Consider the following 55,992-nt stretch of genomic DNA (forward strand, 5'->3'; position numbering starts at 1 on the left):
CCGTGGTCGCCGGTGAAGCAGGTGGTCCAGGTCCCGGATCAGGAGGGGTGCTGGCACCACCGCCGGGCCGCCGTGTCGGGGTCGTCGGCCGAACGACGAGAAGGCGGTGCGCCGACCGTCGGCCGTGATCGTGGCGGAAGGGCGCGTACAACCTTCGACGGCCTGGGGATGTCTATTCGGTGAACGCAGCACGGTCCGTGGCTCCGCCCGGCAGCCGTGGGCATTCCCAGAGCAGGGAGGTCCTCCCGTGCACCACCTCGGACGAGCGGCCGTCACGACCGCCGCACTCATCACCCTCGCCGGCGGCGCGGTCGTCGCGGCGCCCGCCTCCCAGGCCGCTGTGCCTGTGCCCTTCCCGTCCATCGGGTGGCAGCAGCGCAACTGCGACTTCGACGGCAACGGTTTCGACGACGTGCTGACCGGCGCCCCGGGCGCCACGGTGAGCGGCGCATCGGGCGCCGGTTACGTCACCGTGCAGTACAGCTCGTCCGGCGGACTGAGCACGACGAAGAAGAGCGTGCTCCACCAGAACGTCTCCGGCGTGCCCGGCGGCGTCGAGACCGGCGACCGGTTCGGCGGGGCCGTGGCCTCCGGCGACCTGGACAACGACGGGTACGACGACGCGGTCGTCGGTATCCCGGGGGAAGACCTGGCCGGACTGCCGGACACGGGCGGGGCGGTCGTCTTCTGGGGGTCACCGACCGGGCTGCACGGCTCCGACAGCACCTGGCTGGAGAGCGGCGACCTGCGGGCCGGAGCCCATTTCGGGCGGGCTCTCGAAGCGGCCCGGTACTACGCCCCCGACCCGGCGGACCCGAACGCCGACCCTCGTGACTCGCTCGCCGTCCTGGAGGACGACGCCCTGCTGTTCTTCACCCTCACGCCCGGCCAGGCGGCACGGCGCCCGGCGCTGTCGGAGCACAGAGTGCGGGCGAGCGACTTCGCACCGGCGGGCACCGGCTTCGAGTTCCGCGGCCTCACGCACGGCAACTACAACGAGGACTCCTGGTCCGACCTCGCCGTCTCCGGCGTCACCACCGGCTCGGAGCCCGGCGTCGGCACGGTGCACGTCCTGCACGGCGCACCCGACGTCGCCGGTCTCGGCGACGGGGGCACGTTCCCGGGGGGACCGGCCGTCGTCTCCGGCGACTGGGACGGCACGGGACAGGACGACCTCGTCGTCGGCGACACCTCGGCCGGCGCCCCGAAGGGCGGGGGCATCACCCTCTACCTGGGCCGCGGCGACCTGTCCGGGCTCGAGCCAGAGCCGGCGCAGTACTGGACCCAGGACTCCCCCGGCGTGCCCGGAACCGCGGAAGCGGGTGACCAGTGGGGCGCCGAACTGTCGGCCGGGGACACCGACGGTGACGGCCACCCCGACCTCGCTGTCGGTGCGCCCGGCGAGGACATCGGCACCGTGCCCGACGCGGGCGCCGTGTGGGTGCTGCGCGGCGACCCGACCGGGTTCAGCGACGTCGGGGTGAAGAGCTTCGACCAGCAGCTTGCCGACATCCCCGGAGTGGCGGAGAAGTCCGACCGCTGGGGCGGCCAGGTCCGGCTCGTCGACGCCAACAAGGACGGCCTCTTCGGGCTCCTGGCGGCGGCACCGGGCGAGAACACCGACGACGGGTTCATCTGGGTCCTGCCGGCATCGTCGTCGGGCCTCCTCGCCCGCGGCACATGGACCTACGACGGGGCACGCCTGGGAGCGCCGACGGCCAACGCGCTGTTCGGGGCCGCGATCGACGAGTAGCGGCGCTGCGGCGGGGCCGCAGCCGTCGGCTCACAGCTCCGAGGCTCCCCACCGGCTGACCACCACCGGGTCACCGACGCACACCGTGCCCGGTCGGACGACGGCGAACTTCGTGCCGAGGGCCAACCCGCCCCTGGTCCGGCGATAGCGGGCCAGCGTGCGCAGCGGCTCCGGCCCGACCCTGCGTGCCGTGCGCTGGTCGACGGTGGTGACCACGCACCGCAGAGCGAGTTTCGCGTAACCCAGTTCGCAGTCGCCGATCGTCATGCGGCGCAGGAGGTCTTCCGTGTGGGCGTGCTCCCAGCCGTCGACGACGATGTTCGGCCGGAATCTCTCCATCGGGACCGCGGGGTGTCCGGCCGACCGCAGTTTCTCGTTGAGCAGGGCCACGGATGCGGCCGACAGCAGGTGAACGGCGCTGCTGTCGGCGTAGCCGGAGGTCCCGGGGGTGTGTCCGTCGGTCACGCGCCGGTGGTCCGGCGGCACCCTGACCAGGCGGCTGGCCTCGCCGACCGCCTGCGACAGCCACTCCCCCACGACGGGCCCCTGATCGATGCCGCGGAAGGGCTCGCCGAACAGGTCCACGGAGCGGTGAGGACCGTTCCGGGCGACGGCGAAGGACAGCGGTGCCAGGCCCGGGTGGTGCAACGACATCCGGGAACCGTCCGGGCTCACTTCCGGCGTGATGAGTGCGAGCTGCGGATGGCGGCGCTGGGTGCGGTAGACGCCTTTCCCGTCCACAACGAGAAAGGCACGGTCGTGCGTGATCCCGGCCGGTGTGATCACCGCTGTGGTGGGGCGGACGGCGGCACAGCCCTTGACCGGGTAGTAGGCGAGTTGCGCTATCCGTGGTCCGATGCCGGTCACCTTTTCAGGCCACCGCCTTCGCCGAGCGGGCCGTGTGCGCCGCGGCCCTCTTCGGTTGATGAGGGGCGCCTGCCGTCGCGTGGTCCGAACGTCTCGAGCGCCTCGACGTCGCCGCCCGGCCTCCTGACGTAGTCGTCGAGCCACTGTTCGACGCCGGGCAGGGCGGAGCGTCGTGCCGTCTCCCGGATCACTTCCTCCCGGTCGAACGGAGTGCGGCGCAGGGTGACGGCTCCCTCGTGGAGCAGCGCCCAGTGTGCGCCCGAACGGCCGTAAGGAATGCCCACGCTGCCGGGGTTGACGACGGTCCGTCCGGCGGCCAGGCGGACGAACGGCATGTGGGTGTGGCCGCAGACCACGGTGGAGACGGACGGCGGAACGTCCGCGAAGACCTCCTGCCAGCGCTCGATGCGGCTGTCGACGAGTACGACCTCCTGGTCGTCTCGTGGGGTCGCGTGGCAGAACAGGACGGTGCCGAAGCCGTCGATCTCCACGGTCAGTTGCTCCGGCATGCGGTCGAGGAGCCGTTGGTGATCGGGGCGCAGCTGCCCGGCTCCCCAGACCGACACCGGGTCGTCGTCGAGCCCCACGTCGACACCGCGAGACATCTGCAGCAGTTCGCGGTCGGCGTTGCCGCGGATCAGGAGGGCGCGGTCACCGAGGCCGACGAGTCGGTCCAGTACTTCGGCGGGTTCCGGCCCCCAGGTGTGGTCCCCGGTCACCAGGATGAGGTCCGCCGAGGCCACCGCGGGTTCCGCGAGCACCTGGTCGAGCGGCCCTGACATCCCGTGGATGTCGGACAGTACTGCCACTGTTCCTGTCGCTGTCCCTGTCACTGTTCTCGTCATCGCTTGTCTCCTTCCCTGCTCGGCCGCGAGCCCGTTGACCTGGCGAGGTCGAGTGCGTGCAGGACGGCGGCCGGGATGTCTCTGACGGGGAAGAGCACATGCCGTACCACGCGGTCGGGTCCGACGACGAGGATGAGGCGTTTGACGCGCAGGCTCTGTCCGGCCCGGAAGGTCGGCAGGCGCAGTGCCGCGGTGAGCTGGAGCCTGTCGTCGCAGAGCAGCGGGAACGGCAGGTCCTCGGCCCGCGCGAAGGCGGCCTGCTCCTGCGGCGTCTGGGTACTGACCCCGTGGACGGCGATGCCGTCGGCCCGGAACAGCGGCCATGCGGCACGGAACTGACGGTTCTCCAGCGTGCAGCCCGCGCTGCCCGGTACCGGCGGCGCGGTGATGTCGTCCGGGACTCCGGGGACGCCTGTCGCGGGATAGGCGAACAGGACCGTCGCTCGGGCTCCGGCGGCCACGGGATCGTACTCGCCGCCGTCGGAGCCGGGGAGCCGCAGCCCGGCCGGGACCTGCTCGCCGACCAGGGAGGTGACACGGCGGGCCTCGGCTCCCTCGTCCGCGGCCTGCCCGGTGAGCGTGCCGTCTCCCAGCAGCCAGCGGTCGGCCCAGTCCTGGAGCGAGACCAGCGTGGGCAGCAGTCCGCGGCCCTGTTCGGTCAGCACGTACTCGTAGCGGGGCGGACGATCCTGGTAGAGGCGTCGCTCCAGCACATGATGCTCGGTCAGCATGCGCAGACGTTCGGCGAGAACCTTGCGGGAGACGGACAGTTCGTTCGCCAGCCGATCGAAGCGAACGTGTCCACGGGCGACCTCCCGCAGTACCAGCAGGCTCCACCAGTCGCCCACCACCGCTGCGGCCTGCGCGATGCCGCAGGCGTCGTCGGCCACACGTCGTGGATGCATCGTCTCTCCTGCCACCCCGCCCTCATAGTAGGTTCCTTTTGGGAATGTAGTGCATATCGAAAGGGAACTCACATGGCCCAGCAGACCTGGACGGCCGTCGACGACTACTTCAACGACCTTCTGGTGGAAGAGGACGACGCGCTGCTCAAGGCCGTGGCGAGCCAGGACGCGGCAGGTCTGCCACCGCACCAGGTCTCCCCCAATCAGGGCAAACTGCTGAGCCTGCTGGCCACGCTGCGGGGTGCCCGCAGGATCCTGGAGATCGGGACGCTCGGGGGCTACAGCACCATCTGGCTGGCCCGGGCACTGCCCGCGGACGGACGGCTGGTGACCCTCGAGGCCGACGCGGCCTACGCCGCCGTGGCTGCCGCCAACATCTCCCGTGCCGGGCTGGACGGCATCGTCGACCTGCGGGTCGGCAGGGCCGTGGACTCCCTGCCGCAGCTGGCGGACGAGGAGCAAGGCCCCTTCGACCTGGTCTTCATCGACGCCGACAAGCCGTCCAACCCCCTCTATCTGGAGTGGGCGTTGCAGCTCACCCGGCCGGGCAGCGTCATCATCGGCGACAACGTCGTCCGTGACGGCGCGGTGGCGGACGCGACCAGCTCCGACCCCCGCGTCCAGGGCGTCCGCCGCTTCACCGAGCTGATCTCCGAGCACCCACGCCTGACCGCCACCACCATCCAGACCGTCGGCAGCAAGGGCTACGACGGGTTCACCCTCGCTCTCGTCACCCGCTAGAGCAGGAGACCGATGGCTACGGCCAGGCGTTCGAGGTACAAGTCCCTTGACGGGACCTGGTGCTTGAGGCCGGTCGATGCGCTGATCAGCGTCTGTGCGACAGGGAGCGCCGCCTCTCGTCCGGACTCGACGGCGATCGCCTCCGTGACCAGTTGCTCGAAGCGTCGCGGCGCGGTCTCGACGATCTCCCCGAGGATGTCAGGGTTGTCCTCGATGACCCGCGCGGCGTCGTGGGTCAGTGGGCCACCGATGTAGCGACCCGCCCACTGGTCGAACGCTTCGACCAATCGCTCCGGCAGGGGGCGGCCGCTGTCCGCGAGGACCTGTTCGACCGCGGTGAGGTCGCGGTCCAGGGCCTGGGTGACCGCGGCCCGGAACAGAGTCTCCTTCGAGGAGAAGAGGAAGTAGAGGCCGGGCCGGGAGATGTGCGCCGCCCGCGCCACCTCCTCCATCGACGTCTTCCGGTAGCCGAAACGCGCGAACGTGGTCATGGCCGACTCCAGGACCGTCGTCCGGCGGTCGGCATCGGGTCCTGCCGAGGGCGGGCGGTCGGCGTCGGGACTGCTCATGGGGCGAGCATACGGTCACTGACCGCACTATACAAATCTTGTCCAGTTCGTATAGTGGCGGCATGGACTCTCGCCGGCTCATCTCCACGCCCTTCACCTCTTCCAGCACGGCGGACGACGTGTTGGCGGGCCTCGACCTCACCGGCGTCCGCGCGATCGTGACAGGAGCCTCCTCGGGGCTCGGCGCCGAGACGGCTCGCGCGCTGACCGCCGCCGGGGCGGAAGTGACACTCGCGGTCCGGAACACCGCCGCGGGTGACGCCGTGGCCGAGACGATCGCAGGGGCGACCGGCGGGGCCCTGCCCCGCGTCGTCCGGCTCGACCTCGCCGACCGGGGCTCCGTCGCCCGGTTCGTCGACGCGTGGAGTGGCCCGCTCCACCTGCTCATCAACAACGCCGGCGTGGTCACCAGTGGCCTCGAGCGGACGCACGAGGGCTGGGAGCTGCAATTCGCGACGAACCATCTCGGCCACTTCGCCCTGGCCACCGGACTGCACCACGCCCTGGCCCAGGGAGCGGCGGACCGCGACGGAGCACGGATCGTGTCGGTCAGTTCGACGGCGCACATGCGGTCCGGCGTCGACTTCGACGACCTCCACTTCGAGCGCCGCGCCTACCACCCGCAGATCGCCTACGCGCAGTCGAAGACGGCGAACTCCCTCTTCGCCGTCGAGGCGACCCGCCTGTGGGCGTCCGACGGGATCGTCGCCAACGCGGTGAACCCCGGTGGTGTCGCGACGGGGCTGCAGCGGAACTTCACGCCGGAGCAGCAGGCGTCGCTCGACGCGGCCGAGGCTGCCGGTGTCTTCACCTACAAGACGGTCGAGCAGGGCTCCGCCACCACTGTCGTAGCGGCCGTGGCCCCCGAGTTCGCCCGCTCCGGAGGCCACTATCTCGACGATGGGCGGGAGGCCTGCACGGTGCCCGACGACGCCGACCTCGCGCGGCACCCGCACGGTGTCAAGGAGTGGGCGCTCGACCCCGCCACCGCCGAGCGCCTCTGGACCGTCTCCGCCGACCTGCTCGGGCGCTAAGGGCGGGCGTAGGGCCGGGTCATGACCTCCATGTTGTGACCGTCCGGGTCGTCGAAGTAGACGCCGCGGCCACCGAACAGGCGGTTGATCCTGCCGGGTTCGGTGTGGGCGGGGTCGGCGTAGTAGGTGACGCCGAGCGCCTCCAGGCGGGCGACGACGGGGTCGAACCGCTCCTCGGGCACGAGGAAGGCGTAGTGCTGCGACTGGATCGGCTCGTCACTCTTCTCGTAGAAGTCGAGCGTCACGCCGTTGCCGAGGTCGACGGGCAGGAACGGCCCGAAGGGGGCGCCGACCCGCAGGCCCAGGACCGCGGCGAGGAACTCGGCGGACAGGTGCCGGTCGCTCGCGTAGACGGCGGTGTGGTTCAACTGGACGCCGGCCGCCGATGGTTCGGACGCAAGCGGGTACTGCTGGTCAGTGGACATCAGGGGTGGTGTCTCCGGTCTTGGGAGCCGATGGACTGAGGCGCCCTGTGCGGGCGCGGGGACTCGGACACGGAGAAAGGGGGCGGGGCTCTTGCCCGCCTCGCGCTCACGCCGAGGCCGGGAACCTCACTCGTGCGTGGCCCATGGCCGACCCGGCAGTCACCCGACTGACCTTATTGACCATCACCGGCGAGGGCAACATCGGCTTTGGCCAGGCCGGGCTGGGCTGTGCCGGTCCGGGGAGCGGGCCGCCGCTGCGTCCGGACTCACGGTCGGCGACCGATATAGTAGCCATGGCTACAGTAGCTATGTATTCTATTCGTCATGAGCAAAGCTTCGACGGGCCCCACGCCCGGCTATCTGGTGTGGCGGCTCGCCAACAAGTGGCGCGTCGCGGTCGACCGCGCACTGGCTCCGCTGGGACTCACCCACGCGCAGTACGCACTGGTCGCGTCGCTGCACGGAATGCAGCGTGGCGGAGAGCGGCCCAGTCAGCGTCGACTCGCCGACCACACCGGTCTGGAGGCGCTGTACGTCTCCAAGCTCGCCCGCGCCCTGGACTCGGCCGGACTGATCGAGCGCACCCGCGACCCACGCGACCCACGGGCGGTCCAGCTGGCTCTCACCGAGGAGGGGCAGACCGTCACGCGGCAGGCCATCGTGGTCGTCCAGGAACTCCTCGAGCAGCTGTTGGAGCCGCTCGGCGGCCTCGACACCCCTCGGACGCGCGCGTTCACCGACGAGCTGACGACCTTGCTCGACGTACCTCTCGCTCCATCCCCGCCGCACCACGAGCACACTCGGAGGACAACACCGTGACCACCACCGCACCCGCCGCCGACCCCCGCGTCCTCGCCCTGGCCCACTACGCCGCCCGCGGCGTCCTGGAGCGGGTCCTTGCCCGGCACGGCGTGACGTTCCAGCAGCAGGTCGCCCTGCGCGCCGCCGTCACCGCCGACGCCCCGCAGACGCCGGACGATCTCGTCACCCAGGTTCGGGGCTCCCTCAAGAGCGACACGGCCGGCATCCGCGCCACCCTCGACGAACTGCTGGCGGCGCGGCTGCTCGTCGCCGACGGCCCGCACGTGCGCCCCACGGACGCGGGGCATGAACTGTTGGCCGCCGTCGGCGCGGAGACCGCCCCCGTCACCGCCCGCATCTGGGGCGGGATACCGGCCGACGACCTGGCCGCCGCCGGGCGCGTCCTCGCCCTGGTCACCGAGCGGGCCAATGCGGAACTGGTGGCGCCGACCGGCTGACCCCCGAGGCCCCGTGCCCGCCCGAGCGCACGGCACTGGTTGCGCTCATGCGGGCCCCGCCTCGCGGTACAGCACGAGGTGTTCGTGGTGGAGCACGCCGTCCCGCAGGTCGCCGGTGGCGGTGAAGCCGGTGTCGTCGACGTAGTCGAGGTGGTTGCCGGTCACCGTGTACCGGCCGGTGTACGCGCTGCGCCGGTTTCCCCGGGCCTCGTCGTAGCGTCCGTCCGGCAGGAGTTCCTGACGGATGTAGCCGTCCGCGGTCACCCACATGCCGACCACGTCGGCGTTCTCGCAGTTCCGGTTGCCGTGCGCCTTCGCTGTCATCGGGATTGCCCTCTCGGTGAGCGGTGTGTGCCCGGCCGAGTCTGCGCAGGTCGGCCAGGTGCCACCAGGGCGTTCGCTGCCTGGGTGCGGCACACCCGGGAAGGACGGCGGGCCACCGCCTAGCCTTGGGGGCATGGACGACAACCACCTCGGGGAGTTCCTGCGGGCGCGTCGCGCCCGACTGCGGCCGCAGGACGTCGGCATGGCGAGCCATGGACTACGCAGGGTCGCCGGACTGCGCCGCGAGGAGGTCGCCGTCCTGGCCGGGGTCAACTCCGACTACTACACCCGGCTGGAGCAGGGACGCGAGCGGCACCCCTCCGCGCAGGTACTGGACGCTCTCGGGCGTGCGCTGCTCCTCGACACGGACGCCTTCCTCCACCTGCACCGCCTGGCCGGGGTGTCACCGGCCGGCCGAGGCTCGTCGCACGTCACCGAACGGGTCGGTCCGGCGCTGCGTCAGCTGATGGACGGCTACGCCCACACTCCCGCCTTCGTGATGAGCCGCACCTTGGACCTCCTGGCCGCCAACGCCCTGGCCGACGCGCTCTTCGCCCCCTTCGCACCTGCGGACAACCTGGCCCGCATGATCTTCCTCGACCCGGCGGGCAGGCAGTTCTACCGGGACTGGGACCTGGCCGCCGAGGCCGTCGTCGCCAACCTGCGCCAGGCGGCGGGCTTCGATCCCGAACACCCGCGTCTGCGCGACCTCGTGGACACTCTCACCGCGCGCAGTGCCGCCTTCCGGGGCCTGTGGGCCGAGCACTCCGTGCGCGGCAAGACGCGGGACGCCAAGGAGCTCCTCCACCCGGACGTCGGCGCGCTGTCACTGACGTACCAGTCCTTCGACGTCCGCGACGCGCCGGGGCAGCAACTCGTCATCTACCACGCAGAGCCCGGCAGTCCGTCGGCTCACGCCCTGGCTCTCCTCGGCTCCCTGCACGCCGGGGAGCGGCAGACCTCGGCCGACTCCACCGGGCAGTAGGCCCCGCGAGCGAGTCCCCAGCAGTCCTCGCCCCCCTCCGGCCGAGCACGTCCGCCCCTCGCCGCTGTCGAGCCGGGCGGCGACTACGAGCCCGGACCGGCTGACGCCGTACCGGAGTCGACGGTCTCCGCCGGTGTTCCGGTCTCCCAGCGCAGGAGGTCCCCGGGCTGGCACTCCAGTACCTCGCACAGAGCCGCGAGCGTGGTGAACCGCACCGCCTTGGCGCGGCCGTTCTTGAGCACGGCCAGGTTGGCGGGGGTGATGCCGACCCGGTCCGCGAGCTCGCCCACGGACATCTTCCGCCTGGCCAGCATCACGTCGATGTCCACGACGATCGGCATCAGATCACCTCGGCCAGCTCGGCCCGCATCCGCGACGCCTCCACGTCCCGCGCGACGGCCTGGGCGAGCAGCATCCGCAGCACCAGGACGACGAGCGCCACCCCGAAGACGGCCAGCGCGGTTCCGCACAGCAGGAGCACGATGCCCGGAGCGACGGCCTCGCCGGGGGCCAGGACGACCCCGAGCGCGAACACCAGCAGGGAGGCGGACAGGAACGCACCGATCATCAGGTGCACGTGGCGGAACGCGGCCAGGGAGAACACGGTGCCGCGTCGCACCATCGTCACCAGCCGCCACACACAGACCAGGACGACCTGGGCCGCCACCACGCCGAGGACCACGATCGTGAGGATCGGGACGAGTCGGCCGGAGAGGGCGCTGTCCCCTACGTCGACGGCCAGCAGAACCGCCATCACCGTCTGCACGAACACCGAGCCGGCGAGCAGTGCCACGAGCACGGCGCGCAGCGCGAGCACGGTCAGTTTTCCCATCGCCACTCCTTCGATCGAACCACGATGGGAATCTATCGTTTTTCGATAGGTCAGGCAAGGTGTGGCCGCTTGTTCACGCGGTCGCCGTCGGGCCGGAGGTGAAGAAGCCGATCATCTGCTCCAGGCCGTCCTCGCCGAACATGGTGTCCAGGCTGGCGGCGGATTCGACGGCGGACGCCTCGCTGCGCGGGAAGAGCGCCGCCTCGTACCCGGCGAGCGCGGCCTCCGTGTCGCCGGGGTGGGCGGCAAGGGCGAGGGCGAGTTCGGCACCGTCGTACATGGCGAGATTGGCACCCTCGCCCGCGAAGGGGGACATCAGGTGGGCGGCGTCGCCGAGCAGGGTGACGCCGGGCGTCCGCTCCCAGCGGTGGCCGACGGGCAGGGCGTGGATACGGCGCGGGGTGATGGTCTCCGCGTGGGCGACCAGGCCGCGCAGGTCCTCGTCCCAGCCCTCGAAGTGGGCGAGGACCGCGGCCTTGGCGGCGGCGCGGTCGGTGAAGTCGATGGTGTCGAGCCACCCCTCGTCCGCCTTGAGCGCGGTGTAGACATGGAGGCTGCCATCGGTCTCGCGGTGGGCGAGGAAGCCGCGCCGGTCACCGAGGCAGATGAAGAAGCCGCCGCCGACGAGGGTCGCGCCACGCGGATGGCGGGTGTCGGCCTCGTGGAGGTCGGTCTCCACGAAGGAGATGCCCGTGTAGGCGGGCTCTGCGTCCGAGAGCAGCGGCCTGATGCGGGACCATGCGCCGTCGGCACCGACGAGGAGGTCGGTGGTGATGGCGGAGCCGTCGGCGAAGGCGACCTCGTACCGGCCGTCGCCCAGCGGCCGGGCACCGGTGGCCTTGCGACGCCAGCGGACCGTGCCGTCGGGCAGGGAGTTCAGCAGCAGGTCCCGCAGGTCACCGCGGTCGACCTCGGGGCGGCCACCGTCACCCTCGTCCTCCATGGCCACGTGGACGGTGCCGTCGGGGCCGACCACCCGCATCGCCTGGCCGCCCTCGTGGATGATCTTCCGGAACTCGTCGTAGATGCCTGCGGCGCGGATCGCCTGCTGGCCGTTCTCCTCGTGGATGTCGAGCATGCCGCCCTGTATGCGGGCCTGCGGGCCCGCCTCCAGGTCGAAGACCGCGGCCTCGATCCCGTTGACGTGCAGGACTCGGGCGGCGGTGAGGCCGCCGAGGCCGCCGCCGATGATCGCGACGGGGTGGTGTTCGTTGCTCATGGTGGGCCTCCGGAGGGTGCGAGAGGGGTGCAAGGGGGCAGGTCCTCGCCCTGTCTCGAGCTTAACGAACATGTTCGTAGCGAACAAGTTCGTAGCGCCTCGCGAGCCACGGGTCCAGCCGGTCGGTCGACCGGCCGGCCTGTCTGCATGGTGTGTCCGGCGGCCCTCAGCCGGCCGTGCCCTGCGCCGGGCCGGGGACGGGCGTGCGGGTGATGCCGTTGACCAGGACGTCGAAGGACCAGCGCATGCGGTCGTGCGCGGAGCCGCCGATCAGGTCGGGCATGTGAGAGCTGATCGCGGGGTGGGTGGTCTCGTCCGCGGCGCGCAGGGCCCGGACGGTGGAGTTCCAGTCGTCGACGGACGCCGGGTCGTGCTCGTGGGACCCTTGCTCGGCGGCGGTGGCGGTGGCGTCCTGCAAGAGCTTGTCCACGCCCCAGGCGACCTGTGCCCGAGGGGCTCCGCTGCCGGAGAGCAGCTCGAGGATCCGTTCCACCAGCCGCAGGTAGTTCTCGCCGCTGGGGCGGGCGACCAGGGCGGACCGGGCGAGCTGAGGGTGCGCGAACAGGACGAGGGTGTACGACGTCAGTACGGCGCGCAGTTGCTCGCGCCAGTCGCCCTCGGCGCCCGCACCGGTGAGGTCGACCTCGCCCAGCAGCGCGTCCAGTACGGCCGCGTGCAGCTCGGCGGTGTTGGCCACGTAGACGTAGAGCGAGGCGGGACCGGTGTCCAGCTCCTGCGCCAGGCGGCGCATGGTGACCTTCTGCAGGCCCTCCGCACGCATGACCGCCACCGCCGTGTCCACGATCCACCGCCGGGACAGTGCGGGCTTCGCCGGGCGCTCCCGGCGGCTGACCGGGTCTCTTCTCTCTGACATGGACCCGATCGTAACGAACACGTTCGTCCGGTGGACGGGCCGTGTGGTCCGCCGGCAGGGCCGACGCCGCCGGCCGGTGTGCGCACCGGGGCGGGGCGGGCGCGGATTGGACTTTCGGCAGTGGTGGGACGGCGCCCGAGGTCCGTACCGTCGCCTCCGTGGAGAGCACAACGATCAACAGCGTGACCGCACCGGCGATCGGCACCGTCGTCACGCGGTGGACACGAGATCCCGGGACCCTGCTCACCGCGGCCACCGCGCTGACCGCCGGGCTGAGCGCGACGAATTTGTGGTGGTCGGTCCCGACCGCCGTCACCGCGTTCCTGGCGGGGCGGCGGCCCGGGCGGACGGCTCCGACTGCGCTCGCCCTGGTCGCGATTCTCGCGGCCTCGGTGACCGCCCTGTCCGTCGTTCCCGCGTGGCTCCCGTTGGCCGGCCGGTTCGTGACCGTGGTGGTCGCCGCCACCATGCTGCCCTGGTTCGCGGGCCGGTTCTGGTGCCAGTACCGGCAGCTCGTCCGGGCCGGGTGGGAGCGTGCCGACCAACTGCAGCGCGAGCAACGGCTGATCGCCGACCAGGCCCGCTCGCGCGAGCGGGCGCGCATCGCGCAGGACATGCACGACGTACTCGGTCACAACCTCAGCCTGATCGCGCTGGCCGCCGGAGCCCTGAAGCTGGCTCCGGACCTCGCGGAACACCACCAGCGGGCGGCGGCGGACATCCGCGCGCGAGCGGCGGCGGCGGTGGACCGCCTCGGCGAGGTGATCGGTGTCCTGCGGGAGGAGACCGGCACCACCGCGCTCGACGCCGACGGCTCAAGTCTCACCAGGCTGACCACCGAGGCGTCCGCGGCCGGGCTCGCCGTGGAACTGCGCGTCGACGGCGAGGCGGACGACCTGCCCCCGGTGGTCGAGCGGGCCGCGCACCGGGTGGTGCAGGAGGCCCTCACCAACGTGGCCAAACACGCCCGGGGGGCATGGGCGACCGTCCGCGTGACCCATGCGGCGACGGAAACAGAGGTCGTCGTGGAGAACGGCCCGCCGTCGGAGGGGGCAGACAGGCACCCCCGGCCCGGCGGTGGCGGACACGGCCTGATCGGCCTCGAAGAACGTGTGCGGTTGACCGGCGGTTCGTTCGACCACGGACCGCGCGACGGAGGCTACGCGGTCGTCGCGCGCATCCCCCACGCGCCCTCGCCGCCGGCGCAGCCGCCGCCCGCACCCCCGGGCCCCCGCGCCGGCACGCTGCCGCAGGAACACCGCCGCGCCCGGCGACGCCTCGGACGGACCCTGGTCGCCGCGGTGATGGTGCCCCTGGTGACGGGAGCCCTGCTGAGCGGAGCGCTCATGGTCTGGGAGACGATGTCGGCGTCACGGTCGGTCCTGGACCCCCGCGACTACGCCCGCCTGGAGGTGGGGCAACCTCGGTCCGAGGTGCGGCGTCTCCTTCCGGAGCGGCAGACCGACCACCACCAGCCGACCGACGAGCCGACGGGAGAAGGCACCACGTGCGAGTACTACGCGATGACCGCCGACCGGTTCGACGACCGGTCCGGCGACGCCTACCGGCTCTGCTTCCGCCGGGGCACCCTGGTGTCGCTGGACACGGTCACCTCGTGAGCGCGCGATGATCCGGGTGCTGATCGCCGACGACGAGCCGATGATCCGTGCCGGGGTGCGCGCCGTCCTCGCCACCGATCCGGACATCGACGTCGTCGCGGAGGCCGCCGACGGGCACGACGCCGTGGAACTGGTCCGACGGCATCGCCCCGCGGTGGCCGTACTCGACATCCGCATGCCGGGCGTCAACGGCATCGACGCCGCCGCGGAGATCCGCGCCACCGTGCCGGAGACGAGCGTGATCATGCTGACGACCTTCGGCGAGGACGACTACATCCTCGAGGCGCTCGGCGGCGGTGCGGCGGGCTTCCTGATCAAGTCGGGCGAACCCGAGGAACTGGTCGCCGGAGTCCGCGCGGTGGCCGAGGGCGCCGCCTACCTGTCACCGAAGGTCGCGGCCCGGGTCGTCGCGCACCTCGCCGCCACGGGCGCCGGCGCCCTGGCCGGCCGGCGCTCCGCCGCCCGCCGGCGGGTCGCGGAACTCACCGCCCGGGAGGGTGAGGTCCTGGCCCTGCTCGGCGGCGGCCTGTCCAACGGACAGATCGCCCGGCGACTCCATGTGGTGGAGGGGACGGTCAAGGCCCACGTGAGTTCCATCCTGGCGAGGCTGGGCGTCGACAACCGTGCCGCTGCCGCGGTCGTGGCCCACGAGGCCGGCATCATCACGCCCCGGCCCTCCCCACCGTGAGGCCGCCCGCCGGGCGAGGGGCAGCAACGCCAGGAGCACCGCGGCCACCACGGCCCCGCCCAGCGCCGCGCCGGCGAGCACGTCGTGCGGGTAGTGCACCCCCACCAGTACGCGCAGCAGCGCGGCGGCCCCGGCCAGCGGCAGCGTGACCACGCCGAGCCGGGGGCGCAGCACCGCGAGGCCGACCGCCAGAGCGGCGGCCAGGGTGGCGTGGTTGCTCGGGAACGACCAGTCCCCCACCCCCGGGCACTCGGCGACCGCCTCGACCCCGGCGCCGAGCGCTCGGCACGGACGCTCCTCGTCCACCACGAGCTTCACCGCCTCACTCACCGCGTAGGCCGCGACGGTGCCCAGCCCGGTCAGTACGGTTCCGGCGACCGCTCGTGCGTCCTTGCGGCGGACCGCCGTCCACCACACCGCGAGCAGCATCACCCCCAGGATCACGAGCGTGCCCTCGGTGGCCGCCTCCAGGACGGCCCCCATCCACGACGGTGCGTCCGCCAACGCCCCCGTCACCGACCGATATCCGGACGCCGAAGCCCCACCGGTCACCTCGACGGCACCGGCCTCGCCCAGCCCGCCGGGGGACAGCCACGCGACCGCCCCCGCTCCCACACCCAGGACGGCCGGCACGCCGAGCAGCCGTCCGGCCCGGGTCTTCTTTCGCGGTTCTCGTTCCATGATCCGAACGTAGGAGCGGGTGCCGTCCGGAACCCGAGCCGAACGGCAACACCGGCCCTTGACGATCGTCAGGGTTGACAGCCGTACGCCCACGACGTGCGGAACCCGATGGGCGGTGGGTCAGGGGGTGTTAGCCTCCGCGCATGTCAGATCTGGGTTCCCTCGCCTGGCCTCCCGCGCCGATCAGGACCGCGAGACTCGTGCTCCGTGCCCCCGAGGCCCGGGACCGTGCGGCGTTCGTCGAGCTGCTGGCGTCGCCGGAGGCGCACACCTATCTCGGCGGCCCCCGGCCGCGTGCGGAGCTCGAGCGCGAGCTGCCCGCGACACCCGAACGGTGGCCCGGCAGTTTCGTCGTCGATCTCGACGGGGCGATGATCGGCCAGATCCTGCTCAGGCGGAACACGGAACACCTTCGCCCGGCCGCCGTGGGGAAGGTCGATCTCGGCTATCTGTTCCTGCCGCGGGCGTGGGGACGCGGGTACGCCGCCGAGGCGTGCGCGGCGGCACTCGACTGGCTCGACGGCGCCCTGCCCGGCGAGCCGGTGGTGCTCGCCACCCAGACCGCCAACGCCGGCTCGATGCGCCTCGCGGCGAAGCTGGGGTTCACCGAGGTCGAGCGGTTCCGGGCCTGGGACGCCGAACAGTGGCTGGGCCGGCGGCGCGGACCGCACGAAGCGCACTCGGCCGGTGAGTCGACGCAGACCCAACACCGGTGAGGGAGTCCGAGGCGTAGGGCTGAAGCCGGAGTCTGCCGAGGGGACTCGGCAGCGGAACGCCACGGCCCGTGCCTGCGGTGTTCCTCCGGACGGCCCCATGTCCCGGCGCGTTCCCCGGGACCGCCGGGTCACCGGGCTAGTGTCGGCGCTCCGTCGTTCTTGGGGAGCGTGTTCAGCATGGCCCGTAACCGTCGCCTGATCCTCAGTACCCCGTCCGAGGTCTGGAGCCTGCTGTCCGACGGACACCGCTACGGGGAGTGGGTGACCGGCACCCAGCGGGTGCTCGCCGCGGACCCGCACTGGCCGCAGGTGGGCGCCCGGCTGCGGGTCAGGGTCGGGGTGGGCCCGCTGGTCCTCGACGACACCTGCGTCGTACGCGTCTGCGAACCCGAGCGCCGCCTGGAACTGGAGGCCAAGGCCGACCCGTTCGGCGCGGCCCGCATCGCCATGAAGCTGATGCCCTGGGGTGAGGCCACGCTCTTCGTCCTCGACTGGCACGCGCTGCGGGGCCCCGGCATCCGGATGCACGGGCTGCCCGTGGACTACCTCGTCGAGGTCCGCAACGGCATGATGCTGACCAAACTGGCCAGGATCGCCGTCCGGGAGCACGACTGGGCACCGCAGCGGGGCTGAGGGGACCTGCCCGGTCCACACCCATTGACACGCCACTCCGGGGCGTCCGAGGATGACCCCGCTGACAACGTTGTCGTCTGGTGAAGAGGACCATCATGGGCCCCATTTCCGTCCCCCTCGGCCGCAGACCCCTGCTGCGGCTCCTCGGCGCGACCGGCGCCGCGGCCGCCCTCCAACCCGCGCTGGGGTCCCCTTCGGTCGCCGCCTCCCCCGCCCCCGGCTCCGGTTCCCCCCGGGCCGTCGACCCACCGGACGACGTCGCCGCCACGTACCATCGCGTGCTGCTGCGCCACACCCGCTGGTCCGAGACGCAGTGGGACGAGGCCAAGGGGGCGTACACCGACCGGAACTTCGGGTTCGCCGTCGTCCTCGGCCATGCCGTGCTGCTGACGCACGGGACCTTCGACGAGGAAGCGGCGGGCATCGACCGGGAGACACTCAGGAGCCGCACCCTGGCGACCCTGCGCCACTTCGCCGCCTCCAACCGGCTCACGGGCGGCACCCAGTGGGGCCGCACGCTGTTCTTCGACACCACCTTCCAGTCGTACTTCATCCTCGCGGCGCACCTGTTGTGGGACGACCTCGACGCCGGCACCCGCTCGGCGGTGGACACCATCACCCGCGAACAGGCGGCGTACACGCACTCCTTGGGCACGGGCGACGATCCGTACTCCGGCGACTGGACCCCGAACGGCCTCAAGGGCGGGTACGTCGGCGACACCAAGCTGGAGGAGATGGGGCTCTACGCGCAGACCCTCGCTCCGGCGCTGGCCTGGGCACCGGACGACCGGCGCCGCTCCGAGTGGGCGACCGACTACGGCACCTGGTCGCGCAACGAGGGCGGCCTGCCGCCCGCCGACCTGGCCAACCCCGCACGGGTGGACGGGGTTCCGGTCTCGCGCAACACCGCGCACAACGTGTACGACACCTTCATCGTCGAGAACCACGGCTCGTTCGGGCCGCACTACCAGGAGGAGATGTGGCGCACCTCGGGGCGTAACGCGGCGCACTTCCTCGCGGCGGGGCGGCCGCTGCCCGAGGTCCTGACCCGGCAGCCCAACGCGGAGCCGCTGTGGCGGACGCTGCTGGGCGTCATGTCGGACGCGGGCGAGCCGCTGATGCCGATGGTGGACGACCGCGAGCACCTGTACGGCAGGGACGTCATACCGCTGGCCTTCCTCTCCCGGGTCGCGGGAGACCGGGCGGCGGCCCGCGCCGAGGCCGAACTGGCCGCGCGGCTGGAGGCGTACCAGGCGTACCCGCCGGAGTACCGGCTGGCGAAGTTCTCGGGCGAGCCGAAGTACGAGCCCGAGGCGCGGGCCGAACTCGCCATCAGCTATCTGCTGCACGTGTGGCCGGACGCGGGGCCGCGGGTGCGTCCCATGTCGCGGGAGGAGTTGTTCGCCCACGCGTCGGGCGTCACGGATTTCGGGACCGGTCCCGGACTGGTGTCCCACCAGTCCCCCGCGGCCTGGGCGGGCGCGGTGACGAAGCCGGGGTTCGTGAAGTTCGCCTGGCAGCCGGCGCACGACGACTGGCTGTTCCGGCTCGGCGGCGACACCCCGATGTTCCTGCCCTCGACCGCCGCGGCGGTCACCGGCAGGACGGTGCGCGTGCACACCGCGCTCCGGGACGGTTTCGACGGCAGCGCCACGGTGCTGCGGCTGGGCGAGGACCTCGCCGGATACGCGACGCTCCCGACGGGCGGGGTCGTCTACGCGTGCGAGGGGCCGGTCGCGGCCGGGTCGCGGCTGGAGGTGCACAACCTGACCATGCCGGGTGTGGCGGGCCTCGACGGCAGCCGCACCTACCGGTTCGCGGAGGGTTCGGCCACGGTGCGCGCGCAGGACGCCACGTCCGCTGCCGCGGGGCGGGTCGACGAACTGACCTTTCCCCGGGCGACGGTGCGGCACCTGCGCATGCTGGGTGTCCAGCCCGATCCGACGTACGGGTACTCGCTGTACGCGGTCGAGGCGCGGGACGGGGCCGAGGGCTCCGACCTCGCGCGAGGCGGCACGGCGACGGCCTCCTCGCAGTCGGCCGGCATGGGGCCGCAGCTGGCCGTGGACGGTGACGGCGCGACCCGCTGGGCCGTCTCCCGCGAGGACCGCAAGCGGGCGGACAGCTGGTGGTCCGTGGATCTGGGCGCCGAGCGTGCGCTGGACCGGGTCACGCTGCGCTGGGAGGCGGCGGCCGGCCGCTCCTACCGGATCCAGGGGTCGCCCGACGGCGCGCAGTGGACCGACCTCGCAACCGGCCCGGCCCCGTCGCTGCGCAGCCGCGGCGGGTGGCTCGACGTCGACGGCCGTGCGGGACTGGTCGTGCGGGGCGGGGACGAGCACACGCTGGCCGTGTACGCCGACACGATCGTCCCGGCCGAGGGGGCGCGGGAACCGGTCGTGATCGAGGGCCACTGCGGGGTGTCCGCCGACGAGTTGCGGGTGCTGGCGGAGAGCGCCGCGCCCCGCGCCGCGGACGGCCGGGTCCGCGCGGCGCGGGCCGACGGGTACCTGGCCCTGTTCAATCTCTCGGCCGACGAGGTGGAGACGCGGGTCGTGGTGCCCCAGCGGGGCGGACACCGAGAGGTCTACGAAGGCGAACAGACGGTGACCCGGGATGGCGTGGACTACCGTGCGCGGCTGGACGCGGCGTCGGCCTCGCTGCTCGCGCCGCGCTTCACCCTCACCGCGCTGTCGGGCCGGGCGCTGCCGTCCGGACTGCGGGTCCGGGTGGCCGACGGGGCGACCCTGATCCTGTCCGGCGCGCACTGCCGACTGCGGATCGAGGCGCAGGGCCGCAGCACCGACGCCACCGTGCGGGGCGAACGCGAGACCCGGGTGACGCTGCGTGGCGCACGGGCCTTCCCGCACCACGACCACGCCCTGGGCCGTAACACCTTCCCGACGAGCCCGCTGCCGCCCGGGATGTCCCGTCCGGACGCCGCCGTGGACGGCGACCCGGACACGGCGTGGCGCCCCGGCCGGGACGGCCGCATGGTGGTCGACCTCGGTGCACCCACCGAGGTGCGCTGGGTGGAGGCGCAGTGGAGGACCGGGGCGGCCCCGGCGGCCCGGGTGGAGTTCAGCACCGACGGGGTGAGCTATCGGCGTGCCGGGACCCTGGACGGCCGCGGACGGGTACGCCGGCTCACCCGTGCGGGGTCGGTTCGGTACGTCGCGGTGACGGTGCAGGGCGCACCGCACGCACACGAAGGGCTGATCAGGCTCTCCGTGGGCTGATGCCCCGCCTGGGGTAGAGGTGCGTTCAGCCCGTGTGCGGCCGGGTCGGCCGCAGGTGTGCGAGTTCGTCCGCGCGGCGGTGGTCCTTCGGACGGCCGAGGGCCCGCCGCATGCGGATCAGGTCGTCGAGTGCGGCGTAGCGGACGGTGAAGCCCGCCGGGTCGCGAGTGGTCTCGGCCCGGGCCAGGCAGGGCGTCACATCCAGCTCGCCCCACCGGAGGGCGGGGGTGCACAGGTCTCCGTCGGCGCCGGTGACCCGGTACCCGACCTGCTCGCGGCCGAGATCCGGCAGCCCGGTGCAGCCGCAGGCGGCGAGGGCGGCACGCAGGGCTCGCACCTCGTCGGGGGTGCCGTCCCACAGCAGGTCCAGGTCCCCGGTCAGTTCGGTGGAGCCGTGCATGATGCCGGCGACCTGGCCGATGACCACCGCCTGCGATCCGGCGTCGTGCAGCGCCCGCAGGAAGGGAAAGGGGTCCAAGCCGAGTGCCCCGTCCGTGGCGTAGGTGCCCCGCACGTCGTCGGCATCCTCCGGGCAGCGCCCCGCGGGGGCGCGGTCTCGCGTCTCCTGCCGGGTCCGGGCGATCGCCCGCCGCAGGCGCAGGGCTGCTGTCGTCTGACTCATGCGCCCATCCAACACCGCCCGGCCCGCTGTGGGTCGAGGCGATGCCTGGCGGCGCGGGCTACGCGCTTTCCAGAGCCTTGATCACGTGGTCGAGTTCTTCCGGCATGACCGCGATCAGGACTTCGCCGTCGGACGACTCGCACTCCACGATCCGGGATCTCGGGTTGAGGGAAACCGCCTCCCGCAATGAGGGCGAGCGCATCCCGGTCCGACGCAGACCGGCAGGCAGGGCCGCTTCCTGCTTGCCGAAGGAAGGCTTCCAGACGAGTGGACCGGCACCGATCAGCACCCGTCCCGCCCGCCAGCGCGAGCCCTGAGCCGGCCACTTGAGCAGGCATGGCACCCCGGTCTGTTCCCCGGCTGCCATCGCGGTCGATCGCCGCTGCCGCTTTTGGCGCATCAGCCATCCGACGAGGGCTGCGGCAACCACACACATCGTCAGTTCGATCACTCGCGCATTGTGACAGGTGGGCCTTCAAAAGCACCTGCCGAGGTGGCCGCGGTGAGGGCGTGCCGGGCCGCGGGCGCTGTTGTGGGGTGACCGGGCCGGGCCGGTAGCGGCGAAGGGGACAAAGGCGGCGGGTGCGGGCGCTCACTCCGGCGGCATGACCGACTCCTCGTGCAGCAGGTCGTCCCGCCGCTCGGGTGTGGCGTGGCGTGGTGGTGGTCCCTGCGAGCCGGCCGGATACTCCTCCAGCGGCACCAGCCCCCTCTCCCAGGCGGACAGGACCGGCTCGACGACACGCCACGCCTCCTCGGCCTCGTCGCCGCGGATGGACAGGGCGGGGTCGCCCCGGAAGACGTCCAACAGCAGACGGCCGTAGGCCGGCAGATCGGGGGCGTCCATGCGGGCGGTCAACGAGAGCTGGGTGAGTGTTTCGGGACGGGACCCCGTCGCGGTCAGATCCATGCTCAGGCTCTCCGGTTCCAGTCCGAAGCGCAGCACGTTGGGACGGACGTCCTGGTCCTGCCCGAACGGCAGGTGCGGAACGGAGCGGAAGCGCACCGCGACCTCCTTGCGGTCCCTGCCGAGGGCCTTGCCGCTGCGCAGCCGGAACCGGGTGCCCGCCCACCGCCAGCTGTCGAGTTCCAGGGTGATCTCGGCAAAGGTCTCGGTCCGGCGCCGCGGGTCGACCCCGGCCTCGTCGGCGTAGGCGGGCACCTCGTGGTCGACGCCCCGTCCGCCCGAGTAGCGGGCGCGGCGGGTGCGCTGTACGACGTCGTAGTCGGTCAGCGGCCGCACCGACCGCAGGACGTCGACCTTGCGGTCGCGCAGGTCCCGCTCGCCGAGGGTGAGCGGGGGTTCCATGGCGACCAGGCACAGCAGTTGCAGCAGGTGGTTCTGCACCATGTCCTTCAGCGCGCCGACCTGGTCGTAGTAGCCTGCCCGCCCTTCCAGGGCGAGGGTCTCGTCCCACACGATCTCGATCTCGGCGATGTGGGTGCTGTTCCAGATCGGTTCGAGCACCCGGTTGGCGAGCCGGCTGCCGAGCACGTTCTGGACGGTCGTCATGGCCAGGAAGTGGTCTACCCGGAAGACGGCGCGCTCCGGCAGGAGTTCGGAGAGCAGCCTGTTGAGTTCCTGTGCGTCGGTGAGGCTCTCCCCGAAGGGCTTCTCCAGGACGATGCGGCTGCCCCGGGGCAGTCCCGCCCGGTGGAGCGCGGTCACCGTCGCGGGGAAGAGCGCCGGCGGGAGGGCGAGGTAGACGGCCACGGGGTCGTCACCGGCGACGGCCGCGGCCACGTCCGCGGGGTCGGTGACGTCGGCCCTGCGGTAGTCGACCGACGCGGTGACGGCTCGCCGGGCGTCAGCCGGGAAGTCGGTCCCGTGACGGGCGAGTTGGTCCTCAGCCCACTCGCGGTACCGTGCGCCGTTCCAGTCCTCCCGGCTGGCGGCGAGCAGGGTGAACCGGTCGTCGAGGTGTCCCGCCGCGTACAGGGCTGCCAGTGCCGGCAGGAGATAGCGGCCCGTGAGGTCGCCCGTCCCTCCGAAGACGACGAGTCGTCGGATGGTCATCGCGCGGCGCTCCTCGCCCGTTCGAGATTGACTCCGCTGGCGATGGTCCCGATATGGCTGAATGCCTGGGGTGCGTTGCCCATGAATACTCCGGTGGTGGGGTCGATCTGCTCCGACAGCAGCCCCAGGGGGCTCGCCCGTGAGCACAGCGAGTCGTACAGTTCCTCGGCCTCGTCGAGGCGGCCCTGGCCGCTCAGGTTGTCCACCATCCAGAAGCTGCACAGGACGAAGGCGCCCTCGTCGCCGGGGAGGCCGTCGGGATGTTCGTCGTGCAGGTAGCGGTAGAGCAGTCCGCCGCCGGCCGACAGGCGTTCGGCGACGGCCCGGGTGGTCGCGACCATGCGCGGGTGGTCGACCGGCAGGACCCGGCGCAGCGGCAGGTTCAGCAGGCTGGCGTCGAGGACGCCGCCGCCGTCCATGTACACGCTGAGTGTCCGTGCGTCCTCGTCCCAGGCCTGTTCCAGGATGAGTTCGCGCAACCGGTCCGCCTCCCGGCGCCATTGGCCGACGTTGCCGGGCAGGCCGTAGCGTTCCGCGATCCGGGCCGCCCGGTCCAGGGCCACCTGGCACAGGCCGACGGAGTAGGTGAACGGACGGCCCTCGCCGCGGATCTCCCACAGCCCCTGGTCCGGCCGGCGCCAGGCGTGGGCGGCCGTGTCGGCGAGCCCGGCCAGACTGGCCCACATGGCGGGCTGTATCTCGCCGCCCCGGCGCAGCCACTGGTCGGCGCAGTCCAGGATCTCGCCGTACACGTCGTGCTGACGCTGATCGGCGGCGCCGTTGCCCCAGCGGACGGGCGAGGAGCCCCGGTATCCCTCCAGCCCGGCGTCCTCGATCTCGTCCGGTACCCGGCCGCCGTCCAGGGTGTACATGATGAGCGGCCGACGGCTGCGCTCGAACGCGTCGAGGACCCAGCCGAGGAAGGCGTCGGCCTCGCCGCCGAAGCCGATGCGGCGCAGCGCGAAGACCGCGAACGCGGCGTCCCGGATCCATGCGTAGCGGTAGTCCCAGTTGCGGACGCCTCCGATGGGCGCGGGCAGCGAAGAGGTGGGGGCGGCGACGAGCGAGCCGTTCGCCCAGTCGTCGCACAGCTTCAGGGTGATCGCGGCCCGCCTGACGAGTGCCTCCTGCGGGCCGGCGTAGTCGCAGTTGCGCATCCACCGCCGCCAGGCGTCCGCCGTCTGGTGGAGCATGGCGTCGGGGTCGAACCGGTGGTGGCGATGGAAGCGTCCCCAGGACAGGACGAGGTCGAGCCGGTCGCCCTGCTCCAGGTCCTGCACGGTCCGCAAGCCGCTCAGAGGGCGATTGGAACGCAGGTGGAGGCGCAGACCCTCGTTGCGGGCGGGCCGTACCTCCAGTCCGCTGTACAGCTGGTGGGCGTCGGCGCCGCCGCGCGGCTCCATCTCCACCTTGAGGCGTACCCGTCCCTCCAGGACCAGTACGGAGCGGACGAGTTCCCCGCGGCCGGACGGCGCGTCGTCGGACAGGTCGGCTCCGGAGCGCAGCGCCAGCGCGTCCGTGACGCGCACCAGTCCGGTGTCACTGCGCAGTTCCGTGTGCAGCACCCCGGTGTCGGGTTCGTACCGTTGCCGGGCCTCGCGCAGGTTCTCGGGCGTCACGGTGAAATGGCCGCCCCGGGCGTGGTCCAGCAGTGCGCAGAAGACGGGGTCGGAGTCGAACCGGGGCAGGCACATCCACGGGATGGTGCCGTCGAGGCCGACGAGCGCCGCGGTGGTGCCGTCCCCGATCAGACCGAGGTCCTCGAGGGGCAGGTAGCCGTCCGGTCGGCGAACCTGCCGGAACGGCGGGTCGGGATCGTACATACCGTTCGCTCCTCAGCAGCCCGCCTGCGCCTGGTGCTCATGATCCAGAGTCACCGAAGCCGGCTCGGCCCGCAAACCAGGCCCGCCGCGTCGGCGGCGTGCGCGGGGCGGGCCCGGTCGCCGAACTGCGCGTACGGCGCGGCCGGGGAATACTGGGAGTGATCCTCCGGCCGGGGACCATCAATGCCCGCAGGCCGTCCGCCAGCGTCGAGCGGAGAAGCGTTCATGGTTGACCAGCGCGAGGAAACGGGCCGCATCGTGGTCGGAGTGGACGGCTCGGACTCGTCGAAACAGGCCGTCCGCTGGGCGGTGCGTCAGGCGGAGATCACACGCGCAGCGGTCGACGCGGTGACCGCGTGGGAGTTCCCGCAGTTCCACGGCGCGCTGGGCTGGCTGCCCCCGTCGAGCAGCGACGAAGCCGCGCTGGAGGCCCGTGCCCGGCAGGAACTCACCCAGACCGTCGACGAGGCGATCGGTTCGCAGCCCGCGGTGGAGGTGCGTGCCGAGGTGCACTACGGCACCCCGGCCGGGGTGCTGCTGAAGGCGGCGCAGGGAGCGTCCCTGCTCGTGGTCGGAAGCCGGGGTCGCGGAGGCTTCGCCGGGCTGCTGCTGGGATCGGTGGCGCAGCACTGCGTTCAGCACGCGCCGTGCCCCGTCCTCGTGGTGCGTGGCGAGGACGGCTGAGGAGCCCGGATGTCACAGACGGACGGAACGCCCCGGGAGCTGCGCAGCCGGGCCTGGTGGGACAACTCGGCCAACCCCGAGATGACCGCCCTGTATCTCGAGCGGTTCCTGAACTACGGCCTGACGGCGGCGGAACTCCAGTCGGGGCGGCCGATCATCGGCATCGCCCAGGCGGGCAACGACCTGGTCCCCTGCAATCGGCACCATCTCGGCCTCGCCGACCGGGTCAAGGACGGGGTCAGGGACGGTGGCGGGATCCCGTTCGAGTTCCCGGTCCATCCGTTGCAGGAGACGGGCAAGCGCCCCACCGCGGCGCTCGACCGCAACCTCGCCTATCTCGGGCTGGTCGAGGTCCTCTACGGATATCCGCTCGACGGCGTGGTCCTGACGACGGGCTGTGACAAGACCACCCCCGCGTGCCTGATGGCGGCGGCGACGGTGAACCTCCCGGCGATCGTCCTGTCCGGCGGTCCCATGCTCAACGGCTACCACAACGGGATGCGGACCGGCTCGGGACTGGTGATCTGGCAGTCGAAGCGACTGCTCGCCAGTGGGGAGATCGACTACGCCGAGTACATGGCGCGCGTCACCGCCTCCGCACCCAGCACCGGGCACTGCAACACGATGGGCACCGCGCTGTCGATGAACAGTCTGGCGGAGGCCCTGGGCATGTCCCTCCCCGGCTGCGCCGCCATCCCGGCCCCGTACGCGGAGCGGGCGCAGATGGCCTACGACACGGGCCGCCGGGCGGTGGACGTGGTGCGTGAGGATCTGACCCCGCGCAAGGTCATGACCCGGCATGCCTTCGAGAACGCGATCGTCGTCGCGTCGGCCATCGCCGCGTCGACCAACGCGCCCATCCACGTCAACGCCATCGCGCGTCATGTGGGGGTGGAGCTGTCCAACGAGGACTGGCAGCGCGTGGGCCGCGACATCCCGGTGCTGGTGAACCTCGCCCCGGCGGGCGAGTACCTCGGCGAGGACTTCCATCGCGCCGGCGGGGTCCCGGCGGTCATGCGGTCGCTGCTGGCGGCGGGGCACCTGCACGGTGACGCGGTGACGGTCTCGGGCGGTACCGTGGCCGAGAACCTGCAGGGCGCCCCGTCCGCCGACCCGGCGGTCATCCGCCCCATCGAGGATCCCGTGACCGCACGGGGCGGACTCCTCGTCATGAGCGGGAACCTGTTCGATTCCGCGATCATGAAGACGTCGGTGATCACCGACGACTTCCGGTCCCGTCGTCTGCCGGGCCCCGACGACACGTCCGTCTTCGAGTTCCGGGCGATCGTCTTCGACGGCCCCGAGGACTACCACGCCCGCATCGAGGACCCGGAACTGGACATCGACCAGGACTGCATCCTCGTCATCCGCTACACGGGGCCGGTCGGATACCCGGGCTCCGCCGAGGTCGTGAACATGGAGCTTCCCGCCTCGCTGAGCCGCCGGGGCCTCACCGCGCTGCCCGCCCTGGGGGACGGTCGCCAGAGCGGTACGTCGGACGCGCCGTCCATCCTCAACGCCAGCCCCGAGGCGGCGGTCGGCGGCAACCTCGCCGTCCTGCGCACCGGTGACCGCATCCGCATCGACCTGGACCGAGCACGTGTCGACGTCCTCCTGCCGGACGAGGAGATCTCCGAGCGGATGGCCCGGCACGAACCTCCGGCGCTGGAGCACCAGACGCCGTGGCAGGAGATCTACCGTGCGACGGTCGGTCAGCTGGACAGCGGCGGCTGCCTCGAGCTCGCCGTCACCTACCAGGACCTCGTCCACACCAAGGGGATTCCGCGTGACTCGCACTGACCCCGGCCGAACGGTTCTGATCGCCGACTCCGACTTCGGCGACGTGGACATCGAACGCGCGATCGTCGAAGGCGCCGGGCTCCGGCTCGTCGCCGCGCAGTGCAAGAGCGAGGACGAGGTGATCGAGGCGGGCAGGGAGGCAGGGGGCATCCTGACCCAGTACGCGCGCGTCGGTTCCCGCGCCGTCGAGGCGCTGCCGCACTGCCGGGTGATCGCCCGCTACGGCACCGGCGTGGACATCGTCGACGTGGACGCCGCGACGCGGCACGGCGTCCAGGTCACGAACGCGCCCAACGACTGGTGCGCCGACGAGGTCGCCGACCATGCCGTGGCGCTGTGGCTCGCGGCGGCTCGCAAGATCTGCCGTTACGACGGGGCCACGCGCCGGGGCGAATGGCACTGGAAGACGGGACGGCCCGTCCACAGGCTCAGGGGGCAGGTGCTGGGCCTGCTGTCCTTCGGCGTCATCGCGCGGCTCGTCGCCGAGCGGGCGAGAGCGTTCGGTGTCGAGGTGTGGGCGCACGACCCGTTCGTCGACGAGTCCGAGATCCGCGCCCGCCAGGTCCGGCCGGTGTCCTTCGACGACCTGGTGGAGGGTGTCGACCACCTGGTGGTCCAGGCACCGCTCACCCCGCAGACGCACCACACCTTCGACCGTGCGACGCTCCGCCGGATGAAGCCGACCGCCCTCCTCGTCAACACGGCACGCGGGCCGATCGTGGCGGACGCGGCACTGTACGAGGCGCTGACCGAGGGGTGGATCGCCGGCGCGGCGTTGGACGACCTCGAGGAGGAACCCGCGAAGCAGCGCGACTGGCAGCCGGGCAACCCCCTCTTCGAACTGCCCAACGTCATCGTCACCCCGCACGCCGCCTATTACTCGGAGGAAGCCATCGGCACCGTCCGCACCGTCGCGGCGGAGGAGGCCGTAAGGGTCCTGACGGGGGAGCCTGCGCGGTACCCCGTCAACGAGCTGAGCGCGGGCGGGTGAACTCGTTCCCCACGTGTTCACGGCCGGTTCGGGTGATCGGCGTCGGCGCCCTCGAAGCGCACCGGGTGCTCGGTGCTCCCGGCACGGGCGGATTCGGGACCGATCGCGCGCACCGCACCCCGGGCAGCGGCGCGTGCGGCACGCTGCCCGGGGGCGTTCGTCGGCCGACCGGTCAGGGACGGCTCACTGGGTGTCCCCGTCGGGCAGCGGGTACGGGAAGTCGGCGGTCACGCCGATCTTGTCGTACTCCATCTTCGACTTGTCGTACCCGTCCTCCCAGTTGGCGTTCTCGACGTCGTTGCACTGGTAGCTCTGGTACGACTGGTCGGTGGTCTTGCCTACCTCGATGTCCTCGAAGGTGAAGCCGCAGCCGCCGGCGTCCATGTGGATGCCCCGGGTGCCGCTGTCGGGCATCGACTCGTCCGGGATCACGTCGCCGATGACCATCTGGCGGACGTGGTTGTCCATCGGGTACGGCTCGACGTTGTTGACGCCGTAGGTGTAGAAGGCGCCCATGTCGCCGCTGTCCAGGCCGGCTTCGTCGATGCGCAGGTACTCGAAGGTGTTGTTGCGGGCGTAGTTGTCCTTGAGGGCCACCTCGGGGCGCACCTCGAGGCTGATGCCGTAGCGGGCGCTGTGCTTGACGTGGCTGTGGCTGACGGTGTTGTTCCCGGTGTTCATCAGCTCGATGCCGGAGGCGTCGCCGGGGTTCAGCTCACCGTAGTGGGTGATGTAGTTGTTGGTCAGCAGGTGGCCGTTGGAGGTGTTTCCCTCGCCCGGGTAGGGGCCCTCGACCTTGATGCCGTCGGCGCCGATGTTCTCCAGCAGGCTGTCGCGGACCGTCAGGTGGTCGTTGGCGGCCAGCGCGTAGACGGCGTGGTAGCCGGTGTCGGAGATCTTCAGCCGGGACAGGGTGACGTCCTTGCTGTTGGTGAGGGTGACGGCGCCGAAGCGGTTGCGCGGCATCTCGATCTGCCGGTCGTACTCCGGGTACTTGTGCACCTCGCCGGAGTCGCCGTCGCTGATCCAGCCGTTGCGGTACCAGTCGACGAAGTCGCTGTACTGCAGGGCGAGTCCGTCCAGGGTGATGCCCTCCACGCGCCGGTCGGGGTCGGCGCCTGACAGGTCGAACAGGGTCTTGACCGTGGGGCGCAGCACGGTGACGTCGTCGATGTCGCCGCGCGGCTTGTAGTACAGCTGGCCCTTCTTGAAGTCCAGGTAGTACTCGCCCGCCTGGTCCAGGAAGTCGAGCGAGTTCTGCAGGAAGTAGCGCGAGCCGCCGCCGGAGTTGTTGAGCGCGTAGCGGGTCCAGTACTTGAGCGTCATCTGGTTCTTGGCGGGGTTCCAGTCCCGGATCGGGACCGTGTCGGTGAACCAGCTCCAGCTGCCGCCGGACCAGACCACCGCCTGGGCGTTGCTGAGGTCCCAGCTCGCGTCCCAGTCACCGGGGTTGGAGTACAGCCACTGGTGGACGGCCTCCTTCTCCGGTTCCGGCAGGGTGGACGTGAGGTACGGGGCCCACTCGTCGTCGGACTTGCGGTTGGGGTAGCGGGCGGTGGTGGCGCGGGTGCCGTCCTCGAAGAGGGTGTAGAAGGGGCTGTCCGTGCCGACGTCGGCGCGGTAGACGCCGTCCTTGTACTCCTCCCAGCCGGTCACCGGCTGGGCGCCCGTCACGCGGGCCTTGCCGGGACCGTCGTAGGAGCGGTAGACGACCTGGTGGCCGCCGCTGCCCGAGTCGCGGTCGTCGAGCTCGACGGTGCGGTTCAGCGGGTAGTCGCCGGCACGCAGGTTGACGTGGATGTCGCAGCGCATCCGGCCGGGTCGGTTCAGGCCCTTGTCGCGGATGTGGTCGCGGGCCTTCTCGATGGTCTTGAACGGCTTGCTCTTGGTCCCCTTGGCCTTGTCGCTGCCGTCGGGGGACACGAACAGCTCGGTGGCCTTGCAGCCGGCGGCCTGGGCGCTCGCGTCGGGCGGGTCCAGGGTCGCGCCGCCGACCAGCAGGGCGCCGGCCGCGAGCAGCAGGGGCAGTCGTCTGGTCCTTCGTCGTACTGGTCGTACCTGTGTAGTGGGCACGAGGTCTCCTTGGCGCGTGGGGTGCGTGATGTCGTGGTCCGGATCCCTGTGGTCCGGCCGGTGGGTTCCGTGCCGTCACGAGCGCTGATGCCGCGCGGGCTCGTGTTCCTGGTCCGGGGGCGTCGGCGTCGTCCAGCGGCTCGCGTCGGCCGCCGACGGGCCCGAAGCCCGCAGGAGGCGGGGCCCGCCCCTGGGGTGCTCGCTCGGGCGGAACACTCGCGCGGCATCGCCGTACATGACTAGTGGGTCACTGATCGAGCAACGATAGTTAATATGTTCATGCCGTGGTGTCGTCAATACACAAGGCTGAACCTGAAATTGATGATGTGAGGGACGACGAACGCGCGACCCCTGAGTCATAAGTCAATGCATTCCAGGAAGCTTGGTGCCATGACCGATCCCGGCCTGCCGGCATTTCCCCAGCTCGGCGCGGAAGATCGGACGGCCCTGACAAACCTCGCCCGGCGGCTCACCTGCCCGACCGGTCCGGGGCCGCCACCGGTCCCGGACGGTGAAGCGAGCGGGCCGCCGCCTCAGTCCGCCCCACCCATCCGTCGTACGACACCCTTGATGAGCGCGGCGAGCGCCGCCACCCGCTCGGGTGTGGCCTGGGACTTGAGCAGCGAGGAGCTGACGGCGAAGGGCCGGCTGCCGGTCGGCAGTCCGGGCACGGCCGCCGCGACGCAGACGATGCCCTCGGCGGTCTCCTGGTCGTCGACGGCGTGACCGGCCGAGCGTGTGTCGCGCACGGCCGCGAGCAGGGCGTCGAGGGTCGTGATCGACCAGGGCGTGCGGGCCTCGAACGGCTCACGGTCCGCGAGCAGTTCACGCACCCCGGCCTCGTCCAGGCCGGCCAGCATGGCCTTGCCCAGCGCCGTGCAGGTGGCCGGGAGCCTCGCCCCCGCCCTGCTGGTGAGGCGCATCAGGACGGTGCCCTCGTGCACCGCCAGGTAGACGACGTCCGTGCCTTCCATGGTGGCCAGTTGGAGCGTCTCCTCGCGGTCGCCCAGGCGGCCCACCTGTTCCCGGAAGGCGCGTACCGGGTCGAGGGCGTCCAGGTAGGACTGGGCGAGCCCCAGCAGCCCGGGTCCGAGGGCGAAGCCGCCCTCCACGGCCCGGACGAGTCGCCGTTCGTGCAGGGCCGCGCAGATGTTGACGACGGAGGCGCGCGGTATGCCGCCCGCGGCGGCGGCCAGTTGGGCGGGCGACAGCGCGCGACCGCGGGCGTCCGCCAGCGCGTCGAGGATCGCGCCCGCCCGCAGCACGGCCGGCGCCGGTGCGGCACTGGCCCATACCGATCCGTCCCGAGTACTCATGGCGCCACACCTTAGTTGTCAGCCTGTTGACAGGTAAAGCGGTCCATTGACAACAAGCGGTGCCGTACACCGATACTGGGCCCACCAGCCCGGAGCGGCGGCGCCACGACGGCGCCGGTCACCGCGGACGCCCGCGCACGCCCCGGAATCGGCTCCCGTCCCGTCATGGCGACCACCACCTCCGCTCTCTCCGCACCCGGCCGACCGGCCGGGCCAAGCGTGTGCGGCGCGGCGGACACCTCGGCCCGCCGGGGCCTCGACCAAGGAAAGCGGCACATGAAACTCGTACGGCTCGGAGACCCCGGGCGGGAACGTCCCGCCGTCATCGACGACCGGGGCGTCACCCGGGACCTCTCCTCGCTCACCTCCGACATCGACGGCGCCTTCCTCGCCGCGGACGGCATCGCCCGCACCCGGCGGGCGCTGGCCGAGGACGCACTGCCGGTGCTGGCGGCCGAGGGGCTGCGCTTCGGGCCGCCCGTCGCCCGGCCCGGCGCGGTGGTCTGCGTCGGCCAGAACTACGCGGCGCACGCGGCGGAGTCCGGCAGCGAGCCGCCGTCGCGTCCGGTGATCTTCTTCAAGCCCCCCAACACGGTGGTCGGCCCGCACGACGACGTGGAGATCCCGCGCGGCTCCGCCAGGACGGACTGGGAGGTCGAACTCGCCGTCGTCATCGGCCGGACGGCGCGGTACCTGGACTCCCCCGAGCAGGCCCTGGACCACGTGGCCGGCTACGCGGTGTCCAACGACGTGTCCGAGCGCGACTTCCAGCTGGAGCACTCCGGCGGCCAGTGGTCCAAGGGCAAGTCCTGCGCCACGTTCAACCCGCTCGGCCCGTTCCTGGTTCCGGCCGACGAGGTGCCCGACGTCCAAGGTCTGCGGCTGCGCTCCTTCGTCAACGGCGAGCCGCGGCAGGACTCCCGCACCGCGGACATGATCTTCTCCGTCGCGCAGATCGTGTACGACCTGAGCCAGTACCTGGTGCTGGATCCGGGGGACGTCATCAACACCGGCACCCCGGAGGGTGTCGCCCTGTCCGGCCGCTTTCCCTACCTGAAGCCCGGTGACGCCATGGAGATCGAGATCGAAGGGCTGGGGCGTCAGCGCCAGGCACTCGTCGCCGCCGAGACCTCTTCTCAGTCATCACTTGTATGATACGTTACGACTCAATGAGGGCAGGGTTGCGGAACTGATTCCGTCACCCGCACGACGCCCGTTCCCCTGGCCCGACGGCACGCTCCCCCCACCTCCCGCGCCTCTCGGTTCTTCCTGGCGCGGGACGGGTGGCCCGGCGGGCGGGACGGCGAGGAGAGCTCGAAGAGGGGGAGCAGTTGAAGATCACCGGATTCCGGAGCCTGACGACCGTGCACCGCTGGGGGCGTCCCGTCGGGGACGCGAACGGCTTCGTCGCCCAGGGCGTCACCGAGGTCCCGGTCCTGCTGGTCGAGACCGACGGCGGCCTCACCGGAGTCGGCCTCGGCGCGCACGGCGAGGCCCGGCGGGTCTTCCCCGCCCTCGACGGGCATGATCCTCGCGCGGTCACCACGCTCTACGACCGGATGCTGGCCCACACCTTCAAGAGCGGCCACGCCGGCACCGCCTTCGGCACCATCGGCGCCTTCGACATGGCGCTGTGGGACCTCAAGGCGAAGATGGCCGGCGAACCGCTGTGGCGCACCCTCGGCGCGGCGGACCGCTTCGTGCCCGGCTACGCGTCCGGCCTCGACATCGCGCTGGACGAGGAGGAGTTGGTCCGGCTGTACTCCGACTGGGCCGCACGCGGCTTCACCGGCGCCAAGCTCAAGGGCGGCCTGGACACCGAACGGGACGTCGGCAGGTTGCGCGCGGTCGCCGAGGTGCTGCGCGCCAACACCCGCTCCCCCGCCCTGATGCTCGACGTCAACGAGTCCTGGGGCAGGCACCAGGCCGTACGGCTGCTCGCCCGGATCGAGGACCGTGTCGAACTCGCCTGGATCGAGGAACCGGTGCGCCGCTGGGACGCGAAGGGCCACCGGGCCGTGGGCCGGGCCTCCCGCACCGCAGTCGCCAGCGGCGAGAACCTGACGGGCCTGGAGCAGTTCCGTCCCCTGCTGGCCGCCGACGCCCTCCAGGTCGTGCAGACCGCCGGTGTCTGGGGCATCACCCACTTCCTGCGGGTGGCCACCCTCGCCCACGGCCACGACCTCCCGGTCAGCCCGGTCGGCTACCACGCCAACCCCTTGGCGCACGCGGCCGCCGCCACCCCCAACCACCTGGTCACCGAGGTGCAGGACACCGGCAGCCCGGCCGGACTCACCGTGGACCAGGCGATCGAGGACGGCGGCATCGTCCTCGGTGACGCACCGGGGCTCGGCATCACGGTCGACGAGAGCGCGCTCGCCGCCCCGGAGATGGACGCGGGCTGGGCCCGTCCCGACGGTCCGCACGTACGCCCCCGCGACGCCGGTCTGCGGCTCGTGCCCGAGTCCGGCCCGCCCGGTCGGGCCACCACCGGCTCCCCCGCGGGCACCGCCTCCGTCGCCGTGCCTGGCCCCGTCCACCGTCCCGAGCGCACCGAGCGCACCGAGAGGGAGAGCACGCCGTGACGCGACCACGTGCCGTCTTCGCCATGAACCCCCGGCTGGTCCGCGCCGTCTTCGACGAGGACGCCCTGGCGCGGCTGCGCCGCGCGGCCGACATCGACACCGAACTGGTCCTCGGCGAACTGGACTCCGCCCGCTCCCGCGACGCGCTGGCCGGTGCCGAGATCCTGGTCGCGGGCTGGGACGCGCCCGTCGTACGGGCCGAGCACCTGTCCCGCACCGAGCGGCTGCGGGCCGTGGTGTACGCCGGCGGGGTCGCCGCGACCTGCCTGGAGGACCCGGCCGCCTTCGCCGCCCGCGGCGTGGTCGCGGCCAACGCCCGCACCGCCAACTCGGGGCCGGTGGCGGAGTACACCCTCGCCATGATCCTGCTCGCCAACAAGCGCGTCCTCACCGAGGAGCGCCGCTACCGCGCCTCGCGGACCCGCCCCGACCACTTCGGCGCGTACGCCGGAGGTGGCAACTACCGGCAGACGGTGGGCATCGTCGGCGCCTCCACCGTGGGCCGCGCGCTGCTCGCCCTGTTGCGCCCCTTCGACCTGGACGTCCTCCTGTACGACCCCACGCTCACCGCTGAACAGGCTCGGGCCCTCGGCGCGCGCCTGGTGCCGCTCGACGAACTGATGGCGAGCAGCCGGGTGGTGTCCCTGCACCAGCCCCTGACTCCCGCGACCCGCGGCCAGATCGACGCCGGGCGGCTGGCCCTGATGCCGGACGGGGCGACCCTCGTCAACACCGCCCGCGGCGGGGTGGTCGACCAGGAGGCCCTGATCGCGGAGTTGCGCACCGGCCGTATCGACGCGGTCCTCGACGTGACCGACCCGGAGCCGCCCGAGCCCGGCAGCGAGCTGTGGACGCTGGACAACGTCGTACTGACGCCGCACCTGGCAGGTTCGCTCGGCGGGGAGCTGCACCGCCTCGGTGACGCCGTCGTCGACGAGGTGGAGCGGTTCGCGGCGGGCCGGCCCTTCGCCCACCCGGAGGACCTCGCGGCCTCCCCACGTACGAGGGTGCGGTGAGGCGGATGCGTACCCGTACCCTCACCCGCGGTCCGGAGCTTACCGAACTCGGCCTGGGCGCGGCCCAGTTGGGGAACCTGGCGCGGGAGACCAGCGACACGGACGCCCAGGGTGCCGTCGACGCGGCCTGGGACAGTGGCGTGCGCTACTTCGACACCGCCCCGCACTACGGGCTCGGACTGTCGGAGCGCCGTCTCGGTGCCGCGCTCGCCCGGCGTCCGCGGGCCGAGTACACCGTGTCCACCAAGGTGGGCCGGCTGCTGGTGCCCAGCCCCGGGACCGCGCACCGGCAGGACGACGGCGGCTTCGCGGTGCCCGCCACCCACCGGCGCGACTGGGACTTCTCCCGGGACGGCATCCTGCGCTCCCTGGAGGGCAGCCTGACCCGGCTCGGGCTCGACCACGTGGACGTCGTCTACCTGCACGACCCCGACGACCACTGGCACGAGGCGTCCACCACTGGCGTCGACACCCTCGTCGAACTGCGTGACCAGGGGGTGGTGAAGGCGGTGGGCGCGGGCATGAACCAGGCCGCGATGCTCGCCGAGTTCGTCCGCCGCTCGGACGTCGACGTGGTGATGGTGGCCGGGCGCCACACACTGCTCGACCAGTCCGCGCGGGACGAACTGCTGCCGCTCGCCCAGGAGCGCGGGGTCGGCGTCGTCGCCGCCGCCGTCTACAACTCCGGTCTGCTCGCCGCCGACCGCCCGCCGTCCGACGCGACCTACGACTACCTGCCCGCCTCCGGCGAGCTGATCGCGCGGGCCGGCGTGCTCGCCGACGTCTGCGAGCGCCACGGCGTCACGCTGCCCGAGGCCGCGGTCGCCTACCCGCTGCGGCACCCGGCGGTCGTGTCGGTGGTGCTGGGCGCCCGTGACGCGCGGCAGTCCCGGACCAACGCGGAGCGGCTCGCGGCCCGCGTGCCCGACGCGCTCTGGGCGGAGCTCGCGGACCTCGGCCTGGTCCCGGCGGCCCCCGGCACACCGTCCACGCCGTCCGACCCCGGGGAGCGGTCATGACCGTCGTCGACGCCCACCTGCACGTGTGGGACCCCGAGGTGGCCGCGTACGACTGGCTGGGCCCCGCGATGTCACCCGTCGACCGCGCCATGCGGTTCCACGACGCCCGTCCGGGCCTGCGCACCGCCGGGGTCGACGCGGCCGTCCTCGTCCAGGCGGCCGACAACGACGCGGACACCGACCTGATGCTGGCGACCGCCGCCGCGCACCCGGAGGTCGTCGGTGTCGTCGCCTGGGCCCCGCTGGACGACCCGGCACGGGCCAGGGCCCGTCTCACCGCGCTCCGCGGCGACCCGCACGTGGTGGGCGTACGCACCCTGCTCCACGAGCGGTCCGACCCGGACTGGATCCTCGGCCCCGACGCCGACGCGGGCCTCGCGCTGCTCGCCGAGGCCGGTCTCCCCTTCGACTACTCGACCTCCTCGCCCGCCGCGCTGCGCCACCTGCCCGAACTGGCCGGCCGCCATCCGGGCCTGCGCCTGGTCGTCGACCACCTCGGCAAGCCGCCGGTCGGCGGCGGCCGCGAGGACCGGACCGAGTGGCGCCGCCTGATCGCCGCCGCCGCGCTCCACCCCGGCGTGCACGCCAAGGTCTCCGGGCTCTACTCGGCCTCGGGCCCCCTCGACGCGTGGACCACCGCCGAGGTCCGGCCGTTCGTCGAGGACGCGCTGGAGCTGTTCGGACCCGAGCGGCTGATGTACGGCGGAGACTGGCCGATCTCCCTGCTGGCCGGGGGTTACGCGCGCACCTGGGAGTCCGTGTGCGAACTCCTCGCCCCGCTGGCCCCCGACGAGCGCGCCGCCGTGCTCGGCGGCACCGCCGCCCGCTTCTACCGCCTCGACCCCGCCCTGCTGGACACCGCGCACCGCGCGGCCGTGTGATCCGCTCCGGAAGGAACGCCAACGCCATGGAACACCACACCACGACGCCGGACACGGCCGCGCTGGCCGGCTGGCTGCACAGCTGGGTGACGGACGAAGGGGCGATCAACGGCTTCCACAACCACAGCGTGTGGGGCACCAACCCGGCCACCTTCCTGGACTTCACCAGCGGACACACCACGTTCGCCGGTCCGGCCGTCGGCGCCTGGGCCCAGGCCCTGGCGGCACGGCCGGACGAGCGTGGCCTCGCCCTGCTGCGCCGGCTGCTGCGATACCAGTGCTCCGAGGTGCAGCCCGACGGACAGTACGCGCACCTCGGCTTCCAGGTCGGCGAGTCGGCGACCAGCGGCCTCATCCACAACGCCGTCGGCAGCCTCGGCATGCTGCTGGCCGTGCGCCACGCCGGTCACCTGCTGCCGGCCGACGAGGTGGCCGCCGTACTGGCCGCGGTGCGACGCAACCTGGACGCCTGCGAGGTCTACGGCGGCGGACGCCCCGGCGAGGACGGCACCTGCAACCAGGAGTACGCCCGGGTCTGGGTCAAGCAGCTCTACACGGAGCTGAGCGACGACAAGACGTACGCCGACGAGATCCCCGAGGACCTGTCGGAGCTGGTCCGGCTCTTCCACCACCGGGGAGTGCCCGACACGGACAGCGCCGGAACGTTCCGCACCGTGCGCGACCGCACCGAGGGCGGCATCCTGGAGCCCGCCGAGTACTACGGGCTCATGATCGTGCCGCTGGTGCTCGGGTACCGCGCCCAGGGCGATCCGGAACTGCTCGACGAGGCACGGCGGTTGTGCCGGCACGTGGCCAGGTCGGCCTGGACGGACGAGACCGGCGCCACCCGCTACCACCGCTACTGGTACGTACGGGGCGAGCGCGCGCTGAAGACGGACACGCCGATGCTGATCGCGGGCATGGGCCTGACCCTGTACGGCATCCACGAGGTGCTGGCGGAGGGGCCGGACCCCGAGTTGACGGCGTTCACCGATGCCTGCCTCGCCACCTACGCCCGCTACCAGACACCGGCCGGCTACTTCGCCTCCGCGAGCGGCTGGCACAACGAGGCCGACATCGCGCCCAGCACCGCCTGGCACGCGCACGACCTGCTGTTCCTGATGGCCCGCCACAGCCCGGACGAGGACTTCTGGGACCGGGTGACCGGGCCGCGCGAACGGCAGTCGGTGCTGGTCAGCGATCGCGCGCACTGGGCCGAGTCCGGGGTCCACTGGTCCGTGCGCAGTCCGCTGACCGCGGGCGACCTGCATCTGTACGGCCGCAAGGACCGAGCGGTCTTCGCCCGGGAGTTCTTCGCCTGGACGGACCGCGAGCCGCTCCCGGAGGAGCTGCGCTACCCGGACGTCCCCGAGTTCTTCGTCGCCGACGACGGCATCTACCGCGTCGACCGCGGCGAGGCCCCCACCGACATCACGGCCCTGGGCCCCCTGCCCTACCGGGGGCGGCTGTGACCACCGAACGACACCGCCGGCTTTCCCCACCGAGGAAAAGAGAGATGACAATGACGTCAGCCAGAAGAGGGAGCAAGGCGCGCGGTGCCGCGCTTGCCGCCGTGGTTCCGCTGTTTCTCGTCGCGGCCTGCTCGTCGGGCTCCGGCTCGGCGGGGGGCGAGGACGGCGAGATCCGGATGATGGTGAATCTGACCGACAACCTCAACCAGGCGTACTGGGAGAAGCTGGTCAAGCCGTTCGAGGACGAGACCGGTCTGAAGGTGAAGATAGAGGGCCCGACCGGCAAGTCGGTCGCCGAGTCCTTCCCGCAGCAGCTGGCCGCCGGCACCGCGCCCGACGTCATCCAGTCGATCTTCCCGGACGACGACACGGCGCCCGAACTGATCGACCTGAGCGGCGAGGCCTGGGCCAAGAGCACGCCGATGTTCGACGAGTACGCCATGGGCGAGGCCCACTACGCGGTCGGCGTCGGCACCCAGACGCAGTCGCTGGTCTACTACAACAAGACCGCCTTCGAGAAGGCCGGGATCAGCGAGCCGCCCACCACCTGGGACGAGCTGACCAAGGACCTCGGCGACCTGAAGAAGGCCGGGTACACGCCGATGCAGACGGCCGGCGACTTCCAGACCGGCCTCCAGCTCCAGCAGATCTACCACCCCACGCTGAACCAGCTGCACCCCGAGTGGCAGACCGCGGTCTCCGACGAGAAGCTCTCGGTCGGCGACGCCTACGAGCCCGCCTTCCATCTGTACGCCGACTGGATCAAGGCGGGGTACATCAACAAGAGCGACGTCGGGCTCAGCCCCTCCCAGGCGGACGGCAACTTCACCGCGGGCAAGGTGGGCCTCTACACCAACGGCAGCTGGTTCGCCGCGACCCTGAACAAGGCCGGCGACCTGCCCTTCGAGGTGGGCGTGTTCTCCCCGCCGGCCGCGGACGGAAAGGAGTACCCGGGGCCGCAGGGCGCCACCATGGCCAACCCCTACATGATCCGCAAGGGCATCGGCGACGAGGACGGCGCCAAGCAGCTGGTGGAGTACCTGGTCACCGACGCCAAGGCCGTCGAGGCGCAGCTGGGTTCGGACGGGGTGTTCCGCAAGGGCTCCCAGCGCGAGCAGTCCGAGGTCGACGCGCAGATCCAGGGCGTCCTCGACGCCGCTCCCGCACTGGTCGCCGTCGGCGAGGGCCAGGGCAACGTGCGGCTGCCCGTCACCGGATTCAACCCGAAGTTCACCGAGGTCGCGCAGAGCCTGTACACCGGCGCGGGCCCGGCGGACGCCGCCAAGAGCATCGACCAGTGGGTCGACGAGAACCGCTGACCCATGGAACGGACAGCTGCTTCGAAGCCGCGGGGATGGCGCGACCTGGGCGCCCGCGTCAGCATGGTCGTCCCCGCGGTGCTCATCTACGCCGCCCTGCTGGTCGTACCGGTGATCTACGCGTTCTACTACAGCTTCACCGAGTACAACGGATTCCCGCACCGCGTCCCCGAGTTCGTCGGCCTGGACAACTACCGGTCCATATTCGAGTCCGACGACATGACCGGGACCATGGTGGTCACCGCGGTGGTGGCCGTGGTGGGCGCGGTCGCGGTCAACCTGGCCGCGCTGGGCCTCGCGCTGCTGCTGCAGCGCACCAACCGGTTCAACACCTTCGGCCGGGTCGTCATGTTCTATCCGCACGTGCTCAGCGCGCTGGTCGTGGGCTTCCTGTGGCAGGCCATCCTCGGCCCGCAGGGCGTGGTCAACACCATGCTGGAGAAGGTCGGCACCGACAGCCTGCCCTTCCTCAGCGACCCCGACTGGGCCCTGTGGTCGATGATCCTCGTCATCGTCTGGTCGCTCTTCGGCGTCCAGCTGATCCTCTACCTGGCGGGCCTGCAGGCGGTGCCGGCGGATCTGCTGGAGGCGGCCAGGATCGACGGTGCGAACAGGTGGCAGACATTCCGTGCCGTCACCTGGCCCTCGCTCGCGTCCACCGTGACGGTCGCCGTCATCACCTCCGGCATCTCCCTGCTGAAGACGTACGACGTGGTGGTGTCCCTGACCGGCGGCGGCCCGGCGGGATCCACCAAGACCCTCGCCTACTCGATCCTCGCCGTCTCCTTCCCGCAACGGGACATCGGTGTCGCCTCGGCCCAGGCCGTGCTGCTGATCGTCGCCGCCGCGGTCCTGGCCATCACGGTCCTCGTGCTGCGCAGGCGCGCCGAGGACGACGCGGAGTCCATCGGATGAAGAAAACACTCACCTCGGCCGCCACCGTCCGGGTCGCGTTCATCTCCCTGGTGTCCCTCGGCATGCTCGTGCCGATGTACCTCCTGGTGGTCAACGCCTTCAAGAGCCAGCAGGAGATCCTCGCCAACCCGTTCTCCCCGGGCTTCGGCTCGGCGACCTTCCAGTACCTCGCGGACGCCTGGAACAACCCCGACTTCAGCATCCTGAAGGGCTACGGCGTCACCATCGCACTGGTGCTCTGCGTGAACGCCCTCGCCATGGCGGTGTGCGCGCCCGCGGCGTACGTCCTGGCCCGCACGCCGAAGCTGCTCTCGCGGCTGCTGCTGTTCTTCTTCATCGCGGGCATGTTCATCCCCACCCAGGTGATCCTGGTGCCGGTCATCTTCGTGCTGCGCACGATCGGGCTGATGGGGACGATGCCGGGGCTCATCCTGTTCATGACGGCCACCACCATCCCGTTCACGCTGTTCGTGTTCTTCGGCTACATCCGGGTGCTGCCCAGGTCGCTGGACGAGGCGGCGGCCATCGACGGGGCCGGAAGGTACTACACGCTGTGGCGGATCATCCTGCCGCTGATGCGGCCGATCATCGCCACGGTCTTCATCCTCAACTCGCTCAGCGTCTGGAACGACTTCGCGAGCCCGCAGATGATCCTCGGTCCCGGCAGCGGCGTCTACACCGTCACCACGGGTGTGTACGCGGCCGTCGGCCAGTACTCCACGGACTACACCAAGGTGTTCCCGACCCTGCTGCTCGCCGTGATCCCGATCCTGGTGATCTTCATCGTGATGCAGCGGCACATCATGAGCGGCCTGGCGGCGGGGGCCGTCAAGGGCTGACCGCCGGCGGGGGCGGCCAGGGGCTGACCGGCCCCGGCCGCCCCGCGCGGGCCCGCCGTACCGAGAAGTGACCCGTTCCGCGAAGGAGTGACCAGCCATGCCCGCACCCCGCAGGGTCGCGTCCGTGATCCGGCTGCGCCCCGAACACGCCGAGACGTACCGGATGTTGCACCGCGCCGTGCCGCAGCCGGTGCTGGACACGCTCTCGCGCGCCCATGTCACCAACTACTCCATCTTCCTGCGCGAGGACACGCTCTTCGCCTACTACGAGTACACCGGCGAGGACTACGACGCCGACATGGCCGCCATCGCCGACGACCCGCAGACCCGGCGCTGGTGGACCCTCACCGACCCCTGCCAGCAGCCCCTGGACTCGGCGCGGCCCGGGGAGCGGTGGGTGACCGGCGAGGAACTCTTCCACCTGGACTGACCACCACCCCATGCGAAGGAACACCGTCATGCCGCACACCCCCTCTCCCCGGTCCCCCGAACTCGACGGTCTCGCGGCCGTCGTCACGGGCGGCGCCTCGGGGATCGGGCTCGCCACCGCCCTGCTCCTGGCCCACCGCGGCGCCCGGGTCGCCGTCCTCGACCTCGCACCGGACGCCCTGCCCGCCACCGGCTCCGAGGCCCTGTTCCCGATCCGGTGCGACGTCACCGACGACGCCTCGGTCCGGGCCGGTGTCGCTCGGGCGGTGGACCGGCTGGGCGGCCTGGACATCCTGGTGAACAACGCGGGCATCGGCGCGCAGGGGACCGTCGCGGACAACGACGACGCCGAGTGGCGGCACGTCCTGGACGTCAACGTCCTCGGCATCGTGCGGACCACCCGGGCCGCCCTGCCCCACCTGCGTGCCTCCCGGCACGCGGCGGTGGTCAACACCTGCTCGGTGGCGGCGACCGCGGGGCTGCCCCAGCGGGCGCTGTACAGCGCGAGCAAGGGCGCCGTGCAGTCCTTGACCCTCGCCATGGCCGCCGACCACATCCGTGAGGGCATCCGGGTCAACTGCGTCAATCCCGGGACGGCGGACACCCCGTGGATAGACCGGCTGCTGTCGAGCGCGGACGACCCGGCCGCCGAGCGCACCGCGCTCAACGCCCGCCAGCCGACCGGCCGTCTGGTGAGCGCCGAGGAGGTCGCCGCGGCGGTCGTCTACCTGGCGTCGCCGGCGGCGGCGTCCGTCACGGGCACGGCCCTCGCCGTGGACGGCGGCATGCAGGGTCTGCGGCTGCGGCCCGAGGGCGGCTGACCGAGCCGGCGCGCGACACCCTGCTCCGCGCGTCGCACCACCCACGTCAGTCACATGAGAACCGACGAAAGGGCACCCCCATGCTGAGAACCCGGCGACGACCGGCCCGCACCCTGTGGGCCGCGCTCGCCCTGGCACTGACGGCGGGCGCCGTCGGACCGGCGACCGGGGCCGCTGCCGCGGCAGGCGCCTCGGCCGCTGCAGGGAAGCTGACGGTCTACGTCTCCGCCGCCGACGGGGACGACGCCAACAGCGGCGGCCGCAAGGACCCGTTCCGGACCATCGCCGCCGCCCGTGACGCGCTGGCCGGCCGCACCTCGGCCGAGGCCCGCGGCACGGTGCTGATCCGGGGCGGCACCTACGTCCTCGACGACACCGTCGAGCTGAAGGGCGCCGCGAACTCCTGGGTCACCTACGCCCCGTACCGGAACGAGAAGGTGACGATCACCGGATCGCACGAGCTGCCCGCCGAGGGGTGGAAGAAGCTCACCGACCTCTCCGAGGAGACCCTCGCCCAGCCGCAGTACTCCTCCCACTCCCGGCTGAACACGCCCGAGTTGCGTGAGGGGGTGTGGGTCTACGACCTCGGCGCCCAGGGCATCGACCCGGGGACCCTGTACAAGAACGGTTTCAACTGGGTGCAGGACCCCTTCGCTCCCGAACTGGTGGTCGGCGGCGACACCCAGGTCCTGGCCGAGTACCCGAACGGGAACTCCTGCGCCACGACGGAAACCGACTGTCACCTGTGGGGTACGGGCGACAAGTGGGACGCCGAGGGTCCCCGGGACCTCATGAACGTGGACCTCGACGCCCGCTTCGGACTCCAGGACGACTGGAACTCCTCCGGCACGACCCCGCGGGCCCAGTTCGAGGACAAGAAGCAGCAGCTCGACGACCCGGAGCAACGCGACACCTGGTCGCCTCAGGAGATGCGGCGCATGACGCCGCAGATCTTCACGGTGGGCGGTCGAGCGGCGGCCGGGGACCGCTACAAGAGCTGGGCGCCCGAGGCGGTGCCGACGGTGGACGACCTCGGTACCCGTGGCTTCGGCGAGTACGCCGACGTCCCGGTGCAGCTCGACCCGCGGTGGATCGAGGACATCGACAACACGAAGGCCGAGACCGAGGGCTGGCTGTCGGGGTACTTCGGCAACAACTACGCCAACGACATGGTGCGGATCCTGTCCTGGAGCGAGGACCGGCTCTACACCAAGTACCCGTCGATGTACATCCCGCAGGACGCGTGGACCAAGGTCAAGGTCCTCAACGTCCTCTCGGAGTTGGACACGGCCGGTGAGTACTACATCGACCGCTACGACGACAACGACGTCCTCTACTACCGGCCCGAGGGCGGGACGATCGAGGGCAAGGACACCACGCTCCAGACCTTCGACAAGAACTTCTTCCTGCTCGACGGGACCCAGGGCGTGACCCTGCGCGGCCTGACCATGACCGGGTCGCTCGTCAGCGGCGTGCAACTCCTGGACGCCGTCGGCACGCTCGTCGACGCGGTCGACATCTCCAACGTGAGCATGGACGCCGTCCGTATCGGCCGGACCACCGACACCATCACGACCATGCCCGACTACGAGACGCTGCAGGGCGGCCACGACAACATCGTGCAGAACTCCTACCTCCACGACCTGGGCGGCGGCGGGGTCCTGCTCGGCGGCGGCGACCGGGCCACGCTGGAACGGGGCGACAACGTCGCCCGGCACAACGAGATCGCGCGCTTCTCGAAGCTCGCGACCTACACCCCCGCCGGCTACCTGTACGGGGTCGGCAACTCCTTCGAGTACAACTACGTCCACGACGCACCGCACATGGCCGTGCAGATCATGGGCAACGACATGCGCGTCAACCACAACCACTTCCACGACGTGGTGAAGAACGCCGGGGACATGGGCGCGGTCTACGCGGGCCGGGACTTCACGTACCTCGGCAACGAGGTCGCGTACAACCACTTCGAGAAGATCGGCGGGTCCAACGACGCGCTGTACATGGACGACGGCGCGTCCGGTGTGCGCTTCCACCACAACGTGGTGAACGGCTCGAACTCCGGCGTCAACCTCAACTCCGGACACGGCAACACCGCGAACGACAACGTGTTCATCGGGGTGAAGCACGTCGGTCACGGCGGCATCTACCACAAGAAGGGCGAGACCCGGCTGCCGCTGGACAACAGCTGGGTGCTGCAGAGCAGGTTCAACTCCTTCCTCGACGTCCGCGAGGGCGAGAAGTACAGCGCGACGCCCGAGACGGTGGCGGCCTGGCACGGGCACTACACGAATGGGCGGGCGACGTACTCCGACGGGAAGCCGATCGTGTACCCGCAGGTCGAGCGGTGGTACGTGCCACGGGTGACCGCGACGGGCGAGGAGTGCACGGCGGCGAACTACGCGACGGCGGGTACGAACGGCTGCAGCCGGGCGACGGTCTGGGACGACGCGGACTCGCTCTACGTGCCGTCCGGTGTGGAGATCGACCACGCGGTGGTCGTCGGCGGCGGCTCGGGGTTCGTGGAGACGACCGCGGCCTTCACGGAGCCCGCGGCGGAGTACAAGCTGTCGCGCTGGAGCGACAAGGTCAACACCCGGGCGGTGGCGGCTGCTTCGGTGGCGGAGACGGGTCTGGACCTCGACACGCTGAAGTTCTCCGCTTCCGGTGCGGTGGCCCGGGCGTACGGGGCCGCGTGGGTCGCGGAGTGGAACCGGAACGTCATCGCGGAGGGGATCGGACGGCCGTGACCGGCTGAGCCCGCATCGCTGCGCGGCCGAGGCGCCCGTCCGGGAACGGGTGCCTCGGCCGCTTCGTCGCGTCTCCTACGCGTCCTGCGTGTCGGCCGGCCGGCGGCGGGCCCACGACGACGTGATGTGCTCGCGCATCGCCTCCGCGGCAGCCTCGCCGTCCCCGGCGAGCACGGCGGCGGCGACCCGGGCGTGGGCCTCGTGCGTGAGCTCGATGTCCTCGCGGGTCGGGTCCCCGCTGTACTGCGGGGAGCGCACGGCCTTGCCCTGGATGCTGGAGACGATGGCTCTCCCGAACGCGTCCCGGGAGGCGCGGTGGATGATCTCGTGGAACTCTATGTCCGCGCGTGAGTAGGCCGCGGGGTCGTCGATGAGACCCGCGAGTTCGTCGAGCTTGGCGGAGAGCGCCGCCGACTGCTCCTCCTCGATGAGCCCGGCGGCGCGGGCGGCCATCGCGCACTCCAGGGTGGTCCTGATCTCGATCAGGTTGTCCAGGTAGACCAGGCGGTCCTCGCGCTGGAACAGCGCGTCGAGGACCAGCGGGTCGAGCAGGCTCCACTGGTCCTGGCCCAGGACGACGGTCCCCCAGCCCTGACGGGTCGCCACCAGTCCCTTCTCGGCGAGCGTCGTCGTCGCCTCCCGGATCACGGTCCGGCTCACCTCGTACTCCTCGCAGAGCTCGCCCGCCGACGGCAGCGCGGTGCCGGGCGGGTACTCACCGAGCACGATGGCCGTGGCGAGGCTCTGGACGACGGCCGCAGCGAGCGGCGGCCGACGCCGTTGAGGTCGGGACACGGCGGTGGTGTCCGCGGATGGCTTGATCATCTGGTCAGAGACTCCCAATGTTCGTGCAGGTTCGCCCGGCCCCCGCTGTCCAATGACCCCAGGTTAGCCGAACATGCTAAGGTCATCACTCGTATCACAAGTTATGACTCATCCGTGGGAGAGCGATGCGCATCACCGGATACCGGTCCCTTGCCACGGTCCACGAGTGGGGGCGGCCGGTGGGCGACGTGAACGGCGTCGTCACCGCCGGTGTCACCGAGGTGCCGGTCCTGCTGCTGGAGACCGACGAGGGCCTGACCGGCGTGGGTCTCGGCGGAAACGCCGACGCCGCACGGGTCTTCCCCGCCCTGGAGGGCCAGGACCCCCGCGCGGTCACCTCGCTGTACGACAGGATGCTCGCGCACGTCTTCAAGTCCGGGCACGGCGGGCAGGTGTTCGCCACGATCGGCGCCCTCGACATGGCGCTGTGGGACCTCAAGGCGAAGATCGCCCAGGAGCCGCTGTGGCGGACGCTGGGCGCCGCCGACCGCTTAGTGCCGGGCTACGCCTCCGGTCTGGACTACGCACTCACCGACGACGAACTCGTCGCGTTCCACGAGCGGTGGGCGCGGCGCGGGTTCACCGGCGCCAAGGTCAAGGGCGGCCTGGACGTGGACCGGGACGTGCGGCGCCTGGCCGCGGTCCGCGACGTGTTCCGGGTCAACAGCGACCGCCCGGCGCTCATGTACGACGTCAACGAGTCCTGGGGACGGCACCAGGCGGTGCGTCTGGCCCGGCAGGTGGAGGAGCGCGTCGAGCTGACCTGGATCGAGGAACCGGTCCGGCGCTGGGACGTGGCGGGACACCGCGCGGTCGCGACCGGGGTCCGTGCCGCCGTCGCGACCGGGGAGAACCTGACGGGCCTCGAACACTTCCGGCCGCTGCTGGCCGCGGACGCCGTGGGGGTGGTGCAGACCGGCGCCGTGTGGGGCATCACCCACTTCCTGCGCGTCTCCACCCTCGCCTTCGGGCACGGACTGCCGGTGAGCCCCGTCGGGTACGACGCCAACCCGGTCGCGCACGCGGCGGCCGCCGTGCCCAACCACCTGGTGACCGAGGTGCAGGACCTGTCCTTCCCGGTCGGACTGCGGGTGGACCAGGAGATCGCCGACGGCGGGATCGTCCTCGGCGACACCCCGGGCCTGGGCATCGAGGTGGACGAGGAGCGGATCGTCGCGCGGGCCGCGTCGGGAGGGTGGTCCCTGCCGTCGGGACCGCACGTCCGGCCGGCCGACGCCGGCCTCGGACTCGCGCCGCAGACACGGTGAGACCGCCCCATCGGGGCACGTCGAGGGCGCGTCGAGGGCGCGTGGAGGGAGCAGTACATGAGCATGCGAAAGGCCCTGGTGGTCCGCGGCGGGTGGGAGGGTCACGACCCGGTCGGCTGCACCGAGTCGGTCATGCCCGCCCTGGAGGACGCGGGGTTCGGGATCGAGGTCGCCGAGGACCTGTCGGTGTACGAGGACGCCGGCCTGCTCGCCGCGACCGACCTCGTCGTGCACTCCTGGTCGGCGGGCGGCCTGACGGCGGCTCAGGAGAAGGGCCTGGTCGACGCGGTGGAGGCGGGCACCGGCTTCGCGGGCTGGCACGGGGGCGTGGTCGCCACGAACGTCGCCAACCCGCGCTACCTGCGGATGGTCGGGGGCCGCTTCCTGTGGCACCCGGAGGGGTTCCAGGAGTTCACCGTGCGCATCGCCGCCACGCCGGACCGGGACGGCGGGATCGTCGAGGGCATCACGGACTACGACGTGGAGACCGAGCACTACTGGGTGCTCACGGACTCCCTCAACACCGTCCTGGCCACGTCCGTGCTGGCCCCGGGTCCGGCCGACCCGTGGCACGAACCCGTCGAGTTCCCGGTGGTGTGGACGCGCCGCTGGGGAGCGGGGCGGGTCTTCGTCTGCACCCTCGGCCACCGCGTCGCGGACCTCCGGGTGCCGCAGACGGCGGCGATCGTCGGCCGCGGGCTGGTGTGGGCGGCCCGGGCGTGACCCGGTGGGGGCGCCCGGAGCCTCGGGTGCTCCCTCCTCCGGCGATCCGGTGCGCCACGCGTGTCGGCTGCTCTCGCGAGTCAGGTGCTCTCGCGTGCGACGACCCGGTACCCCACGTCGCGGTGCGGGACGTCGACCGCGGCGCCGCGCATCCGCGTGAGCAGCAGCTCGGCGCTCAGCTCCCCGATCCGCGCGCTGGGTACGGCCACCGTGGTCAGCGCCGGGACCAGGTGCCGGGCCAGTTCGAAGTCGCCGAAGCCGGCCAGGGCGAGCGTGCCGGGCACGTCGATGCCGCGCCGTACGCATGCCTGGAGGGCGCCGGCGGCGAAGACGTCGCTGGAGAACATCACGGCGTCGGAGTCCGGGTACCGCTCGAGTGCCAGGTCCAGCAGGGCGACACCGGTGTCCATGGTGACCGGCTCCGGACCGGCGTCCACGGTGCGCGGTTCGCTGCCCAGCAGGTCGCGGACGGCGCCGTGGTAGCCGTCGAGGCGTTCCGCGGCCCGGGGGTCGCCGGAGGTGTGCCGCCCCGCGAAGGTGATGCGGCGCCGGCCGCGCCGGACGAGGTGGTCCACCATCGCCGCCGCGGCGGCCGCGTTGGAGAAGCCGACCAGCAGGTCCACCGGGTCCTCGGACCAGCCCCAGGTCTCGACGACCGGCACCCCGGCCGCCCCGAGCAGCGTCAGGGTGCCCGGGGTGTGGCGGGTCCCCACCACGAGCAGTCCGTCCGGCCGCCGGCCCAGGAAGCTGCGCAGCACCTCCTCCTCGTGCTCGGGCCGGTAGTCGGTGGTCCCGACGAAGATCTGGTAGCCGTGGGCCGCCAGCGCCGTGGAGAAGGCGTGCACGGTGTCGGCGAAGACCGAGGCGTTGATCTGCGGCACCAGGGCGGCGACCGTACGGCTGCGGTTGGAGGCCAGGTTGCTGGCGGCCAGGTTGGGCACGTAGCCGGTGGCCGTGAGGGCCGCCTGGACCCGGGCCCGTGTCTCGTCGGACACCGACAGGGGGTCGCGGACGACCCGGGAGACCGTCTGAGCCGACACCCCGGCGGCCGCCGCGACGTCCGACAGGGTCACCGAACGGGTAGCGGATCGTTTGCGGGGACGGCGGGGCGGCGGCTGGCTCACGCCGGAAACGATATCGGGCGTCACAGCGCTCCCCGTGCCACCAGGGCCCGCATCAGGTCCGCGATGCCGAACGTCCACGGCACGCAGGCTTCGCTCGGCCGGATCCGGTTGACGAGCGTGCCGAGCTTCGGCGTGGCGATGGCGACGAGGTCGCCGTCGTGATGCGTGAACCCCTGTCCGGGCGCGTCCCGGTCCTCGACGGGCGCGAACATCGTGCCGAGGTAGAGCACGGCGCCGTCCGGGTACTGGTGGTGCGGGCCCACCAACTGCGCCACCAGGTCCAGCGGATCGCGGCTGATGGCGGCCATCGAGGACTCGGCGTCGAGCCGGTACCCGTCGGCGCCCTCGACGGTCAGGGTGACCGTGGCCCGCCGTACGTCGTCGATGCGGAAGCCCGGTTCGAACAGCCGCAGGAAGGGTCCGAGGGCGGCCGAGGCGTTGTTGTCCTTGGCCTGGGGCAGCAGCAGCGCGGAACGCCCCTCCACGTCGCGGAGGTTGACGTCGTTGCCGAGGGTCGCGCCGACCACGGCCCCGGTGGAGGAGACGGCCAGCACCACCTCCGGCTCCGGGTTGTTCCAGCGGGAGGCGGCGTGCACCCCGGCGTCGGCGCCGCTGCCCACGGCGGCCAGCACGGGCGCCTTGGTGAAGATCTCGGCGTCGGGACCGATGCCGACCTCCAGGTACTGGCTCCACGCTCCCTGCGCGACCAGGATCTCCTTGAGCGCTGCGGCCTCGTCGGAGCCGGGACGCAGGGAGGCGACGTCGTCGCCGACGAGCCGGCGGATCCCCTCCCGGGCCTCGGCGGCACCGGCGGCGTCGCCGCGGACACGTTCCTCGATGACCCGCTCCAGCATCGACACCACGAAGGTGACCCCGGCCGCCTTGACGGCCTGCAGGTCGACCGGCGCGAGCAGCCAGGGCCGTCGCGGGTTCCGGCCGTCGAGGGGCGTGTTGGCCAGCACCTCGTCGAGTCCTGCGATCCGTTCGCCGCGGGCGGCGCGCAGGCGTTCGGCCGGGTCCGGTGTCTCGCACAGGTCGCGGACGGTGGGGAAGGTGGTGGTGATGTCGTGCAGCCCGTCCTCGCGGACGGCGACGACGGACGGTCCGAGGCCGGGGCGCCAGACCCGGCCGACGAGCGCGCCCCCGGTGCCGTCGGCGGGCAGGGTGGTCGTGGCGTCGGGCCACTGGTTCATGGGATTCCTTTCGTGTTGCCCGGCCCGTTCCCGAAGGGTGCGAGCGGTCGGGACAAGGGCGTTGACACTGCGAGCGGCGCCCGCCTAGCGTGCATGTTAGCGCTATCGCTAGCGCTAACAATAGGGTTCGGAACCCTCCCGATCCGTCCGACGCCCGTCGCCGCGCCGATGCCGCCCATCGTCCGCGCCGGTGCCGCCCGCCGTTCTCCGTCCGCCGCCTGCAAGGAGCCCCATGACCTCACGCGACAAACCCGGCGTCCTCGCCGGGTACCGGGTCCTCGACTGTTCCATCGCCATGGCCGGTCCGTTCGCCGCCCAGCGCCTCGGCGACCTCGGCGCCGACGTCGTCAAGGTCGAACCGGTCACCGGGGAGTGGCAGCGTCACGCCGCGGCCGGCGGGGCGGCCGGCAACCGGATCAACGTCTCCTTCCTCTCCCTGAACCGCAACAAGCGGTCCCTCGCCGTCGACCTCAAGGACCCGGCGGGCAAGGAGGTCCTGCGCCGCCTCGTCGCGGGCGCCGACGTCTTCCTGCAGAACTACCGGCCCGGCGTCGCCGACCGCCTGGGCGTCGACTACGCCTCCCTGGCCGCGATCAACCCCTCCCTCGTCTACGTCTCCATCTCCGGGTACGGCGAGGACGGCCCCTACGCCCAGCGCCCGGGCCAGGACCTGCTGCTGCAGGCGATGTCGGGGGCCATGCTGTCCAGCGGCCGCTCGGGCGAGGCACCGCGGGCCGCGGGCCAGTACCTCGTGGACGCCGTCACCGCCTCCACCGCCTTCGAGGGGGTGCTCGCCGCGCTGCTGCACCGCGAACGCACCGGCGAGGGCCAGTTGGTGACGGTGAACATGCTGGACGCGGTCACCACCCTCCAGATGCAGGAGCTGTCGGTCCACACCGTCGGCGGGCTGCCCCAGACCCGCTCCGCCGAACCGCACGCCCACGTCTACATCCGCTCGCCCTACGGGGCCTTCCAGACCTCCGACGGCTATCTCGTCCTCGCCTTCCCGCCGTTGAAGAAGCTCGGCGAGATCCTCGGCGAGGACAGCTTCCTCTCCATGGAGGACGAGGAGCACGGCTGGACCCACCGGGACGAGATCTTCGCCCGCACCGCCGCCCGGCTGCTGACCCGGCCGTCGCGGCACTGGCTCGACGCCTTCGCCGCCGCCGGCATATGGGCCGGCCCCGTCTACGGCTACGCCGACCTGGTCCAGGACCCCCAGATCCGCCACAACGGCACCTTCGTCACCTACGACCACCCCACCGAGGGCAGCGTGACCGTGCCCGGATTCCCCTACAGGTTCTCCGCCACCCCGCCCCGCATCGACCGCGGCGCCCCGCTCGTCGGGGAGCACACCCGCGAGGTGCTGACCGAGGCGGGCCTCGCGGAACGGGAGATCGAGGAACTGTTCGCCACCGGCGCCGTGGCGGAGACGACCTCATGACGCACACCGCACCGCCCTACCGCGGACTGACGTGGGACCACCCGCGCGGCCACAACGCGCTCGCCGCGTCCGCGGGCGGCCTCGTGCACTGGGACGTCCAGCCCCTGGAGGGCTTCGAGTCCCACCCGATCGACGCGTTGTGCTCCCGCTACGACCTGGTCGTCCTCGACCACCCGCACCTCGGCGAAGCACTCGCCACCGGGTGCCTGCGGCCCTTCGACGACCTGTTCACCGCCGATGAACTGGCCCGCTGGGGCGCCGGCTCCATCGGCCCCACCATGCGTTCGTACGCCATGGGCGGCCGTCAGTGGGCGCTCCCGTTGGACGCCGCCACCCAGGTCGCCGCCACCCGGACCGACCTCGTCGGCGAGGCGCCCGGCACGTGGGACGAGGTCCACCGTCTCGCCCGCCGGGCGCCCGTGGCCCTGTCCCTGGCCGGGCCGCACGCCTTCCTCACCTTCGCCTCCGTGGCGGTCGCCATGGGAGAGGAACCGGCCGCCGACCCCGACGAGCTGATCGGCGACGCCACGGGACTCGCGGTGCTCGACCTGATGGCCGCCCTCGACGCCCTCGCCCCGCCCGGGACGCGTGCGCTCAACCCGATCGGACTGCTGGAGCTGATGGCCGGCACGGACCTGCTGGCGCACTGCCCGCTGGTGTTCGGGTACGTCACCTACGCCGACCGCGTGACGTTCAGCGACGCCCCCGCCGTGGCGGCGGGCGGCCGTCCGGGCTCCACGCTCGGCGGCACCGGGATCGCACTCAGCTCCCGCTGCGTCCCCTCCCCCGAACTCCTCGCCCACGTGCGCTGGCTGATGTCCCCCGAGGCGCAGGGCGACTTCCTGCCCCGGCACAACGGACAGCCCAGTGCCCGCACCGCCTGGACCAGCTCCGAAACCGTCGCCGCCGACTTCTACCGGGGCACCGCCGCCACCTGCGAGCGGGCCTGGGTCCGTCCCAGGCACGCGGGCTACATCGGCTTCCAGACCGCCGCATCGGCCGCCGTACGCGCCGCGCTCGCCGGCGAGACCGACCACCGCCAAGCACTCGACCGGATGCGCGCCCTGTACCGGGCGAGCCGGACACCGAAGGAACACCGGACATGAGCGACACCGGCACCCTCCCGCCGCCCGAACTCGGCACCGACCACGTCCTGCTGGACGTCACGGACCGCGTCGCCACCCTCACCCTGAACCGGCCCGCCAAACTCAACGCAGTCACCCCCGACATGTCCCGCGCCCTCGTGCGGGCGATCGAGTGGTGCGACACCACGGACGACGTACGGGCCGTCGTCGTCACCGGGGCGGGCGAGCGCTCCTTCAGCGTCGGCTCGGACATCGGCACCCTCGACCGGTACGCCACCCCGTGGGACTTCCGCAACCGCGTCGACTACTGCGACGCCATCCGCGCCGCCCGCACGCCGACCGTCGCCGCGGTCGGCGGCTACGCCCTGGGCGGCGGACTGGAGACCGCCCTGTCCTGCGACATCCGCCTCGGCGCGGACACGGCGTCCTTCGGGGCACCGGAGATCACGCTCGGCTGGATCGGGGGCGGTGGCATGGCCGCCTTCCTGAGCCGCGCCGCCGGGCCGAGCAACGCCGCCTTGATGCTGCTCACCGGCGAACGCATCGACGCCGCGCGGGCGTTGGACTGGCACCTGGTGAGTGAGGTCGTGCCCCGCGCCGGGCTGCTCGACCGGGCCCGTGCCCTGGCCGCCGTGATCGCCTCCCGCGCTCCGGTGGCCGCCGAGACCGCGAAGATCAACCTGCGGGCCGCCGGCAACCTGCCCGAGGACCAGGCGCTCGCCTACGAGCGCGACCTGCAGACCGTCTGCTTCGCCACCGAGGACGCCGCCGAGGGCCGGCGCGCGTTCGCCGAGAAGCGCACTCCCGTCTTCCGCAAGCGTTGAGAGGAACGTCATGAAGCAACCCCGAGCCGCACTCGTGACGGGTGCCGGTGGCGCCCTCGGACGGGCCACCGCCGTCCGGCTGGCCGCCGACGGACTCGACGTCGCCGTACTCGACCGCGACGCCGAGTCCCTGGGGAACACCGCCGCGCTGGTCGAGAGGGCGGGCGCACGCGCGCTCTCCCTCACCACCGACCTGCGCGACGCGCGGGCGGTCGAGGCGTCCGTGGAGCGAACCGTGTCCGAACTGGGTCCGCTGCACGTGCTGGTCAACAACGCGGCCGTGTACCCGAGCCGGGTCTTCCTCGACGTACCGCTCGCCGAGTACGAGGAGGTGGTGGCGGTCAACCAGCGTGCGTACTGGGTCGCCGCGCAGGCCGCCGCCCGGCACATGACGGAGACGGGCGGCGGGGCGATCGTCAACGTCGCCTCGATCACGATGCACGGCGGCTGGGACTCCCTGGCCGCCTACGTCTCCACCAAAGGAGCCGCCGTCGCCCTGACCCGTGCGCTGGCCCGGGAGCTGGGTCCTGCCGAGATACGCGTCAACTGCGTCTCCCCCGGCGCCTTTCCGACCGCGGCCGAGGACATCCACGAGGACCCCGCGGCCTACCGGCGGCACGTACTCGACCACCAGGCCCTGAAGCGGCGCGGGCGGCCGGAGGAACTGGCCTCGGTGGTGTCCTTCCTCACCGGCCCGGACGCGTCGTTCGTCACGGGTCAGTGCCTCGAGGTCAACGGAGGGTGGGTGATGGCGTGAAGCTGTACGGACGTTCCCACGACCGGCGGTCCCTCGCCCGGCACGCGGGCGACCTGAGCGCGGCGGGCGGGGTGCGCTCCGTCGTCCTGGACGACGGCTCCGAACGCGGCATCCGCACGCTGGAGTTCCGGACCGGCGCCGGTCTCTCGTTCGACGTGCTGGTGGACCGGGCGATGGACCTGGGCGGGGCCGAGTTCGAGGGGCGGGGCTTCGGCTGGCGCTCGGCGACGGGCTTCAGGCACCCCGGTCTGCACGAGTACCGCGACGACGACGGTCTGTCCATGATGCGCAGCTTCTCGGGGCTGCTGCTCACCGCGGGCCTGGACCACACGCTCTTCGGCGCCGAGGTGGACGCCTCGCAGTACCGCTACCCGCCACGGCGCACCGCCGTGCACGCCCTCCACGGGCGGGTCGCCAACCTCCCGGCCCGGCTGACCGGGTACGGCGAGCGCTGGCAGGACGACGGCCGCTGCGTGCTCTGGGCGGAGGGCGAGGTGCGCCAGGCCGCGATCTTCGGGGAGCACCTGCGGCTCACCCGCCGCATCGAGGCCGACCTGGGCGGCAGCGAGATCCGGCTGACCGACCGGGTGCGCAACGCCGGCTTCGACCCGACACCGCACATGTACCTGTACCACGTCAACGTCGGCTGGCCCTTCCTCGACGAGGGCGCACGCTACGAGCTGCCGCCGCACCGCACCCTGTGGCGCAGCGACAGCGTCGCCGAACAGGGCGTCTCGCACACCGAGATGCCCGCCCCGCTGCCGGGCTTCGTCGAGCAGGTGTACGAGCACGAACTGGAGGCCGACGCGGCGGGTCTGGCCCGGCCCCGCCTGGTCAACGAACGCCTCGGCGTCTACTTCGAGCTGGAGTTCGACACGGCCCGGTTCCCGTCCTTCTTCCAGTGGCTGCACCTGCGCGAGGGCGCCTACGCGGTCGGCTTCGAACCGTCCACGCACCATGTGCAGGGCGAGGCCGCGGCCCGGGAGGACGGCTCCATGACCTTCCTGGAACCCGGCGAGGAGCGGGAGTACACGACGACGTTCCGGGTGGGTCACCTGGACTGACCACGGGACCCGCGGCTCGGGCGACACGGGGGTGCGGCGCGTCAGGAGGCGCGCCGCACCCCCGTACGCGCGTGCACCGTCAGCCACGCCGCCGTCACCAGCAGCGCG

Annotated in this window: 53 protein-coding genes and 1 pseudogene (1 of these 54 cut by a window edge); 33 read left to right on the forward strand and 21 right to left on the reverse strand. The window is 72.0% G+C overall.

The window, feature by feature from the left end; translation table 11 throughout:
- The first annotated feature begins 247 nt into the window (after positions 1 to 247).
- On the forward strand, positions 248 to 1,753 hold the full coding sequence (locus tag IE258_RS12600; RefSeq protein ID WP_189742841.1) for an FG-GAP-like repeat-containing protein: 1,506 nt from the start codon (positions 248 to 250) through the stop codon (positions 1,751 to 1,753).
- Between the two features lie 30 nt (positions 1,754 to 1,783).
- Here the strand turns inward: IE258_RS12600 and IE258_RS12605 are convergent, their stop codons facing one another.
- Genes IE258_RS12605 through IE258_RS12615 form a run of 3 tightly spaced genes read right to left on the reverse strand, consistent with a single transcriptional unit; the run spans position 1,784 to position 4,370 of the window.
- Positions 1,784 to 2,620, reverse strand: a complete 837-nt coding sequence (locus tag IE258_RS12605) for an MOSC domain-containing protein (RefSeq protein ID WP_308434166.1) — start codon at positions 2,618 to 2,620, stop codon at positions 1,784 to 1,786.
- Positions 2,617 to 3,429 (reverse strand): metallophosphoesterase family protein, encoded by an 813-nt coding sequence (locus IE258_RS12610; protein WP_308434167.1) that lies wholly within the window; start codon positions 3,427 to 3,429, stop codon positions 2,617 to 2,619. The genes IE258_RS12605 and IE258_RS12610 overlap by 4 nt, the downstream gene beginning before the upstream one ends.
- Before the next feature lie 32 nt (positions 3,430 to 3,461).
- Positions 3,462 to 4,370 (reverse strand): winged helix-turn-helix transcriptional regulator, encoded by a 909-nt coding sequence (locus tag IE258_RS12615; protein ID WP_189742845.1) that lies wholly within the window; start codon positions 4,368 to 4,370, stop codon positions 3,462 to 3,464.
- A gap of 72 nt (positions 4,371 to 4,442) precedes the next feature.
- On the opposite strand from IE258_RS12615, the gene IE258_RS12620 reads away from it, so the two are divergent.
- Complete coding sequence (locus tag IE258_RS12620; RefSeq protein WP_189742847.1) at positions 4,443 to 5,111, forward strand: O-methyltransferase; 669 nt, start codon at positions 4,443 to 4,445, stop codon at positions 5,109 to 5,111.
- On the opposite strand, the gene IE258_RS12625 is transcribed toward IE258_RS12620, so the two are convergent.
- Positions 5,108 to 5,680 (reverse strand): TetR/AcrR family transcriptional regulator, encoded by a 573-nt coding sequence (locus IE258_RS12625; protein WP_373309748.1) that lies wholly within the window; start codon positions 5,678 to 5,680, stop codon positions 5,108 to 5,110. The two genes, IE258_RS12620 and IE258_RS12625, sit on opposite strands and share 4 nt — an antisense overlap.
- A 62-nt stretch (positions 5,681 to 5,742) precedes the next feature.
- Between IE258_RS12625 and IE258_RS12630 the strand changes: the two genes are divergently transcribed.
- Positions 5,743 to 6,714: an SDR family NAD(P)-dependent oxidoreductase gene (locus IE258_RS12630; RefSeq protein WP_189742849.1), complete on the forward strand. Its 972-nt coding sequence runs from the start codon at positions 5,743 to 5,745 to the stop codon at positions 6,712 to 6,714.
- On the opposite strand, the gene IE258_RS12635 is transcribed toward IE258_RS12630, so the two are convergent.
- On the reverse strand, positions 6,711 to 7,139 hold the full coding sequence (locus tag IE258_RS12635; protein ID WP_189742851.1) for a VOC family protein: 429 nt from the start codon (positions 7,137 to 7,139) through the stop codon (positions 6,711 to 6,713). The genes IE258_RS12630 and IE258_RS12635 overlap by 4 nt on opposite strands.
- A 324-nt stretch (positions 7,140 to 7,463) precedes the next feature.
- Between IE258_RS12635 and IE258_RS12640 the strand changes: the two genes are divergently transcribed.
- Both IE258_RS12640 and IE258_RS12645 read left to right on the forward strand, forming a co-directional pair.
- The gene (locus tag IE258_RS12640) at positions 7,464 to 7,958 is read left to right on the forward strand and encodes a MarR family winged helix-turn-helix transcriptional regulator (protein WP_189742853.1); all 495 of its coding nucleotides are present in this window, start codon (positions 7,464 to 7,466) and stop codon (positions 7,956 to 7,958) included.
- On the forward strand, positions 7,955 to 8,398 hold the full coding sequence (locus IE258_RS12645; RefSeq protein WP_189742855.1) for a winged helix DNA-binding protein: 444 nt from the start codon (positions 7,955 to 7,957) through the stop codon (positions 8,396 to 8,398). The genes IE258_RS12640 and IE258_RS12645 overlap by 4 nt, the downstream gene beginning before the upstream one ends.
- Before the next feature lie 45 nt (positions 8,399 to 8,443).
- On the opposite strand, the gene IE258_RS12650 is transcribed toward IE258_RS12645, so the two are convergent.
- Positions 8,444 to 8,722: an Atu4866 domain-containing protein gene (locus tag IE258_RS12650; protein ID WP_189742857.1), complete on the reverse strand. Its 279-nt coding sequence runs from the start codon at positions 8,720 to 8,722 to the stop codon at positions 8,444 to 8,446.
- A gap of 133 nt (positions 8,723 to 8,855) precedes the next feature.
- On the opposite strand from IE258_RS12650, the gene IE258_RS12655 reads away from it, so the two are divergent.
- Positions 8,856 to 9,707 (forward strand): helix-turn-helix domain-containing protein, encoded by an 852-nt coding sequence (locus tag IE258_RS12655; RefSeq protein WP_189742859.1) that lies wholly within the window; start codon positions 8,856 to 8,858, stop codon positions 9,705 to 9,707.
- Between the two features lie 83 nt (positions 9,708 to 9,790).
- Here IE258_RS12655 and IE258_RS12660 read toward each other — a convergent pair whose 3' ends face one another.
- From IE258_RS12660 to IE258_RS12675, 4 genes are all read right to left on the reverse strand, one after another.
- Positions 9,791 to 10,048, reverse strand: a complete 258-nt coding sequence (locus tag IE258_RS12660; protein ID WP_159323545.1) for a helix-turn-helix domain-containing protein — start codon at positions 10,046 to 10,048, stop codon at positions 9,791 to 9,793.
- Entirely contained in the window at positions 10,048 to 10,539 is a 492-nt protein-coding gene (locus tag IE258_RS12665) for a DUF2975 domain-containing protein (protein WP_189742861.1), read from the reverse strand. Before IE258_RS12665 ends, IE258_RS12660 begins: the two co-directional genes overlap by 1 nt.
- Positions 10,540 to 10,612: 73 nt before the next feature.
- Positions 10,613 to 11,758: an FAD-dependent oxidoreductase gene (locus IE258_RS12670; protein ID WP_189742863.1), complete on the reverse strand. Its 1,146-nt coding sequence runs from the start codon at positions 11,756 to 11,758 to the stop codon at positions 10,613 to 10,615.
- A 166-nt stretch (positions 11,759 to 11,924) separates the two neighbouring features.
- Complete coding sequence (locus tag IE258_RS12675; RefSeq protein ID WP_159323548.1) at positions 11,925 to 12,632, reverse strand: TetR/AcrR family transcriptional regulator; 708 nt, start codon at positions 12,630 to 12,632, stop codon at positions 11,925 to 11,927.
- A 158-nt stretch (positions 12,633 to 12,790) separates the two neighbouring features.
- Between IE258_RS12675 and IE258_RS12680 the strand changes: the two genes are divergently transcribed.
- Entirely contained in the window at positions 12,791 to 14,251 is a 1,461-nt protein-coding gene (locus IE258_RS12680; RefSeq protein ID WP_189742865.1) for a sensor histidine kinase, read from the forward strand.
- 7 nt (positions 14,252 to 14,258) lie between these two features.
- Entirely contained in the window at positions 14,259 to 14,939 is a 681-nt protein-coding gene (locus tag IE258_RS41190) for a response regulator (protein ID WP_229892085.1), read from the forward strand.
- Here IE258_RS41190 and IE258_RS41905 read toward each other — a convergent pair.
- Positions 14,937 to 15,620 (reverse strand): annotated as a pseudogene (locus tag IE258_RS41905) (phosphatase PAP2 family protein); the annotation flags it as partial. The gene IE258_RS41190 and the pseudogene IE258_RS41905 overlap by 3 nt on opposite strands.
- Before the next feature lie 143 nt (positions 15,621 to 15,763).
- Between IE258_RS41905 and IE258_RS12690 the strand changes: the two are divergent.
- The 3 genes from IE258_RS12690 to IE258_RS12700 all read left to right on the forward strand — a co-directional run bounded on the left by IE258_RS12690 (position 15,764) and on the right by IE258_RS12700 (position 20,208).
- Positions 15,764 to 16,336, forward strand: coding sequence for a GNAT family N-acetyltransferase (locus IE258_RS12690; RefSeq protein WP_189742869.1), 573 nt, complete (start codon positions 15,764 to 15,766; stop codon positions 16,334 to 16,336).
- Between the two features lie 177 nt (positions 16,337 to 16,513).
- The gene (locus IE258_RS12695; RefSeq protein ID WP_189742871.1) at positions 16,514 to 16,969 is read left to right on the forward strand and encodes an SRPBCC family protein; all 456 of its coding nucleotides are present in this window, start codon (positions 16,514 to 16,516) and stop codon (positions 16,967 to 16,969) included.
- A gap of 95 nt (positions 16,970 to 17,064) precedes the next feature.
- The gene (locus IE258_RS12700) at positions 17,065 to 20,208 is read left to right on the forward strand and encodes a discoidin domain-containing protein (RefSeq protein WP_189742873.1); all 3,144 of its coding nucleotides are present in this window, start codon (positions 17,065 to 17,067) and stop codon (positions 20,206 to 20,208) included.
- A 25-nt stretch (positions 20,209 to 20,233) separates the two neighbouring features.
- Here IE258_RS12700 and IE258_RS12705 read toward each other — a convergent pair whose 3' ends face one another.
- The 4 genes from IE258_RS12705 to IE258_RS12720 form a co-directional block, all read right to left on the reverse strand.
- Positions 20,234 to 20,830, reverse strand: coding sequence for a hypothetical protein (locus IE258_RS12705; RefSeq protein ID WP_189742875.1), 597 nt, complete (start codon positions 20,828 to 20,830; stop codon positions 20,234 to 20,236).
- Positions 20,831 to 20,888: 58 nt separating this feature from the next.
- Positions 20,889 to 21,281, reverse strand: a complete 393-nt coding sequence (locus IE258_RS12710) for an AbrB/MazE/SpoVT family DNA-binding domain-containing protein (RefSeq protein ID WP_229892086.1) — start codon at positions 21,279 to 21,281, stop codon at positions 20,889 to 20,891.
- Between the two features lie 141 nt (positions 21,282 to 21,422).
- Positions 21,423 to 22,847 (reverse strand): glucose-6-phosphate dehydrogenase, encoded by a 1,425-nt coding sequence (locus tag IE258_RS12715; protein WP_189742877.1) that lies wholly within the window; start codon positions 22,845 to 22,847, stop codon positions 21,423 to 21,425.
- The gene (locus IE258_RS12720) at positions 22,844 to 24,670 is read right to left on the reverse strand and encodes a glycoside hydrolase family 15 protein (protein ID WP_189742879.1); all 1,827 of its coding nucleotides are present in this window, start codon (positions 24,668 to 24,670) and stop codon (positions 22,844 to 22,846) included. The genes IE258_RS12715 and IE258_RS12720 overlap by 4 nt, the downstream gene beginning before the upstream one ends.
- Positions 24,671 to 24,895: 225 nt before the next feature.
- On the opposite strand from IE258_RS12720, the gene IE258_RS12725 reads away from it, so the two are divergent.
- Genes IE258_RS12725 through IE258_RS12735 form a run of 3 tightly spaced genes read left to right on the forward strand, consistent with a single transcriptional unit; the run spans position 24,896 to position 28,145 of the window.
- A complete protein-coding gene (locus IE258_RS12725) occupies positions 24,896 to 25,354 on the forward strand; it encodes a universal stress protein (RefSeq protein ID WP_189742881.1) in 459 nt (152 codons plus the stop codon).
- A gap of 9 nt (positions 25,355 to 25,363) precedes the next feature.
- Positions 25,364 to 27,154, forward strand: a complete 1,791-nt coding sequence (locus IE258_RS12730; protein WP_189742883.1) for an IlvD/Edd family dehydratase — start codon at positions 25,364 to 25,366, stop codon at positions 27,152 to 27,154.
- Entirely contained in the window at positions 27,141 to 28,145 is a 1,005-nt protein-coding gene (locus IE258_RS12735) for a C-terminal binding protein (protein ID WP_189742885.1), read from the forward strand. Before IE258_RS12730 ends, IE258_RS12735 begins: the two co-directional genes overlap by 14 nt.
- Before the next feature lie 183 nt (positions 28,146 to 28,328).
- Here IE258_RS12735 and IE258_RS12740 read toward each other — a convergent pair whose 3' ends face one another.
- A complete protein-coding gene (locus IE258_RS12740) occupies positions 28,329 to 30,218 on the reverse strand; it encodes a right-handed parallel beta-helix repeat-containing protein (RefSeq protein ID WP_189742887.1) in 1,890 nt (629 codons plus the stop codon).
- Positions 30,219 to 30,751: 533 nt separating this feature from the next.
- Positions 30,752 to 31,534, reverse strand: a complete 783-nt coding sequence (locus tag IE258_RS12745) for an IclR family transcriptional regulator (protein WP_189742889.1) — start codon at positions 31,532 to 31,534, stop codon at positions 30,752 to 30,754.
- A 276-nt stretch (positions 31,535 to 31,810) separates the two neighbouring features.
- On the opposite strand from IE258_RS12745, the gene IE258_RS12750 reads away from it, so the two are divergent.
- From IE258_RS12750 to IE258_RS12805, 12 genes are all read left to right on the forward strand, one after another.
- Complete coding sequence (locus IE258_RS12750) at positions 31,811 to 32,689, forward strand: fumarylacetoacetate hydrolase family protein (protein ID WP_189743585.1); 879 nt, start codon at positions 31,811 to 31,813, stop codon at positions 32,687 to 32,689.
- Positions 32,690 to 32,865: 176 nt separating this feature from the next.
- The gene (locus IE258_RS12755; RefSeq protein WP_189742891.1) at positions 32,866 to 34,119 is read left to right on the forward strand and encodes a mandelate racemase/muconate lactonizing enzyme family protein; all 1,254 of its coding nucleotides are present in this window, start codon (positions 32,866 to 32,868) and stop codon (positions 34,117 to 34,119) included.
- A complete protein-coding gene (locus tag IE258_RS12760; RefSeq protein ID WP_189742893.1) occupies positions 34,116 to 35,135 on the forward strand; it encodes a hydroxyacid dehydrogenase in 1,020 nt (339 codons plus the stop codon). Before IE258_RS12755 ends, IE258_RS12760 begins: the two co-directional genes overlap by 4 nt.
- A gap of 5 nt (positions 35,136 to 35,140) precedes the next feature.
- Entirely contained in the window at positions 35,141 to 36,154 is a 1,014-nt protein-coding gene (locus IE258_RS12765) for an aldo/keto reductase (RefSeq protein ID WP_189742895.1), read from the forward strand.
- A complete protein-coding gene (locus IE258_RS12770) occupies positions 36,151 to 37,035 on the forward strand; it encodes an amidohydrolase family protein (RefSeq protein WP_189742897.1) in 885 nt (294 codons plus the stop codon). Before IE258_RS12765 ends, IE258_RS12770 begins: the two co-directional genes overlap by 4 nt.
- 26 nt (positions 37,036 to 37,061) lie before the next feature.
- Positions 37,062 to 38,507: a glycoside hydrolase family protein gene (locus IE258_RS12775; protein ID WP_229892087.1), complete on the forward strand. Its 1,446-nt coding sequence runs from the start codon at positions 37,062 to 37,064 to the stop codon at positions 38,505 to 38,507.
- A gap of 50 nt (positions 38,508 to 38,557) precedes the next feature.
- Entirely contained in the window at positions 38,558 to 39,826 is a 1,269-nt protein-coding gene (locus IE258_RS12780; protein ID WP_189742901.1) for an ABC transporter substrate-binding protein, read from the forward strand.
- A gap of 3 nt (positions 39,827 to 39,829) precedes the next feature.
- Positions 39,830 to 40,741 (forward strand): carbohydrate ABC transporter permease, encoded by a 912-nt coding sequence (locus IE258_RS12785; protein WP_189742903.1) that lies wholly within the window; start codon positions 39,830 to 39,832, stop codon positions 40,739 to 40,741.
- Positions 40,738 to 41,580 carry a carbohydrate ABC transporter permease gene (locus IE258_RS12790; RefSeq protein ID WP_159323564.1) on the forward strand — a complete coding sequence of 281 codons (843 nt, stop codon included), beginning with the start codon at positions 40,738 to 40,740 and terminating at the stop codon, positions 41,578 to 41,580. The genes IE258_RS12785 and IE258_RS12790 overlap by 4 nt, the downstream gene beginning before the upstream one ends.
- Before the next feature lie 97 nt (positions 41,581 to 41,677).
- Positions 41,678 to 42,010, forward strand: coding sequence for an L-rhamnose mutarotase (locus tag IE258_RS12795; RefSeq protein ID WP_189742905.1), 333 nt, complete (start codon positions 41,678 to 41,680; stop codon positions 42,008 to 42,010).
- Between the two features lie 28 nt (positions 42,011 to 42,038).
- On the forward strand, positions 42,039 to 42,830 hold the full coding sequence (locus IE258_RS12800; RefSeq protein ID WP_159323566.1) for an SDR family NAD(P)-dependent oxidoreductase: 792 nt from the start codon (positions 42,039 to 42,041) through the stop codon (positions 42,828 to 42,830).
- An 80-nt stretch (positions 42,831 to 42,910) separates the two neighbouring features.
- Entirely contained in the window at positions 42,911 to 45,577 is a 2,667-nt protein-coding gene (locus tag IE258_RS12805) for a right-handed parallel beta-helix repeat-containing protein (protein WP_189742907.1), read from the forward strand.
- 75 nt (positions 45,578 to 45,652) lie between these two features.
- Here IE258_RS12805 and IE258_RS12810 read toward each other — a convergent pair whose 3' ends face one another.
- Positions 45,653 to 46,402, reverse strand: a complete 750-nt coding sequence (locus IE258_RS12810; RefSeq protein ID WP_189742908.1) for a FadR/GntR family transcriptional regulator — start codon at positions 46,400 to 46,402, stop codon at positions 45,653 to 45,655.
- A gap of 125 nt (positions 46,403 to 46,527) precedes the next feature.
- On the opposite strand from IE258_RS12810, the gene IE258_RS12815 reads away from it, so the two are divergent.
- Complete coding sequence (locus tag IE258_RS12815) at positions 46,528 to 47,670, forward strand: mandelate racemase/muconate lactonizing enzyme family protein (RefSeq protein WP_189742910.1); 1,143 nt, start codon at positions 46,528 to 46,530, stop codon at positions 47,668 to 47,670.
- A 57-nt stretch (positions 47,671 to 47,727) separates the two neighbouring features.
- Positions 47,728 to 48,393, forward strand: coding sequence for a ThuA domain-containing protein (locus tag IE258_RS12820; protein ID WP_189742912.1), 666 nt, complete (start codon positions 47,728 to 47,730; stop codon positions 48,391 to 48,393).
- An 80-nt stretch (positions 48,394 to 48,473) separates the two neighbouring features.
- On the opposite strand, the gene IE258_RS12825 is transcribed toward IE258_RS12820, so the two are convergent.
- Positions 48,474 to 49,517 carry a LacI family DNA-binding transcriptional regulator gene (locus tag IE258_RS12825; protein ID WP_229892088.1) on the reverse strand — a complete coding sequence of 348 codons (1,044 nt, stop codon included), beginning with the start codon at positions 49,515 to 49,517 and terminating at the stop codon, positions 48,474 to 48,476.
- 20 nt (positions 49,518 to 49,537) lie between these two features.
- Positions 49,538 to 50,710, reverse strand: a complete 1,173-nt coding sequence (locus tag IE258_RS12830; RefSeq protein WP_189742917.1) for a fumarylacetoacetate hydrolase family protein — start codon at positions 50,708 to 50,710, stop codon at positions 49,538 to 49,540.
- A 232-nt stretch (positions 50,711 to 50,942) separates the two neighbouring features.
- On the opposite strand from IE258_RS12830, the gene IE258_RS12835 reads away from it, so the two are divergent.
- The 5 genes from IE258_RS12835 to IE258_RS12855 are packed head-to-tail and all read left to right on the forward strand — an operon-like array spanning position 50,943 to position 55,884.
- Positions 50,943 to 52,154, forward strand: a complete 1,212-nt coding sequence (locus IE258_RS12835) for a CaiB/BaiF CoA transferase family protein (RefSeq protein ID WP_189742919.1) — start codon at positions 50,943 to 50,945, stop codon at positions 52,152 to 52,154.
- Positions 52,151 to 53,260 carry an extracellular solute-binding protein gene (locus IE258_RS12840; RefSeq protein WP_189742921.1) on the forward strand — a complete coding sequence of 370 codons (1,110 nt, stop codon included), beginning with the start codon at positions 52,151 to 52,153 and terminating at the stop codon, positions 53,258 to 53,260. Before IE258_RS12835 ends, IE258_RS12840 begins: the two co-directional genes overlap by 4 nt.
- A complete protein-coding gene (locus IE258_RS12845; RefSeq protein ID WP_189742923.1) occupies positions 53,257 to 54,063 on the forward strand; it encodes an enoyl-CoA hydratase/isomerase family protein in 807 nt (268 codons plus the stop codon). The genes IE258_RS12840 and IE258_RS12845 overlap by 4 nt, the downstream gene beginning before the upstream one ends.
- Positions 54,064 to 54,073: 10 nt before the next feature.
- Entirely contained in the window at positions 54,074 to 54,820 is a 747-nt protein-coding gene (locus IE258_RS12850; protein ID WP_189742925.1) for an SDR family NAD(P)-dependent oxidoreductase, read from the forward strand.
- A complete protein-coding gene (locus tag IE258_RS12855) occupies positions 54,817 to 55,884 on the forward strand; it encodes an aldose 1-epimerase family protein (RefSeq protein WP_189742927.1) in 1,068 nt (355 codons plus the stop codon). The genes IE258_RS12850 and IE258_RS12855 overlap by 4 nt, the downstream gene beginning before the upstream one ends.
- 41 nt (positions 55,885 to 55,925) lie before the next feature.
- Here the strand turns inward: IE258_RS12855 and IE258_RS12860 are convergent, their stop codons facing one another.
- On the reverse strand, positions 55,926 to 55,992 hold the end of the coding sequence (locus tag IE258_RS12860) for a YoaK family protein (RefSeq protein WP_189743587.1). The gene runs 560 nt beyond the window's last position; only the last 67 of its 627 coding nucleotides appear in the window; its start codon lies beyond the right edge, outside the window; it ends in the stop codon at positions 55,926 to 55,928.

Origin of the sequence: Streptomyces tendae (assembly GCF_014650435.1) — a bacterium.
Taxonomy (GTDB): Bacteria; Actinomycetota; Actinomycetes; order Streptomycetales; family Streptomycetaceae; genus Streptomyces; species Streptomyces tendae.

Excerpts from the sequence above, each read along its gene's own strand:
- IE258_RS12615 (WP_189742845.1), bottom strand. The coding sequence starts at position 4,370 with ATGCATCCACGACGTGTGGCCGACGACGCCTGCGGCATCGCGCAGGCC.
- IE258_RS12620 (WP_189742847.1), top strand. The coding sequence starts at position 4,443 with ATGGCCCAGCAGACCTGGACGGCCGTCGACGACTACTTCAACGACCTT.
- IE258_RS12625 (WP_373309748.1), bottom strand. The coding sequence starts at position 5,680 with ATGAGCAGTCCCGACGCCGACCGCCCGCCCTCGGCAGGACCCGATGCC.
- IE258_RS12630 (WP_189742849.1), top strand. The coding sequence starts at position 5,743 with ATGGACTCTCGCCGGCTCATCTCCACGCCCTTCACCTCTTCCAGCACG.
- IE258_RS12635 (WP_189742851.1), bottom strand. The coding sequence starts at position 7,139 with ATGTCCACTGACCAGCAGTACCCGCTTGCGTCCGAACCATCGGCGGCC.
- IE258_RS12640 (WP_189742853.1), top strand. The coding sequence starts at position 7,464 with ATGAGCAAAGCTTCGACGGGCCCCACGCCCGGCTATCTGGTGTGGCGG.
- IE258_RS12650 (WP_189742857.1), bottom strand. The coding sequence starts at position 8,722 with ATGACAGCGAAGGCGCACGGCAACCGGAACTGCGAGAACGCCGACGTG.
- IE258_RS12655 (WP_189742859.1), top strand. The coding sequence starts at position 8,856 with ATGGACGACAACCACCTCGGGGAGTTCCTGCGGGCGCGTCGCGCCCGA.
- IE258_RS12660 (WP_159323545.1), bottom strand. The coding sequence starts at position 10,048 with ATGCCGATCGTCGTGGACATCGACGTGATGCTGGCCAGGCGGAAGATG.
- IE258_RS12665 (WP_189742861.1), bottom strand. The coding sequence starts at position 10,539 with ATGGGAAAACTGACCGTGCTCGCGCTGCGCGCCGTGCTCGTGGCACTG.
- IE258_RS12670 (WP_189742863.1), bottom strand. The coding sequence starts at position 11,758 with ATGAGCAACGAACACCACCCCGTCGCGATCATCGGCGGCGGCCTCGGC.
- IE258_RS12675 (WP_159323548.1), bottom strand. The coding sequence starts at position 12,632 with ATGTCAGAGAGAAGAGACCCGGTCAGCCGCCGGGAGCGCCCGGCGAAG.
- IE258_RS41190 (WP_229892085.1), top strand. The coding sequence starts at position 14,259 with ATGATCCGGGTGCTGATCGCCGACGACGAGCCGATGATCCGTGCCGGG.
- IE258_RS12690 (WP_189742869.1), top strand. The coding sequence starts at position 15,764 with ATGTCAGATCTGGGTTCCCTCGCCTGGCCTCCCGCGCCGATCAGGACC.
- IE258_RS12695 (WP_189742871.1), top strand. The coding sequence starts at position 16,514 with ATGGCCCGTAACCGTCGCCTGATCCTCAGTACCCCGTCCGAGGTCTGG.
- IE258_RS12700 (WP_189742873.1), top strand. The coding sequence starts at position 17,065 with ATGGGCCCCATTTCCGTCCCCCTCGGCCGCAGACCCCTGCTGCGGCTC.
- IE258_RS12705 (WP_189742875.1), bottom strand. The coding sequence starts at position 20,830 with ATGAGTCAGACGACAGCAGCCCTGCGCCTGCGGCGGGCGATCGCCCGG.
- IE258_RS12715 (WP_189742877.1), bottom strand. The coding sequence starts at position 22,847 with ATGACCATCCGACGACTCGTCGTCTTCGGAGGGACGGGCGACCTCACG.
- IE258_RS12720 (WP_189742879.1), bottom strand. The coding sequence starts at position 24,670 with ATGTACGATCCCGACCCGCCGTTCCGGCAGGTTCGCCGACCGGACGGC.
- IE258_RS12725 (WP_189742881.1), top strand. The coding sequence starts at position 24,896 with ATGGTTGACCAGCGCGAGGAAACGGGCCGCATCGTGGTCGGAGTGGAC.
- IE258_RS12730 (WP_189742883.1), top strand. The coding sequence starts at position 25,364 with ATGTCACAGACGGACGGAACGCCCCGGGAGCTGCGCAGCCGGGCCTGG.
- IE258_RS12745 (WP_189742889.1), bottom strand. The coding sequence starts at position 31,534 with ATGAGTACTCGGGACGGATCGGTATGGGCCAGTGCCGCACCGGCGCCG.
- IE258_RS12750 (WP_189743585.1), top strand. The coding sequence starts at position 31,811 with ATGAAACTCGTACGGCTCGGAGACCCCGGGCGGGAACGTCCCGCCGTC.
- IE258_RS12765 (WP_189742895.1), top strand. The coding sequence starts at position 35,141 with ATGCGTACCCGTACCCTCACCCGCGGTCCGGAGCTTACCGAACTCGGC.
- IE258_RS12770 (WP_189742897.1), top strand. The coding sequence starts at position 36,151 with ATGACCGTCGTCGACGCCCACCTGCACGTGTGGGACCCCGAGGTGGCC.
- IE258_RS12775 (WP_229892087.1), top strand. The coding sequence starts at position 37,062 with ATGGAACACCACACCACGACGCCGGACACGGCCGCGCTGGCCGGCTGG.
- IE258_RS12780 (WP_189742901.1), top strand. The coding sequence starts at position 38,558 with ATGACGTCAGCCAGAAGAGGGAGCAAGGCGCGCGGTGCCGCGCTTGCC.
- IE258_RS12785 (WP_189742903.1), top strand. The coding sequence starts at position 39,830 with ATGGAACGGACAGCTGCTTCGAAGCCGCGGGGATGGCGCGACCTGGGC.
- IE258_RS12790 (WP_159323564.1), top strand. The coding sequence starts at position 40,738 with ATGAAGAAAACACTCACCTCGGCCGCCACCGTCCGGGTCGCGTTCATC.
- IE258_RS12795 (WP_189742905.1), top strand. The coding sequence starts at position 41,678 with ATGCCCGCACCCCGCAGGGTCGCGTCCGTGATCCGGCTGCGCCCCGAA.
- IE258_RS12800 (WP_159323566.1), top strand. The coding sequence starts at position 42,039 with ATGCCGCACACCCCCTCTCCCCGGTCCCCCGAACTCGACGGTCTCGCG.
- IE258_RS12805 (WP_189742907.1), top strand. The coding sequence starts at position 42,911 with ATGCTGAGAACCCGGCGACGACCGGCCCGCACCCTGTGGGCCGCGCTC.
- IE258_RS12810 (WP_189742908.1), bottom strand. The coding sequence starts at position 46,402 with ATGATCAAGCCATCCGCGGACACCACCGCCGTGTCCCGACCTCAACGG.
- IE258_RS12815 (WP_189742910.1), top strand. The coding sequence starts at position 46,528 with ATGCGCATCACCGGATACCGGTCCCTTGCCACGGTCCACGAGTGGGGG.
- IE258_RS12820 (WP_189742912.1), top strand. The coding sequence starts at position 47,728 with ATGAGCATGCGAAAGGCCCTGGTGGTCCGCGGCGGGTGGGAGGGTCAC.
- IE258_RS12830 (WP_189742917.1), bottom strand. The coding sequence starts at position 50,710 with ATGAACCAGTGGCCCGACGCCACGACCACCCTGCCCGCCGACGGCACC.
- IE258_RS12835 (WP_189742919.1), top strand. The coding sequence starts at position 50,943 with ATGACCTCACGCGACAAACCCGGCGTCCTCGCCGGGTACCGGGTCCTC.
- IE258_RS12840 (WP_189742921.1), top strand. The coding sequence starts at position 52,151 with ATGACGCACACCGCACCGCCCTACCGCGGACTGACGTGGGACCACCCG.
- IE258_RS12845 (WP_189742923.1), top strand. The coding sequence starts at position 53,257 with ATGAGCGACACCGGCACCCTCCCGCCGCCCGAACTCGGCACCGACCAC.
- IE258_RS12850 (WP_189742925.1), top strand. The coding sequence starts at position 54,074 with ATGAAGCAACCCCGAGCCGCACTCGTGACGGGTGCCGGTGGCGCCCTC.